34 protein-coding genes and 1 tRNA gene are annotated in these 40,776 nt (G+C 74.3%); 14 read left to right on the forward strand and 21 right to left on the reverse strand.

Going from position 1 to position 40,776, the window contains the following annotated elements; genetic code table 11:
• Both ABZ497_RS31965 and ABZ497_RS31970 read right to left on the reverse strand, forming a co-directional pair.
• The coding region (locus tag ABZ497_RS31965; RefSeq protein ID WP_359810423.1) for a cation transporter at positions 1–948 on the reverse strand (948 nt) is incomplete at its 3' end.
• A gap of 69 nt (positions 949–1,017) precedes the next feature.
• Complete coding sequence (locus tag ABZ497_RS31970) at positions 1,018–1,236, reverse strand: cation transporter (RefSeq protein WP_329489908.1); 219 nt, start codon at positions 1,234–1,236, stop codon at positions 1,018–1,020.
• A gap of 246 nt (positions 1,237–1,482) precedes the next feature.
• Between ABZ497_RS31970 and ABZ497_RS31975 the strand changes: the two genes are divergently transcribed.
• Positions 1,483–2,655, forward strand: coding sequence for a PP2C family protein-serine/threonine phosphatase (locus ABZ497_RS31975; protein WP_359810427.1), 1,173 nt, complete (start codon positions 1,483–1,485; stop codon positions 2,653–2,655).
• Positions 2,656–2,674: 19 nt separating this feature from the next.
• Here the strand turns inward: ABZ497_RS31975 and dhaL are convergent, their stop codons facing one another.
• Together dhaL and dhaK are read right to left on the reverse strand one after the other, a co-directional pair.
• On the reverse strand, positions 2,675–3,304 hold the full coding sequence (gene dhaL / locus ABZ497_RS31980) for a dihydroxyacetone kinase subunit DhaL (RefSeq protein ID WP_359810430.1): 630 nt from the start codon (positions 3,302–3,304) through the stop codon (positions 2,675–2,677).
• Between the two features lie 16 nt (positions 3,305–3,320).
• On the reverse strand, positions 3,321–4,316 hold the full coding sequence (dhaK, locus tag ABZ497_RS31985; protein WP_359810432.1) for a dihydroxyacetone kinase subunit DhaK: 996 nt from the start codon (positions 4,314–4,316) through the stop codon (positions 3,321–3,323).
• A gap of 159 nt (positions 4,317–4,475) precedes the next feature.
• Here dhaK and dhaM point away from each other — a divergent pair, with 159 nt between their 5' ends.
• Positions 4,476–4,868: a dihydroxyacetone kinase phosphoryl donor subunit DhaM gene (gene dhaM, locus ABZ497_RS31990; protein ID WP_329489912.1), complete on the forward strand. Its 393-nt coding sequence runs from the start codon at positions 4,476–4,478 to the stop codon at positions 4,866–4,868.
• 62 nt (positions 4,869–4,930) lie between these two features.
• Here the strand turns inward: dhaM and ABZ497_RS31995 are convergent, their stop codons facing one another.
• A complete protein-coding gene (locus tag ABZ497_RS31995) occupies positions 4,931–6,646 on the reverse strand; it encodes a bifunctional 3'-5' exonuclease/DNA polymerase (protein ID WP_359810436.1) in 1,716 nt (571 codons plus the stop codon).
• A 168-nt stretch (positions 6,647–6,814) separates the two neighbouring features.
• On the opposite strand from ABZ497_RS31995, the gene ABZ497_RS32000 reads away from it, so the two are divergent.
• Positions 6,815–8,839 carry a M3 family metallopeptidase gene (locus ABZ497_RS32000; RefSeq protein WP_359810438.1) on the forward strand — a complete coding sequence of 675 codons (2,025 nt, stop codon included), beginning with the start codon at positions 6,815–6,817 and terminating at the stop codon, positions 8,837–8,839.
• 36 nt (positions 8,840–8,875) lie between these two features.
• Here ABZ497_RS32000 and ABZ497_RS32005 read toward each other — a convergent pair whose 3' ends face one another.
• Both ABZ497_RS32005 and ABZ497_RS32010 read right to left on the reverse strand, forming a co-directional pair.
• On the reverse strand, positions 8,876–10,351 hold the full coding sequence (locus ABZ497_RS32005; RefSeq protein ID WP_359810441.1) for a cellulase family glycosylhydrolase: 1,476 nt from the start codon (positions 10,349–10,351) through the stop codon (positions 8,876–8,878).
• Positions 10,352–10,427: 76 nt separating this feature from the next.
• A complete protein-coding gene (locus tag ABZ497_RS32010) occupies positions 10,428–11,060 on the reverse strand; it encodes a TetR family transcriptional regulator (protein ID WP_359810444.1) in 633 nt (210 codons plus the stop codon).
• 282 nt (positions 11,061–11,342) lie between these two features.
• Between ABZ497_RS32010 and ABZ497_RS32015 the strand changes: the two genes are divergently transcribed.
• Positions 11,343–12,566, forward strand: a complete 1,224-nt coding sequence (locus tag ABZ497_RS32015) for an acyl-CoA dehydrogenase family protein (protein ID WP_329489917.1) — start codon at positions 11,343–11,345, stop codon at positions 12,564–12,566.
• 71 nt (positions 12,567–12,637) lie between these two features.
• On the opposite strand, the gene ABZ497_RS32020 is transcribed toward ABZ497_RS32015, so the two are convergent.
• Both ABZ497_RS32020 and ABZ497_RS32025 read right to left on the reverse strand, forming a co-directional pair.
• Positions 12,638–13,447, reverse strand: coding sequence for an enoyl-CoA hydratase/isomerase family protein (locus ABZ497_RS32020; RefSeq protein WP_359810448.1), 810 nt, complete (start codon positions 13,445–13,447; stop codon positions 12,638–12,640).
• 89 nt (positions 13,448–13,536) lie between these two features.
• Entirely contained in the window at positions 13,537–14,235 is a 699-nt protein-coding gene (locus ABZ497_RS32025) for a TetR family transcriptional regulator (protein ID WP_359810450.1), read from the reverse strand.
• A gap of 222 nt (positions 14,236–14,457) precedes the next feature.
• Between ABZ497_RS32025 and ABZ497_RS32030 the strand changes: the two genes are divergently transcribed.
• Complete coding sequence (locus tag ABZ497_RS32030) at positions 14,458–15,930, forward strand: MFS transporter (RefSeq protein WP_359810452.1); 1,473 nt, start codon at positions 14,458–14,460, stop codon at positions 15,928–15,930.
• 130 nt (positions 15,931–16,060) lie between these two features.
• Here the strand turns inward: ABZ497_RS32030 and ABZ497_RS32035 are convergent, their stop codons facing one another.
• The gene (locus ABZ497_RS32035; RefSeq protein ID WP_359810455.1) at positions 16,061–16,609 is read right to left on the reverse strand and encodes a GNAT family protein; all 549 of its coding nucleotides are present in this window, start codon (positions 16,607–16,609) and stop codon (positions 16,061–16,063) included.
• Positions 16,610–16,704: 95 nt separating this feature from the next.
• Here ABZ497_RS32035 and ABZ497_RS32040 point away from each other — a divergent pair, with 95 nt between their 5' ends.
• Positions 16,705–17,334: a TetR family transcriptional regulator C-terminal domain-containing protein gene (locus tag ABZ497_RS32040; RefSeq protein ID WP_359810458.1), complete on the forward strand. Its 630-nt coding sequence runs from the start codon at positions 16,705–16,707 to the stop codon at positions 17,332–17,334.
• 315 nt (positions 17,335–17,649) lie between these two features.
• Here the strand turns inward: ABZ497_RS32040 and ABZ497_RS32045 are convergent.
• Positions 17,650–17,722 (reverse strand) — tRNA-Arg (locus tag ABZ497_RS32045).
• Between the two features lie 636 nt (positions 17,723–18,358).
• Between ABZ497_RS32045 and ssb the strand changes: the two genes are divergently transcribed.
• From ssb to ABZ497_RS32070, 5 genes are all read left to right on the forward strand, one after another.
• Positions 18,359–18,910 (forward strand): single-stranded DNA-binding protein, encoded by a 552-nt coding sequence (gene ssb, locus ABZ497_RS32050; RefSeq protein ID WP_359810461.1) that lies wholly within the window; start codon positions 18,359–18,361, stop codon positions 18,908–18,910.
• A gap of 348 nt (positions 18,911–19,258) precedes the next feature.
• Positions 19,259–20,722 carry a Cys-Gln thioester bond-forming surface protein gene (locus tag ABZ497_RS32055; RefSeq protein ID WP_359810464.1) on the forward strand — a complete coding sequence of 488 codons (1,464 nt, stop codon included), beginning with the start codon at positions 19,259–19,261 and terminating at the stop codon, positions 20,720–20,722.
• A gap of 291 nt (positions 20,723–21,013) precedes the next feature.
• Positions 21,014–22,678 carry an energy-dependent translational throttle protein EttA gene (ettA, locus tag ABZ497_RS32060; RefSeq protein WP_352293832.1) on the forward strand — a complete coding sequence of 555 codons (1,665 nt, stop codon included), beginning with the start codon at positions 21,014–21,016 and terminating at the stop codon, positions 22,676–22,678.
• Between the two features lie 110 nt (positions 22,679–22,788).
• Complete coding sequence (locus ABZ497_RS32065; RefSeq protein ID WP_329489926.1) at positions 22,789–23,268, forward strand: thioesterase family protein; 480 nt, start codon at positions 22,789–22,791, stop codon at positions 23,266–23,268.
• 56 nt (positions 23,269–23,324) lie between these two features.
• Positions 23,325–24,020 carry a hypothetical protein gene (locus ABZ497_RS32070; RefSeq protein ID WP_329489927.1) on the forward strand — a complete coding sequence of 232 codons (696 nt, stop codon included), beginning with the start codon at positions 23,325–23,327 and terminating at the stop codon, positions 24,018–24,020.
• Between the two features lie 80 nt (positions 24,021–24,100).
• On the opposite strand, the gene ABZ497_RS32075 is transcribed toward ABZ497_RS32070, so the two are convergent.
• From ABZ497_RS32075 to ABZ497_RS32120, 10 genes are all read right to left on the reverse strand, one after another.
• Positions 24,101–24,505: a globin gene (locus ABZ497_RS32075; protein ID WP_329489928.1), complete on the reverse strand. Its 405-nt coding sequence runs from the start codon at positions 24,503–24,505 to the stop codon at positions 24,101–24,103.
• A 92-nt stretch (positions 24,506–24,597) separates the two neighbouring features.
• The gene (locus ABZ497_RS32080; protein WP_359810468.1) at positions 24,598–25,758 is read right to left on the reverse strand and encodes an ABC transporter permease; all 1,161 of its coding nucleotides are present in this window, start codon (positions 25,756–25,758) and stop codon (positions 24,598–24,600) included.
• On the reverse strand, positions 25,755–26,672 hold the full coding sequence (locus tag ABZ497_RS32085) for an ABC transporter ATP-binding protein (protein ID WP_352293840.1): 918 nt from the start codon (positions 26,670–26,672) through the stop codon (positions 25,755–25,757). Before ABZ497_RS32085 ends, ABZ497_RS32080 begins: the two co-directional genes overlap by 4 nt.
• 211 nt (positions 26,673–26,883) lie before the next feature.
• Positions 26,884–28,227: an FHA domain-containing protein gene (locus tag ABZ497_RS32090; protein ID WP_359810471.1), complete on the reverse strand. Its 1,344-nt coding sequence runs from the start codon at positions 28,225–28,227 to the stop codon at positions 26,884–26,886.
• Positions 28,228–28,300: 73 nt separating this feature from the next.
• Positions 28,301–29,656: a VWA domain-containing protein gene (locus ABZ497_RS32095; RefSeq protein ID WP_352293844.1), complete on the reverse strand. Its 1,356-nt coding sequence runs from the start codon at positions 29,654–29,656 to the stop codon at positions 28,301–28,303.
• A 67-nt stretch (positions 29,657–29,723) separates the two neighbouring features.
• Positions 29,724–31,082, reverse strand: a complete 1,359-nt coding sequence (locus ABZ497_RS32100) for a PP2C family serine/threonine-protein phosphatase (RefSeq protein WP_359810474.1) — start codon at positions 31,080–31,082, stop codon at positions 29,724–29,726.
• A gap of 2 nt (positions 31,083–31,084) precedes the next feature.
• Complete coding sequence (locus ABZ497_RS32105) at positions 31,085–33,706, reverse strand: tetratricopeptide repeat protein (RefSeq protein WP_359810477.1); 2,622 nt, start codon at positions 33,704–33,706, stop codon at positions 31,085–31,087.
• Positions 33,707–33,711: 5 nt separating this feature from the next.
• A complete protein-coding gene (locus ABZ497_RS32110) occupies positions 33,712–35,067 on the reverse strand; it encodes a hypothetical protein (RefSeq protein ID WP_329489935.1) in 1,356 nt (451 codons plus the stop codon).
• A gap of 161 nt (positions 35,068–35,228) precedes the next feature.
• Complete coding sequence (locus ABZ497_RS32115; RefSeq protein WP_359810480.1) at positions 35,229–36,173, reverse strand: glutamate ABC transporter substrate-binding protein; 945 nt, start codon at positions 36,171–36,173, stop codon at positions 35,229–35,231.
• A gap of 16 nt (positions 36,174–36,189) precedes the next feature.
• Positions 36,190–37,584 carry a hypothetical protein gene (locus ABZ497_RS32120; RefSeq protein ID WP_359810483.1) on the reverse strand — a complete coding sequence of 465 codons (1,395 nt, stop codon included), beginning with the start codon at positions 37,582–37,584 and terminating at the stop codon, positions 36,190–36,192.
• A 360-nt stretch (positions 37,585–37,944) separates the two neighbouring features.
• On the opposite strand from ABZ497_RS32120, the gene ABZ497_RS32125 reads away from it, so the two are divergent.
• The 3 genes from ABZ497_RS32125 (at position 37,945) to ABZ497_RS32135 (ending at position 40,684) form a co-directional block, all read left to right on the forward strand.
• The gene (locus tag ABZ497_RS32125) at positions 37,945–38,520 is read left to right on the forward strand and encodes a nucleosidase (RefSeq protein ID WP_359810486.1); all 576 of its coding nucleotides are present in this window, start codon (positions 37,945–37,947) and stop codon (positions 38,518–38,520) included.
• A 26-nt stretch (positions 38,521–38,546) separates the two neighbouring features.
• Positions 38,547–39,065 (forward strand): DinB family protein, encoded by a 519-nt coding sequence (locus tag ABZ497_RS32130; protein ID WP_359810489.1) that lies wholly within the window; start codon positions 38,547–38,549, stop codon positions 39,063–39,065.
• 173 nt (positions 39,066–39,238) lie between these two features.
• Complete coding sequence (locus ABZ497_RS32135) at positions 39,239–40,684, forward strand: hypothetical protein (protein ID WP_359810492.1); 1,446 nt, start codon at positions 39,239–39,241, stop codon at positions 40,682–40,684.
• The last annotated feature ends 92 nt before the right edge of the window (positions 40,685–40,776 follow it).

Raw genomic sequence — 40,776 nt, forward strand, 5'->3', positions numbered from 1 at the left:
GAGCATCGAGGTGTCCACCGCGGAGGAGCCCTCGACCACGGTGCCGTCCGTCGCGATCTTCTCCCCCGGACGCACCACGAACCGCATCCCGGGGGTCAGCCGGTCCACCGGCAGCCGGACCTCGACGCCGCCGCGCAGCACCGCCACGTCCTTGGCACCCAGCCCGAGCAGGGCGTGCAGCGCGGCGCCGGCGCGGCGCTTGGAGCGGGCCTCCAGGTAGCGGCCGAAGAGGATCAGCACGGTGACCGCGGCGGCCGTCTCCAGGTACAGGGTGGAGGAGGCGTCGGTGGCGCCGATCGACAGCGAGAACTCGTGGCGCATGCCCGGCATCCCGGCCCGGCCCCAGAACAGGGCCCAGCACGACCAGCCGAAGGCGGCCAGCGTGCCGAGCGAGACCAGGGTGTCCATGGTCGCGGCGCCGTGCTTCAGGTTGGTCCAGGCGGCCCGGTGGAACGGCAGCCCGCCGTAGACGACGACCGGGCCGGTGAGGGCGAAGGCCAGCCACGGCCAGTTGGCGAACTGCAGGGACGGGATCATCGACAGCATGACCACCGGCACGCTGAGGACGGCGCTGATCAGCAGCCGGTCCAGCAGCGGGTCGGCCGCGGGTTCCGCCGGGGCGGGGGCCGGCCCGGCGGGCGCGGCGGCCGGTTCGACGGCCGGCGGTGCGGGGAGCTCGGCGGTGTAGCCGGTGTTCTCGACGGTGCTGATGAGGTCGGCGACGCTCACCGCCGGTCCGAAGTCGATCCGGGCCTTCTCGGTCGCGTAGTTGACCGTGGCCTCGACGCCCTCCATCCGGTTGAGCTTCTTCTCGATCCGGGCCGCGCACGCTGCGCAGGTCATCCCGCCGATCGACAGCTCGACGCGGTCGCGTACCGGGGCGGTGCCGTCCTGGTCACGCGGGCCGCCCGGGCCGGCGGCGGTGGTGGCCGGGGTGGCGGTGCTCATGCTGATCAGCTCCTTGGGGAGGGCGTACGGCGGGGGCCGGGGCGAGCGGCCCCCGCCGCGCCGCGGGGCTCAGACGGACCGGCCGACCAGCTCGTAGCCGGCCTCGTCGACGGCCGCGCGGACCTGGTCGTCGTCGAGCGGGGCGGCGGAGGAGACCGTCACGGTGCCGGCCTTGGCGTCGGCCGCCACCTGGGTGACGCCGGCTAACGCGGTGAGCTCCTTGCTGACCGAGCTCTCGCAGTGGCCGCAGCTCATGCCGGTCACGGTGTAGGTGATGGTGCTGGACATCGGGGCCTCCGGGAGGTCTGTTCGGCCGCGGGCGTGCGCCCGGGCTCCCACTCTTGATGACACCATACCCCTGCGGGGTATTCCCCGAAGGGGGTGGTGTGGTGCGGATCGCATCGGGGACGCGGTCCGACAGCAGAGCGTATGCGCCCGGACACGCTGCGCCCGAATCCGCGCCGCGCGGCGGGCGCGTCCGGGGCGGCCGCCTCCCGGGGGGTGCGGACGATGAGCGTCCGTTATGTTCGAGAGGTGTTCCCGATCCGCCGAGCCCAATCGCCCGCGGCCCCCACCGCCACGGGACTGCCGCCGGAGCGGCGACGCGGCGCGCTGCTGGCGGCCGACCTCCAGGACGTACCGCTCTGGCGCCGGGCGAGCCCCGCGCTGATCGCGATCGTCCTGGTCGGGCTGGCCGACCTGCTCTCCGGCAAGGACCGCTACCTCGCCCCGCTGATGACGGTCGTCCCCACCATCGCCGCGCTCACCCTGCGGCCGCTCGAACTGCTGATGGTCTGCCTGCTCGGCCTGTTCGCGGTCTTCGGCCTCAGCCACTACGACGAGGTCGACAACGTCAACGACGAGCGCTTCCTCTACGGCGCGATGGTCAGCTATCTGCTGCTCACCGTGTTCTCCGCCTGGGTGGCCAAGATCCGCATGCGGCGGGCCGCCGCCTTCGCGGCCGTCAGCTCCGTCGCGGAGGCCGCCCAGCGCGCGCTGCTGCGGCTGCCCGGACCGGTGGTCGGTCCGCTGCACCTGGCCGTGCGGTACGTGTCCGCCGCCGACGCCTCCCGGATCGGCGGGGACCTCTACTCCGTGCTGGAGACCCCGCACGGCACCCGGGTGGCGGTCGGCGACGTCCGCGGCAAGGGGCTCGGCGCGGTGCAGACCGCCGCCGTGGTGCTCGGCTCGTTCCGGGAGGCGGCCTACGACGAGGCCGGGCTGCGCGGGGTCGCGGCGCGGATCGAGGCCAGCGTCGAGCGGCACGCCCCGGACGGGGAGTTCACCACCGCGCTGTTCGCCGAGTTCCGGGTGCCGGGCGTGATGCAGCTGCTGCAGTACGGGCACGTTCCGCCGATCCGGGTGGACCACGGCGGCGGCGCGCACGTGCTGCACGCGCCCGACCCGTGGGTGCCGCTCGGGCTGGGCCGGCTGGCCGTCGGCGAGCCGACCACCTGGGAACAGCCGTTCGGGCCCGAGGACGTGCTGGTGCTCTGCACCGACGGCGTGATCGAGGCCCGGCACCGCGAGAACGGCGACTTCTACCCGCTGGCGGAGCGGGTCGGCCCGCTGGTCCGGGGCGCGGCCCGCTCCGCGACGGAGCTGGAGGCGGCGGTCGGCCGGGTCTACGCCGACCTGCTGGAGCACACCGGCGGGGAGCTGCGCGACGACGCGCTGCTCCTGCTGATCTCCCGGACGGACCGGTAGGGCCGGAGCCGCTCCGGGGCTACTCCGCGCCGACCACCTCCGCCAGGGCGCGGAAGAGCAGGGCGGTGGAGGTGGCGCCCGGGTCCTGGTGGCCGACGCTGCGCGGGCCCAGGTAGGAGGCGCGGCCCTTGCGGGCCTGGAGCGGCACGGTGGCCAGCGCGCCCTGCTCGGCCGCGTCCGCCGCGGCCCCGACGGCCCGCGGCAGGTCGGCACCGGCCGCCACCGCCTCGGCGTACGCGGCCAGCGCCGGGGTGTAGGCGTCGACGATGGTCTTGTCGCCCGGCTCCGCCTTGCCGAGGGCCTGGACCGCCCGCAGCCCCTCGGCCAGCGCCTCGCCGAAGGCGACCGGGTCGGCCGGCCCGGGCAGTGCGGCGCCCAGCGCGCGGAAGGCCTTGCCGTACAGCGGGCCGGAGGCGCCGCCGACCTTGGAGATCAGCGTGCTGCCCGTTTTTCTCAGGACCGCCCCCGGGCTGTCGGGGGCGAGCGAGTCCAGTGCGGTGAGCACGGCGGTGAAGCCGCGCCGCAGGTTGCTGCCGTGGTCGCCGTCGCCGATCGCGGAGTCCAGCTCGGTGAGCCGCCCCTGTTCCTCGTCGACCGCGGCCGCGATCGCGCGGACCCAGGCCTCGGCCAGTGCGGTGTCGAAGTCCATGACCGTCCCTCCTCCGTCAGGCCCGCTTGAGGGCGGGGGTGTCCACCGGGGCGTCCCAGAGCTCCAGGAACCGGGCGTCGGCCTTGGTCAGGGTGAGCGAGAATCCCGCCATGTCCAGGCTGGTCACGTAGTTCCCGACCAGGCTGCGGGCCACCGTGATGCCGCGCTCGGCGAGCCGGGCGGCGACCTCGCCGAAGACGACGTACAGCTCCAGCAGCGGGGTGCCGCCGAGGCCGTTCAGCAGGGCGATCACCTCGTCGCCGGCGCTCAGGTGGTGGTCGGCGAGCACGGTCTCCACGACCTCGGCGGCGAGCTCACGGGCCGGACGGAGCTTCTCGCGGCGGCGGCCGGGCTCGCCGTGGATGCCGACGCCGACCTCGATCTCGTCCTCCGGCAGGTCGAAGCCGGGCTTGCCGGCGGCCGGGGTGGTCGCGGCGGTCAGCGCGATCGCGAACGACCGGGAGGCCGCGTTGACCCGGGCGCCCATGGCGGTGACCTCCTCCAGCGCGGCGCCGCGCTCGGCCAGCGCGCCGGCGATCTTCTCCACCAGCACCGTCGCGCCGGTGCCCCGGCGGCCGGCCGTCCAGGTCGAGTCCTCGACCGCGACGTCGTCGTCGACCAGCACCGTGCGGACCTCGATGCCCTCCTCGGTGGCGAGCTCGGCGGCCAGCGCGAAGTTCATCACGTCGCCGGTGTAGTTCTTGACGACGAAGACCACCCCGGCGCCGGAGTCGACGGCCTTGGCGGCGGCCAGCATCTGGTCCGGCACCGGGGAGGTGAAGACCTCGCCGGGGCAGGCGGCGTCCAGCATCCCCGGGCCGACGAACCCGCCGTGCAGCGGTTCGTGGCCGGAGCCGCCGCCGGAGACCAGGGCGACCTTCGACGCCGCCGGGCGGACCGCGCGGGTGATCACCCGATGCGCGATGTCCACCGTCAACTCCCGGTGGGCGGCGGCGATTCCGGCCAGGGCGTCCTCCAGGACGCTCTCCGGGGTGTTGATCAGCTTCTTCACAGCGCTTCGCTCCCTCGGCAGACGGTGCTGACCCGACGCTACGCCAGACGGGGGTGCCCGGCACGGGGTGCGACACGCCCCCGGGCGGCCCGCGGTACGACACGCGGGGCCGGCCGGCCCCCTCCCGCGGAGCGCCGGGGCGGTCGTAGGGTCGGCGGTATGAGCGACTACGTGGGCATCGTCCTGGTCTCGCACAGCGCACAGCTCGCCGCCGGGCTGCGGGAGCTGCTGGCGGAACTCGCCTCCGGTGCGGTGCGGGTGGTGGTGGCGGCCGGGACGGAGGACGGCGGGCTCGGGACCAGCTACGACCTGATCGCCCGGGCCGTCACGGAGGCGGACGGCGGGGCGGGCGTGGTGGTGCTGGCCGACCTCGGCAGCTCCGTGCTGACCGCCGTCACGCTGCTGGAGGACGAGCCGCGGCCCGGGGTGGTGCTGGTGGACGCCCCGTTCGTGGAGGGCGCGGTCGCGGCCGCGGTGACGGCCTCCACCGGAGCGGGCGTCACCGAGGTGGCCGCGGCGGCCGAGGAGGCGCGGGCGTTCCGCAAGCTGTAGCGGGCGGCCTGCGCGGCCGGCGCCGGTGCGCGGCCGGTCCTGGGCGCGCGGCCCGGCCCCGGCTACTTGGCGTCGGCGTAGCAGTCCACCACGGCGGTGGTGAGCGGGAACCGGACCGGGGTGTCCCCGAAGACCAGCCGGCGGGCCTCGTCGGCGGACTCGGCGACGGCGGCGGCCACCTCGTCGGCGAGGTTCGCCGGGGTGTGCACCACCACCTCGTCGTGCTGGAAGAACACCAGGTGCGGCCGGTCCTCCGGGCCGGTGGCGGGCAGCGCGTTCAGCCGGCGGCGCAGCGCCGCGAGCAGGGCGAGCGCCCAGTCGGCCGCACTGGCCTGGATCACGAAGTTGCGGGTGAAGCGGCCCCGGGCCCTCGCCGAGCGGCCGCCGGCCTCCCCGGCCGTCTCCGGCGCCTCGGTGAGGTCGAGCCAGTCGGCCGAGGGCGGCGGGCAGGCCCGGCCGAGCCGGGAGGCGACCACACCGCCGTCCTCGCCGGTCCGGGCGGCCGCCTCGACGTAGCCCATCGCGGCCGGGTAGCGCCGGCGCAGGGTGGCGAGGAGCACGCCGATGTCCCCGCTGGTCTGGCCGTACATGGCGCCGAGCAGACCGAGCTTGGCCTTGTCGCGGTCCCCCTGGAAGGCGGAGGCGGCCAGTGCCTCGTAGAGGTCCCCGCCGGCGGCGGTGCGGGCCAGGCCGGCGTCCTGGGAGAGCGCGGCCAGGACGCGGGGCTCCAGCTGGGCGGCGTCGGCGACGACCAGCAGCCAGCCCGGATCGGCCACCACGGCGCGGCGCAGGATGCGCGGGATCTGCAGCGCGCCGCCGCCCCGGCTGGCCCAGCGGCCCGAGACCACGCCGCCGACCACGTACTCGGGGCGGAACCGGCCGCCGCGGGCCCAGGCGTCCTGCCAGGCCCAGCCGTGCGCGGCGTGGATCCGGGAGAGCTCCTTGTAACGGATCATCAGCGCGGCGGCCGGGTGGTCCACCGCCTTCAGCTCCCAGGACCGGGTGGAGCCGAGCTGGACGCCCCGGTCGGCGAAGGCGCGCAGCACCTGGCTGTGCGAGTCGGGGTTGAACGGCCGACCGCCGAGGGCCTCCTGGAGCTCGACGGCCAGCTCGGCGAGCAGTCTGGGCTGGGTGCCGGGGACGGTCGGACGGGGGCCGAGCAGCTCGGTGAGCAGCCGGTCGTGGACGTCGGTGCGCCAGGGCAGGCCGTCGTGCGCCATCTCGGCGGCCACCAGCGCGCCGGCCGACTCGGCGGCGACCAGCAGCCGGAACCGGGCGCGGTCACCCGGCTCGGCGATCGCGGCGAGCCGGCGCTGCTGCTCGGCGTGGACGGCCGCCACGGCGGCCAGCGCGTCGGCCCCGGGCGGGAGTTGCAGCCGGTCGGGGGCGAACAGGGTGTCCTGGCCGTCCCCGGAGTCGGCGGAGCCGGGCTCGGGCAGGTCGGCCGGGACGGGCCGCCCGTTCAGCCGGGCCCAGGCGGCGCCGAGCGAGCGGGGCGCGCCGAACCGGCCCTCGTACGCCAGCAGCAGGGCCTCGGTCAGCCGGAGGTCGTGGCAGCGGGCGAGCCGGTCGGACAGCCGGGGGAGCAGCGGCGCGTAGGCGCTGTCGGCGGCCGCCCAGACCCAGCGCGGGTGCTCGGCGGCCTCCCGCTCGGCGACGGCGGCCGCGAGGTCCGCCACGGCGGCGGGCGGCCCGAGCGGGGCCCCGGCGTCGTCGAGGGGCAGCAGCCGGCCGCCGGGGCCGTGCGGGTCGGGGGCGAGGGCGATCCGGGGTGCCACGGGGGCTCCTCCTCTCGGGCGTACGGGCTGCGGACCTCGACGGTAACCGGTGGGTACGACAACCGGCGCAGGCGCGCGAGCCGATCCGTGCGCCCGTGCGCCGACGGTGCGCCGCCCGCCGGGCCGGACGCGTGTGCCCGGCCGTTGCCACGGCGTAGGGTCGGCGAAATGACCGAGAACCCGTTCTTCAAGCCCAGCACCCTGGTCTACGAACTGCCTCCCTTCGCCGAGATCCGGGAAGAGCACTACCTGCCCGCGTTCGAGCGCGGGATGGCCGAGCAGCTCGCCGAGATCGCCGAGATCGCCGCCAATCCGGAGCCGCCGACCTTCGACAACACCCTGATCGCGCTGGAGCGCTCGGGTGCGCTGCTGAAGCGGGTCCGGGCGGTCTTCGACAACCAGGTCTCCTCGGACACCACCCCGGGCGTGGACCGGCTGGACACCGAGATCAGCCCGAGGCTGGCGGCCCACCGGGACGCGATCCACCTGGACGCCGCGCTGTTCGCCCGGATCGAGGAGCTGCACGGGCGACGGGACGGGCTCGGCCTGGACGCGGAGTCGCGGCGGCTGCTGGAGCGCCGGCACACCGCCTTCGTCCGGGCCGGCGCCCGGCTCGGCGCCGCCGACCAGCGGCGGCTGCGCGGGCTGAACGCCGAACTGGCCGCCGGCGCCTCGGCGTTCCGCCGCAACGTGTCGGCGGACTCGAAGGCGCGGGCGCTGGTGCTGGACTCCGCGGCCGAGCTGGCCGGGCTCTCGCCGGACGCGATCGCCGGCGCGGCCGCGAACGCCCGGGCGCTCGGCCACGAGGGCAAGTACGTGCTGAACCTGAAGAACTTCTCCAACCAGACCGAGCTGGCCTTCCTCACCGACCGCTCGGTGCGCGAACGCCTGCTGGCGGCCTCGCTGGGCCGGGCGGCCGACGCCAACGGCCCGCTGGCGATCCGGATGTCCGCGCTGCGCGCCGAGCGGGCCCGGCTGCTGGGGTACGACACGCACGCGGCCCACGTGGTGGCGGACGAGACGGCCGGCACCGTCGAGGCGGTCGACGCGCTGCTGACCCGGCTGGTGCCGCCGGCGGTGGCCAACGCGCGGCGGGAGGCGGTCGAGCTGGCCGCGGCGGCGGCCGTCGACGGCGTCGAGGAGATCGCCGCGCACGACTGGGCGTACTACTCGGAGCTGGTCCGGCAGTCCTCCTACCAGGTGGACGCGGCCGCGCTGCGCCCGTACCTGGAGCTGGAGCGGGTGCTGCGCGACGGGGTCTTCTTCGCCGCGAACCTGGCCTACGGGGTGACCTTCACCGAGCGGCCGGACCTCCCGGCGTACCACCCGGACGTGCGGGTCTTCGAGGTGTTCGAGGAGGACGGCGGCTCGCTCGGCCTCTTCCTCGCGGACTTCCACGCCCGGGCGTCCAAGCGCGGCGGCGCCTGGATGGACGAACTGGTCACCCAGTCGCGGCTGCTGGGCCGGCGGCCGGTGGTGATGAACAACCTGAACGTGCCCCGCCCGGCCCCGGGCGAGCCGGTGCTGCTCTCCTGGGACGAGGTGCGCACGCTGTTCCACGAGTTCGGCCACGCGCTGCACGGGCTCTTCTCGGACGTGCGCTACCCGTACTTCGCCGGGACGGACGTGCCGCGGGACTTCGTGGAGTTCCCCTCGCAGGTCAACGAGATGTGGATGGTCCGGCCCGAGGTGCTGGCCAACTACGCGAAGCACCACGTGACCGGCGAGCCGCTGCCGGCCGACCTGGTCGAGCGGATGGCGGCGGCCGACGGCTTCGGGCAGGGGTTCCGGACCGTGGAGTACCTGGCGGCGGCCCTGCTGGACCTGGCCTGGCACACCGTGGCGCCGGGCCAGGAGATCGCGGACGCCGAGGAGTTCGAGGCGCAGGCGCTGGCGAAGGCCGGGCTCGCGGTGGCGGCGATCCCGCCGCGCTACCGGACGGCGTACTTCTCGCACATCTTCGCCGGCGGGTACAGCGCGGGGTACTACGCGTACATCTGGTCCGAGGTGCTGGACGCGGAGACGGTGGACTGGTTCGAGGGGAACGGCCGGGGGGTGCGGGAGAGCGGCGAGGTGTTCCGCCGGGAGCTGCTCTCGCGCGGGGACAGCCGGGACCCGCTGGACTCCTTCCGGGCGGTGGTCGGGCGTGACCCGCGGACCGGGCCGCTGCTGGCCCGCCGCGGTCTGGCCTGAGCCGGTTCGAGCCCGGTAGGAGCGCGGTGCCGGGCCTCAGCGGGGCGTGACGGTCACCGTGACCGGGGTGCCCGGGCGGGTGTGCGGCAGGCGGATCCGGGCGGTGCCGGCCCGGCCGCCGGTCGGCTGGTCGACCTCGACCCGGGCCGCCGGCGTGACGGTGATCCGCGCACCGGCCGGGAAGGCGGCGGCGGGCAGCACCAGGTCGGTGGTCCGGCCGCTGCCGTCGGCGTTCCAGCGCACCAGGTGCCCGCCCGCCGCGGCGCCGGTGCGCACGGCCGTCCCGGCGACCGCCGCCGGGTAGGGGCCGAAGACCGGCTCGTCGCCGGGGGCGGGCCGGCCGGCCGGATCGAACGCGCAGTAGCCGCCGTTGCCCCGGCACCAGTACCACATCGTCCAGCCGGCGGCGAAGCCGTCCATGGCGGCGACCTGGCGGCGGACCAGCTGGGAGTTGCCCGGGGTCCGCGCGTCCGGCGGCCCCCACTCGCCGACCAGGACCGGCAGGCGGTGGGCGGCGGGGTAGGCGGTGATCGCGGCGGTGTAGTTCTCGACGAAGCCGCCGGAGGGGTCCCAGTCGGCGCCGCCCTCGACCGCGGTGTCGTAGAAGTGCGGCGCGTAGCCGAGCCGGGGCGCGCCGGGGCGCGGGTCGCCGAAGCCGGGCAGCCGGGTGGGGACGCCCTGGCCGACCAGTACCGTCGGCTCGACGAACAGCCAGGCGCGGGAGTCCACGCGGCGCACGGCCCGGATCAGCCGGCGGTACATGTCGGCGAGCCGGCCCTCTTCGAGGGCGGCGGAGGAGGCGGCGAGCACGGCCGGGTCGGTCGGGTCGCCGTCCACCGGGCCGAACGGCTCGTTGAACAGGTCGTAGCCCAGCAGCGAGCGGTGGCCGCGCAGTTCGCGGGCCAGCCGGGTGTAGAAGTCGGCCTGCCAGGCGCGCAGGTCGGGGTCGTCGTAGAGATGGCGGAAGGCCGCCTGGACGGCGGGCTGGAAGTAGCCGGCGAACCAGTCGTCCGGGTCCGGGGTGAACGGCAGGCCGTCGTCGCGGGTGGCCCAGAGCGGGACGCCGCGGTCCCCGCCGCCGAACTTGGGCCCGTAGACGTCCTGGTGGAAGTCGACCAGGACCAGCACGCCGTAGCGGTCGGCCCAGTCCAGCACCCGCTGCACGCGGTGCAGTTCGGTCGGGTCGAGGTGCCCGCGGACGGGCTCCAGCCTGGTCCAGGAGACGGCCACCCGGACCAGGGTGAAGCCCTGGGCGGCCAGGGACGCGACGTCCTGTTCGGTGGCCTCGGCGTACTTGTCGAGGTTGAAGCCGCGGAGCCGCAGCCGGCGGCCGGTGGCGTCGGTGAGGTCGGTGGTGCCGTCCGGCGCGGTGGCGGTGCCGGTGGGGAACCCGGCCCGGAACGGGGCCGGTGACCGGGAGGCGTCCGGCGACGCGGCCAGGGCGGGGGCGGGGGCGGCCAGGGCGGCGGTGGCGGCGAGTAGGAGGGCAACGGCGGTGCGGCGCAAGCGCATCGGTACCTCGCGGGATCTCGCGGAGCGTGGGGGCGGGGCCCGATGATGCCCGAACTGGCATGCACAGCACAAGAGTTCAGCTCGACGACGGGTCCTGCGCCGGGGCCGGCAGGGCGGCGGTCGGCAGGTCGGCGGCGGCGGCCAGCCGGCCCCAGAGGAGGTCGGCGAGCGCCTGCACCATCCGGGTGCGCGAGCACGGTCTGGACTCCAGCCACCAGTCCCCGGCGGCCAGCACCATGCCGGTGATCCCCCGGCCCCAGGCCTCCGCGAGGAGTTCCCGGTCGGCCCCGAGGTCCACCTGGCTCTGCACGGCCCGGGTGATCTCCTCGGCGATCTGCCGCAGCGCCGGGGCGAGCGCGTTGCCGACGCCGGACGGGTCGCCGGGCTCGGGGTGGGTGAGCAGCCGGTAGACCTGCGGGCGGGCCTCGATCCCGGCGAGGTAGGTGTCCAGCACGTGCTCGACGCGGTCGCGGCGCTCCAGCGGTTCGCTCAGCGCGGCCCGTACGGCGGCCAGCAGGCCGCTGGTGTGGCGCTCGGTCAGTGCCCGGATCAGGCCGTTCCGGTCGCCGAAGTGGCGGTAGAGGATCGGCTTGGTGATCCCGGCCTCGGCCGCGATGGCGTTCATGCTGGCGCCCGGGCCCTCCCGCTGGACCACCCGGTCGGCGGCGTTGAGCAGCTGCTCCCGGCGGGGTGCGTCGGAGGGCGGCATGAGGTCTCCTGGCGGGTCTGGCCGACGGGGGTTGCGGCTACGGGGTGGTGCGGGCGGTCGGGCGGAGCGGTCGGGGGCGTACGGGGGCGTGGCGCGGGGCAGGCGTGCCGCGGAGCTGCCCGGCGGGGGCGTCGACGGCCCCGGGGCGTTGACATTCCTACCTATGAGTAGCAGACTCCCCGCGATGTTACCCCCGGTAACACCTGTCCGACACCCCCACTGCCCCGCCCTTGCGTCCGCCGCCCCGCCGGGCGGCGAGGGGCCCCTTCGACCGGAGGCATCATGAGCACGTTCTCGCTGGACCCGGGTGCGGACCAGCTCGCCGTACGCGACTGGCTGCACGGCTTCGCCGCCGACGTGATGCGCCCCGCCGCGGCCGAGTGGGACGAGCGCGAGGAGACCCCCTGGCCGGTCATCCAGGAGGCCGCCAAGCTGGGGATCTACTCCCTGGACTTCTACGCCCAGCAGTACTTCGACCCCTCCGGCGTCGGCATCCCGATCGCCATGGAGGAGCTGTTCTGGGGCGACGCGGGCATCGGCCTCTCGATCGTCGGCACGACGCTGGCCGCCGTCGCCGTGCTCGCCAACGGCACCGACGAGCAGATCGGCACCTGGGCGCCGCAGATGTTCGGCACCCCGGACGACCTCAAGGTGGCCGCCTTCTGCTCCTCCGAGCCGGACGCCGGCTCCGACGTGTCCGCGCTGCGCACCCGCGCCGTCTACGACGAGGCCAAGGACGAGTGGGTGCTGAACGGCACCAAGACCTGGGCGACCAACGGCGGGATCGCCGCCGTCCACGTGGTGGTGGCCGCCGTCGACCCGGCGCTCGGAGCGCGCGGCCAGGCCTCCTTCGTGGTGCCGCCGGGCACGCCCGGGCTGAGCCAGGGCCAGAAGTTCAAGAAGCACGGCATCCGCGCCTCGCACACCGCCGAGGTGGTCCTGGACGGCGTCCGACTGCCGGGGCACTGCCTGCTCGGTGGCAAGGAGAAGCTGGACGAGCGGCTGGCCCGGGCCCGCGAGGGGGCCAAGCGCGGCGGCGGCCGGGGCAACGCGGCGATGGCCACCTTCGAGGCCTCCCGGCCGGCCGTCGGGGCGCAGGCGATCGGCATCGCCCGCGCCGCGTACGAGGTGGCGCTGGACTACGCGAAGACCCGGGTGCAGTTCGGCCGCCCGATCATCGACAACCAGGGCGTGGCCTTCCAGTTGGCGGACATGAAGACCCGGATCGACGCCGCCCGGCTGCTGGTCTGGCGGGCCTCCTGGATGGCGGCGAACAACCAGCCGTTCACCGCCGCCGAGGGCTCGATGTCCAAGCTCTACGCGGGCGAGACCGCCAAGTGGGTCACCGCGCAGGCGATGCAGATCCTCGGCGGCAACGGCTTCACCCGCGAGTACCCGGTCGAGCGGATGCACCGGGACAGCGCGATCTACTCGATCTTCGAGGGCACCAGCGAGATCCAGCGGCTGGTGATCGCCCGGGCGATCTCGGGGATGCCGATCCGCTGAGTGCGGCGGGGCCGGGCGGTGCGACCGGCGGGTGCGCCCGTGCGCCCGTGCGTCCGTCCGGCCCGGGCCGGTCAGAACCGGGGCGGCCGGCCCTCCAGGAAGGCGGCGAGACCCTCGCGGACGTCCGGGGCCTCCCGGGAGCGGCGCTCCCAGGGGTGCAGCGCCTCGGCGGCCCGCTCCGGCGGGACGGCCAGCGCGGCCTTGACCGCGCCGATGGTCTGCGACGAGCGGGTGGTCAGCAGCCGGGCGAACTCCAGCGCCCCGGCGTCGAGTTCGGCGCCCGGCAGGACCCGGTCGGCGAGACCGAGCGTGAGGCACTCCCGGCCGGTCACCAACTCGCCGGAGAAGAGCAGGTACTTGGCCCGCGACGGGCCCACCAGCCGGGCCAGCCGAAGGGTCGGCACCGCCGGGTAGACCACCCCGAGCTTGGCCGGGGTGATGCCCAGCCGGGCGTCCTCGGCGACGAACCGCAGGTCGCAGGCGACGGCCAGCTGACAGCCGCCGCCGACGCAGGCGCCGTGCACCACCGCGACGGTCGGATGCGGGAAGTCCGCCAGCGCCTCCTCGGCCGCGACGTTGACGGCGTGGTAGTCGTCGGCGCGGTCCGGGTCGGCGTAGACCCCGGACAGTTCGGCGATGTCCGCGCCGGCGCTGAAGGTGCCGCCCGCGCCGGTGACCAGCAGGGCCCGCAGGCCGGGCTGCTCGGCGAGCCGGAGCAGGACCTTCGGCAGGGCCTGCCAGATCGCCAGGGTGACGGCGTTGCGCCGGTGCGGCCGGGCGAACTCCAGCACCGCGACGCCGTCCTCGCCGGTGTAGGCGTGGAGGCCGTCGACGTGGGTGGGCAGCGGGGAGCGGTCCCGCGTGAGCAGCGGCTGGTCCATGCGCACCTCCGGAGTTCGTGGTGCGGACACTCTCTCAGGCGCGGCCGCGGCCCCGTCGGGCGGACCGTCCGCCGCCGGGCGGCGGACGGTCAGGCGGGCCGGGTGCCGTAGTCGCCGAGGCCGTGCTCGGCCAGGTCGAAGCTGCGCCGGGCGTTCTCCAGGGCCTCCGGCAGCACGTCGGCGGCCCGTTCGCCGGCCAGCATCCGGCGGTGGTTCTCGTTGGTCAGCGCCAGCCGGACGCTCATCAGCTGGGCGGCCGCGACCTGGGCCCGGAGCCGGTCGCCGGCCGGGTCCTGGGCGAGGAGCTCGGCGGCGAGCAGCTCGTTCGCCGCCCGGCCCCACGCGGTGGTCGCGCGCAGGGTCAGTGCCGGTGTCCGGTGGATCAGGCGGATCACGTCGAGCACGAAGCGGTCGTCGCTCAGACCGGTGGCCGGGTCGAACCGCTCCAGGCCCGCCGCGAACCCGGCGCGCAGCGCGGCCACCGCCGAGACGCCCGGGGCACGGTCGCGGACCGCCTCGGCGGCCTCGCCGGTGTGCCGCTCCATCGGGCTCATGACCAGGTCTTCCTTGGACGGGAAGTAGTTGAAGACGGTCATCTTCGAGACGTCGGCCGCGGCGGCGATCTCGGCGACCGACACCTCGTCGAAGCCGCGCTCGGCGAAGAGGGCGATCGCGCTGTGCCAGATCCGACGGGCCGTCTGGCGCTTCTTGCGCTCGCGCAGGCTCAGTGCCGCGTCCGCGGCCGCCTCCACTGCCTCGGGCCCGGTGGTCGTGCTGCGCTCTGCCATGGCATGACTGTACCAGGATCAAAGATTGACCGGGCTTAATGATGGACTGCGGCGAACCATTGACTCCAGCAAACAATTGACCGGGTCAAAAATACCTGCCATGGTGAGGGCGTGCCGCCGAGCCGCACCTGTCCGGTGCGGTCCGGTCCGTAGCCGAATGCCCGAATTCCGCGATCCCCGGGGGGACTTCCCATGGCCGCCACCGCGCCGGCAGCAGCTCTGATGACGGAGCCCCAGCGCAAGCTGGGCATGCTGCTCTGCCTGATCACGATCGTCCTGGCGGTGCTCGACATGAACATCGTGTCGGCCGCCACCGTGCCGATCGTCCAGGACCTCGACCCCGTCCACGGCGTCGACCGACTGCCCTGGCTGGTGAGTGCCTTCGCCCTGGCGGCGACGGCGCTGCTGCCGCTCTACGGCAAGCTCTGCGACCTCTACGGTGCCAAGCGGGCACTGCTGGGGGCGGTCGGCGTCTTCCTGCTCGGCTCGGCGCTCTGCGGAGCGGCCCAGTCGATGACCGAGCTGATCGCCTTCCGGGCGGTCCAGGGCATCGGCGGCGGCGGGCTGATGAGCGTGACGATGGTGGTGATGGCGCAGCTCAAGGACCCGGACGACGCCAAGGGCGGCGGTGGCGGCGTCGGCGGCATCGTGGGCGGCGCGGGCATGGCCGTGGGCCCGCTGATCGGCGCGCTCCTGGCGGACCACCTCGACTGGCGCTGGATCTTCTACATCAACCTGCCGCTCGGCCTGCTCGTCCTGGTCGGCTCCGCGCTCGTGCTCAAGCTTCCGCGTTCGGCCGGCCGGCGCGGCCTGGACTTCCTGGGCGCCGCCCTGGCGGCCGCGTTCGCCACCGGGCTGCTGCTGGTGACCGAGTGGGGCGGCAAGACCTACGCCTGGACGTCGCCGGAGATCCTCGGTCTGGCCGCCGCCACCCTCGCGGCCCTCGGCCTCTTCCTGTGGCGCCAGGCCACCGCCGCCGAGCCGGTCCTGCCGCTCTCGCTGTTCCGCATCCCGGAGATCCGGATCGGCTTCGCGGTGCAGGGGCTGGTCGGAATGGGCCTGATGGGCGCGATCATGTACGTGATGCTGTACCTGCAGGTGGCCCGCGGGGTCGCCGCGACCTCCGCCAGCCTCTATCTGATCCCGATGGCGCTCGGCATGACGGCGGTCGGTCTCGCGGCCAACCGGTTCGCCGCACGGGGCTGGTCGGTCCGGGCGATCCTGGCCTCCGGCGCCGCCTGCGCCACGGTCGCCCTGCTGCTGCTCGGGCTGAGCGGCCCGGAGACCTCGCTCTGGCTGGTGCGGGCCGAGCTCGTCCTGCTGGGCCTCGGCCTCGGCCAGTTGATCGGCCGCCTCATCACCGTCGTCCAGGAGGCCGCCCCGGCCCACCAGCTGGGTGTCGCCACCACCGGTGTCCGGTTCTTCCAGACGCTCGGCAGCGCGCTGGGCGCCGCGCTCTTCGGTACCGTGCTGGCCCGGGTCTTCGACAGCGGCGAGCCCGGTACCGCGCTCGGGGCGGTGGGCCGGCTGACCGGCGCCGCCAGGACGCACGCGGTGCACAGCTTCATCGGCGCGGTGGACGTGGTGTTCCTCTCGGCGGCCGGGGTGATGGCGCTGGTCCTCGTTCTGGCCCTGCGGCTGCGCCCGCGCCCGGCGCCCGAGCCGGCGGCGCAGGGGCAGGCGCTGGCCGCCTGAGCGGGAGCGGTACGGGGTAGGAGTGGTGCGGCGCGGGAGTGGTGCGGCGCGGGAGTGGTGCGGCGCGGGAGTGGTGCGGCGCGGGGCCCGGTGGACGACCGTCCACCGGGCCCCGCGCCGTGCGCCGCCGTCAGCCGGTCGGCTGCCACTCGTGGGCGAGCAGCGACCAGATCTCGGAGTCCTGGTGGACGCCGTTGACCAGGTACGACTCCCGCATGACACCGTCCAGCCGCATGCCCAGCCGCTGCGCGAGCGAGCGGCTGCGGAGGTTGGTCGGGCTGGTGTGCCACTCCAGGCGGTGCAGGCCGCGGGTGGTGAACGCGTAGTCGACCAGGTGGCGGACGGCGGCGCCCACCAGGCCCCGGCCCTCGCCGGCGGGCTCCGTCCAGACGCCGATCTCGGCGACCCCGGCGACGGCGTCGAAGGAGACGAACATCGTGCCGCCGACCAGCGTGCCGTCCAGCCAGATGCCGTAGAGCCGGCCGGCGTCGGCGGCCTGCCGGTCGGCGTAGCCCTGCAGGGTGGCGCGGGCCGACGCCAGGTCGGTGGAGCGGTGGGCCCAGGTGATCCACGGGTTCATGTGGTCGCGGGCGCGGTCCATGTGGGTCAGGAACTCGGTGGCCTGCCACGGTTCCAGAGGGCGCAGTTCGGCACGGTCGGCGAGCGGGACGGCGAACATCGGCGGGCCTTTCGGGCGGGGCCGGGTGTGGGAGCGGGGCGCGGCCCGGCCGTTCCGGCATGCATAACAAACGTTTGGTAGGTACCCTACCGCTTATGACACCAGCCCGGGGAGACCATGAAGCCCGCCGCGAGGACGTCTCCGAGGCGGTCTGGCGGGTGCTCTCCTCGCGCGGCTTCGAGGGGCTGACGCTGCGTGCGGTGGCCGCCGAAATGGGCGCCTCCACCGGTTTGTTGACGCACTACTTCCCCAACAAGCGGGCGCTCGTGGCACACGCCCTCGACGTACTGGACCGGCGTTCCCAGCAGCGGCCGCGCCGGACCGCCCCGGCGGACGGCAGCCCGCCGCCGCCCGCCGGACTGCCCAGGCTGCGGGCGGCTCTGCTCGACATCCTTCCGCTGGACGGGGCCGGCACGGCCGGCAACCGGATCTGGGTCGGCTCCTGGGACGTCGCGCTGGCCGACCCGGAGCTGGCCGCCGCGCACGCGGCCCGCTACGGGCGGGCGCGGGCGCTGCTGGCCGAGTCGGTGGCCGCCGCGCAGCGGCTGGGGGAGCTGTCGGACGGCGTGGACGCCGGGCAGCTCGCCGCGGGGGCGCAGGCCTTCGCGCTGGGGCTCGTGGTGCAGGCGCTGTTCGCCCCGGCGGAGTTCCCGCCCGAGCGGCAGGTGGCGCTGCTGGACGCCTATCTGGCGGGGCTGCCCGGAGCGGCCGCCGGCCAGGGTTGAGCGGAGCCGCGCGGGACTTCGCGGCGCTGAGTGGCGCTGAGCGGGGCTCCGCGGCGCCGGGGACGGCCCGCGGCTGCCGTCCGGATCGGCACCGGAGGCGAGTGGCGCGGCGGCCCCGGGGGTGTTGTCTGATTCGCCCGTTGTTTCCGTTCGGGCCGTACGACCGGTTCGTACCGGTGTTTCCCCCGGTGTCGTTTCCGCCCCTGCCACGACACGCATTGTCACGGGCTATGCGCGTTCGGTACACGGGATTATCCGGCGGTCCGGCCGGGCAAAGCCCTCGCCGAGGGCGTGGCCTGCGGGAATTCGGTGCGGTGCCCCCAGCAGGATTCGAACCTGCGACCTACCGCTTAGAAGGCGGGTGCTCTATCCGCTGAGCTATGGGGGCGGGACGGACGGCGCCCTGATGGGCGTGACCGTTGCCGGGATCGGGCGACGAGCGCGCGGGGCGCCCGCTGTCCGGCCCCGTGCCTGAGGGTGGGGTGGGGGTTGGCGGGGCCTTGCCCTGTCGGGGACAGGATAAGGGTGTCCAGAACCTCGGCCGGGTGTAACAACACCGTCGCGGGTGTGTCGGCTTCGGTGGAGCGGTCCGATAATCGCAGGTGACGGCCGTGCGTGCAGCGGTCTGGCCCGCTTCGGCGCCGGACGTTGTGCAGTCGTTACGGGGCTGCCGCCCCACCCGTTATGGATTCGGCACGGAGAAACTACCGGTCTCGGCGCGGGTGGGGGGCCGTATTCGGGTTCGTTCGGTCGGATGACGTGGGCGGACGGCCGGGCAGGCCACCCCTGGGGGTGCGCGGGTACGGCGGGGAGCGGGGCGTTTGTTGTCATGGCCCCGTAGAAGTCAGGCCGAAAGTAGGACCGGAAGGGCCGAAATTCACCCCTGTGAGTGACACCGGTTTTCCACAGGGCCGACTTGTCCACAGGATTTCCGATCTGCCTGGTGCGGATTTCCCGGGAAGCGCACTCTCAACTCGCGCCGGTCGATTCCGTACGGTGCATCCGGGAGAACGGAGCGTGTTCTGTGAACGAGACCCAGGTGACGGTCATCGGCAATGTCGCGACCGAGGTGAGCTGCACGCGGACGGCGGACGGGGTGGCAGTGGCCAACTTCCGGCTGGCGTCGACGGAGCGCCGGTACGACCGGCTGCGAGAGGCCTGGGTGGACGGCGAGACGCAGTGGGTGACGGTGACGGCCTGGCGGGCGCTGGCCGCTCATCTGATCGGCTCGCTGTCGAAGGGTGATCCGGTGGTGGTGAGCGGGCGGTTGAGGGTCCGGGAGTGGATGGACGGCGAGGCGCGGCGCAGTAGGGTCGAGATCGACGCCCGGTCGGTCGGGCACGACCTCAGTCGTGGCACCGCCGTCTTCACGTGGGGTGCGGCCTCGCGGGCGGAGCCGGCGGAGGGCCGGGAGGTGTCCGTGGGCGAGGCGGTGCCGGGCTGGATCGCGGACGCACTGCAGGCGCGGAGGGCGGCGGTCGGCCCGCCGGTGGCACCCCTGTTGGAGGTCGTCGGGGTCGGGGCGCGGGTGGACGGCGGGGGAACGGAGAGTGACGCCCTGGCTTCTTCGGTCTGACCGTCGACCGGTCTCAACTGTCGACAAATATGTTGATCGAGACGGTTGTTGTGCCCGCGCGTGCAAACACCGGACCGGTTAAGTGAAAGATCGGGAGTTTCTGGCTGATCGTCAGCTTGTGTGGATGATGGGAGCATTGATAACGATACAGATACGGAATCGTCCTGATTTCGCATGGGGGTTTGCGCGCCTCCCTGGCTCAATAGGATTCGTCTGGTTCACACACGTGCAGCGGCGCCACAGGGGGCGCGGCAATGCAAGGCGGGCAGCCCATCGGCATGGCCCGGCCCGGAGGGATCCCAGATGTTCCAGAGGCAGGGGCGGAGTCTTCCGCGCATAACCACTGTCATGCTCACGACCAGCGTAGCGCTGGGTGGGAGCCTGCTCGCAGCCGGTGCGGCGGCTGCGGCCGACGCACCGGGTGCGGGCGTCACGGCGGTGATCCAGCCGACCATGCAGAGCGAGGAGATCGCCATCGAGGGCGGTCACTCCGTTCAGGGCGGTCTGTTCACCCTCAAGACGGCCAACGGCGAGCTTCGTACGTACTGCATCGACATCGACCACCCGGTCAACATCGAGAGCAGGGTCGAGTACCAGGAGTCGGACTGGAAGTCGAGCTCGCTCGGCCGCAAGGAGAAGGCTCAGGACGCCGCCAAGATCCGTTGGATCCTGGAGAACTCCTACCCGCAGGTCACCGACCTCAAGAAGCTGGCCGACGCGGCCGGCATCAAGGACGGTCAGCTCACCGCCGACGACGCCGCCGCAGGCACCCAGGCCGCGATCTGGAAGTTCTCCGACGGCAAGAACGCCACCCCGGTCGACGCGCAGGCCAAGAAGCTGCGCGACTACCTGGTCAGCGACGCCAACAAGGGCATCGCGGCCGAGCCCAAGCCCTCGCTGAGCCTCACGCCGGACTCGGTGTCGGGCAAGCCGGGCAACAAGCTCGGTCCGTTCACCATCAACACCAGCGCCTCCGAGGTGAAGCTCGCGCTCTCCGGCGACGCCGCGGACAAGGCGAAGCTGGTCGACAAGGACGGCAAGCCGGTCACCGGCCTGACCGGCCCGGTCGCCAAGGACACCCAGCTGTTCCTGGACGTGCCGGCCGGCACCCCGGACGGCACGGCCACGGTGACGGCCTCGGCCGAGACCGTCGTGCCCAACGGCCGGGTCTTCCTGAGCAAGGGCTACACCCCCGAGAAGCACAGCCAGACCATGATCCTGGCCGGCTCCACCAAGCTCAGCGTGGTGGACGCGGCCAAGGCCGCGTGGAAGGCCGGCAAGGGCCCGCTGCTGGACAGCAACGCCCAGGTCGAGTGCGACTCCAACGGCGTCCGCGTCAACGTCGCCAACGGCGGCGACGAGGCGGCCTCCGTGACCGTCGCACCGGGCAAGACGGTCACCGTCCAGCCCGGCAAGATGGAGAGCGTGCTGGTCCAGGTCAACGAGGACACCGCCTACGACATCAAGGTGACCGGCCCGAACGGCTTCACCAAGGAGTTCAAGGGCATCCTGGACTGCAAGGTCACCAGCGTGACCACGCCGACCGCCACCCCGTCGGCCGGCACCAGCGCCACGGCCACGCCGACCCCGAGCGGTACCGGTACGCCGACCGCCGCTCCGTCCAGCTCCTCGGCGCACCCGGCCCCGGCCGCCAGCAGCCCGGCTCCCGGCACCACGGGCGGCCTGGCCGCCACCGGTGGTAACGACGCCACCCCGATCCTCGCCGCCGTCGCCGGTGGCCTGGTCGTGGCGGGCGGTGCCGCGGTCTTCGTCCTGCGCCGCCGCGGTCGCCACGGTCGCAGCGCCGCCTGAGGCAGCGCCGCACCGGTACTGAAGTAGTACTGAACGCAGTGAAGGGCGCCCGGCCTGCTCCGGCAGGGCGGGCGCCCACCACCCGGCCCGGTTCCCCGCACTCGCTGCGGGGAGCCGGGCCGCGGTGCGTCCGGGCGGGGCCGCGCCGGGCGGTGGTGGCCGGGGCCGGCGCGGGCGTCCGGGGCGGGATACCCCAGTGGGGCAAGGCTGGCGGTTCGGGCTCTCGGCCGGGTGCGGCACAATGGAAGGCTGCAAGCCGAATTACTCCCGACGACGCCGGAGCGATCTCACGTGGCGGAATACATCTACACGATGCGCAAGGTACGCAAGGCGCACGGAGACAAGGTCATCCTTGACGACGTGACGCTCAGCTTCCTCCCGGGGGCGAAGATCGGCGTCGTGGGCCCCAACGGCGCGGGTAAGTCCACCGTGCTGAAGATGATGGCCGGCCTGGAGCAGCCGTCCAACGGCGACGCCTTCCTCTCGCCCGGGTTCACCGTCGGCATGCTGCTCCAGGAGCCGCCGCTCGACGAGACCAAGACCGTTCTGGAGAACGTCGAGGACGGCGTCAAGGAGATCAAGGGGAAGCTCAACCGCTTCAACGAGATCGCCGAGCTGATGGCCACCGACTACTCGGACGCGCTGCTCGACGAGATGGGCAAGCTCCAGGAGGACCTGGACCACGCCAACGCCTGGGACCTCGAAGCCCAGCTGGAGCAGGCCATGGACGCGCTGGGCTGCCCGCCCGGCGACTGGCCGGTCACCAAGCTCTCCGGTGGCGAGAAGCGCCGCGTGGCGCTCTGCAAGCTGCTGCTGGAGGCCCCCGACCTGCTGCTGCTCGACGAGCCCACCAACCACCTGGACGCCGAGTCGGTGAACTGGCTGGAGCAGCACCTGGCCAAGTACGCCGGCACCGTCGTCGCCGTCACCCACGACCGGTACTTCCTGGACAACGTGGCCGGCTGGATCCTGGAGCTCGACCGCGGCCGCGCGATCGGCTACGAGGGCAACTACTCCACCTACCTGGAGAGCAAGCAGTCGCGCCTCAAGGTCGAGGGCCAGAAGGACGCCAAGCGCGCCAAGCGGCTCCGCGAGGAGCTGGAGTGGGTCCGCTCCAACGCCAAGGGCCGTCAGGCGAAGTCCAAGGCGCGTCTGGCCCGCTACGAGGAGATGGCGGCCGAGGCCGACAAGATGCGGAAGCTGGACTTCGAGGAGATCCAGATCCCGCCGGGCCCGCGTCTGGGCAGCATCGTCATCGAGGTCGAGAACCTCAACAAGGCCTTCGGCGAGAAGGTCCTGATCGACGACCTGAGCTTCACCCTGCCGCGCAACGGCATCGTCGGCATCATCGGCCCCAACGGCGCCGGCAAGACGACGCTGTTCAAGATGCTGCAGGACATGGAGACCCCGGACTCCGGCACCGTCAAGGTCGGCGAGACCGTCAAGATCAGCTACGTCGACCAGAGCCGCGCCAACATCGACCCGAAGAAGACGCTCTGGGAGGTCGTCTCCGACGGCCTGGACTGGATCAACGTCGGCCAGGTCGAGATGCCGTCCCGCGCCTACGTCTCGGCGTTCGGCTTCAAGGGCCCGGACCAGCAGAAGCCGGCCGGCGTGCTCTCCGGCGGTGAGCGCAACCGCCTGAACCTGGCGCTCACCCTCAAGCAGGGCGGCAACCTGCTGCTCCTCGACGAGCCCACCAACGACCTGGACGTCGAGACCCTCTCCTCGCTGGAGAACGCGCTGCTGGAGTTCCCCGGCTGCGCCGTGGTCATCTCCCACGACCGCTGGTTCCTGGACCGGGTGGCCACCCACATCCTCGCCTACGAGGGCGAGAGCAAGTGGTTCTGGTTCGAGGGCAACTTCGAGTCGTACGAGAAGAACAAGATCGAGCGGCTGGGCGCCGACGCGGCCCGTCCGCACCGGGCCACCTACAAGAAGCTGACCCGAGGCTGACACCCAGCTGTCACAACGGCCCGGCAGACTGCCCCCGGGGGCGGCCTGCCGGGCCGCGGCCCACCGGCCGTCACCCGCCGGCGGGTCACCGGACATCGAGGAGAACACCCGTGGCACGCCACATCTACGCCTGTCCGCTGCGTTGGTCCGACATGGACGCCTTCGGGCACGTCAACAACGTGGTCTTCCTGCGCTACCTGGAGGAGGCCCGGATCGACTTCATGTTCACCCAGGCCGCCGCGGCCGGTGCGGGGGAGTTCGCGGGCGGCTCGGTGGTGGCCCGCCACGAGATCGACTACAAGCGCCCGCTGGTGCACCGGCCCGAGCCGGTCACCATCGAGACCTGGGTCACCAAGATCGGCGGCGCCTCGCTGACCGTGTCGTACGAGATCAAGGACACCGCCGAGGACGGCACCGAGACGGTGTACGTCCGGGCGTCCACCGTGGTCGTCCCCTACGACCTGGCCGAGGGCCGCCCGCGCCGGATCAGCCCGGTGGAGCGGGAGTTCCTGGGCCGCTTCACGGACGACGACCGCGGCGCGGACGGGCACAGCCGGGACGGACGCAGCCTGGACGCCGCGGCGGCCTGAGCCCCCGGCCCGGACCACCACCCATCACCGAATACACGGATTCGAGCTGAAGCGCGTTGACCCCCACCGCCGCCCTCGCCCTCGCCGACGCCGGGGAGGCCGCCGACCTGGGTGCCTTCCTGGTCCGTCTGCTGCGCTTCGACCGGGCGGCGGCGGTGCGCCTGCAGGCGGTGGCGAAGCAGGCCGGCGGCGACGGCGTGCTGGCCGTCTTCGGCCGGCTGCCGCTGGGGAGTTCCGGCGCGCTGGCGGTCCGGACCGCGCGGCTCGCCGGGCCGGTCGGGCCGGCCGACCGCACGGTCTCGGCGGGGCAGTTGCTGGACGGCCTGGACAGTGCCGGGAACACCGTGGAGCTGCCCGCGCCCGTGACCGGTCCGGCCTGGGCCGGCCTGTTGCCGCCGCGCTCCGGCTGGCGCCCGGTCGGCGAGCCGCCGGTGGCCGAGGTGTACCCCGAACTGATGGCCGGGGTGCGGGAGTTCCGTGAGCGCAGCGAGGCCGTCCCGGCGCACCACCGGACCCGAGCGGTGCTGGACGGGCTGGCCGACGAGATCTGGTCCCGGCCGGTGGGCGCCCTTCCCGAGCTGCCGCTGCGCGCCGCGCACGCGGCCTATGTGATCGGGTTCCTCAAGCCGGGTGCGCCGCTGACCGTGCACCGCGCCGGTGGCTGGCTGCGGTTGAGCGCGCCGGCGGGGTCGGTGGCGGTGCGGACCGCGGCGGCGCCCGGGGCCGGGCTCGGGCTCAGCCCGATGCGCTAGACCCCGATGCGCTGGAACCGGATGCGCTGGACCCCGATGCGCGGGGCCAGGGCGCGGGGCCCCGGGCGAAGGGGCCCGGGTCAGCCCTCGGTGTTGACCATCGAGGCGGCGGCGTAGGTGAGGTAGTCCCACAGCTGCCGCTCGGCGTCGGCCGGCAGCGCCAGCTCGTCCACCGCGGCCCGCATGTGCTTCAGCCAGGCGTCGTGCGCCGCGCGGTCGACCCGGAACGGCACGTGCCGCATCCGCAGCCGCGGGTGCCCGCGCTGCTCGCTGTAGGTGCGCGGGCCGCCCCAGTACTGCATCAGGAAGAGCGTGAGGCGCTCCTCGGCCGGGCCGAGGTCCTCCTCGGGGTACATCGGCCGCAGCAACTCGTCCCCCGCGACGCCCTGGTAGAACCGGTGCACCAGTCGCCGGAAGGTCGGCTCGCCGCCGACCTGTTCGAAGAAGGTCTCCTCGCTGAGCGTGCCACGCCGGATCTCTTTCACCCGACCATGGTCGCAGACGGCGGCGGGGCCGTACACCGGGACCTGGGGACCAGGACCGGGGGCGTACGACCCCGCCGCCGTCAGCGTTCGGCTCAGGCGTCCTCCCAGCGGAAGAACCGCCAGGCGATCGCGGTGAGCACGGCGGCGAACGCCAGCAGCCCGCCCATGGTCGGCAGCGCGTCCATCACGCCGCCGCCCCGGGAGAGCACCGACTGCGCCGCGGTGACCAGGTGCTTGAGCGGCAGCGCCTCGGAGACGGCCTTCAGCCAGGTCGGCATGTCATCGGTCGGGAAGAACGAGCCGGACAGGAACGACATCGGCAGCACGATGATCTGCGAGATGCCGTTGGCCGCCTCCTCGGTCTTCGCCAGCGACCCGGCCAGCAGGCCGATCGACATGAAGGCGATCGTGGCGCAGACCACCAGCGGGATGATCAGCCACCAGTCGCCGGTGAGCTTCAGCCCGAAGAACGGCATGGTGGCGACGACGAGGAAGACGGCGGTCTGGACCAGGGCCGTCAGTACCGAGACGGCGATCCGGGAGGCCACGATCGACCCGGCGCTCACCGGGGCCAGCCGCAGCCGCCGCAGCACCTGCTTCTTCCGCCAGGACACCAGGGTCAGCGAGGCACCGAACACCGCGCCGGTGGCCACCGCCCAGCCGAGCAGGCCGGGGGTGAGGAACTGGATCGGCTTCAGCGAGTTGTCCTCGACCTGGCCGGAGTCCAGGACGAAGGCGGCGGGCTTGCCGCTGGCGGCCTGGTTGGCCTGCTGGACGACGGAGTTGACGATGCCCTGGACGGAGCCGGCGCGGACCTGGTCGGCGGCGCTGAAGCGCAGCACCACCTTGCCGTCCGGGCCCTCCTTGATCATCGCGTCCAGGTCGCCCTTGCGGACCTTCTCCAGCGCGGCGGCCTCGTCGTCGCCGCGGCTGATCGTGAGGACCTTCTCCAGCGCGGCCCGGCCGTCGCCCTGCACCGAGTCCAGCACCTGGACCGCGCCGACCTGCGCCACCTTGGCGTGCGGGCTGGTCGCGCCCTTGAGCAGGGTGCCGAACAGCAGCAGGAACATCAGGGGGAAGAGGATCACGAAGAAGACGGCGGTGCGGTCCCGGAGGAAGGCGACCACCATCACCCGCGAGAGGCTGGCGAACGCGCTCACCCGCTCGCGCTCCGGCTGCCCGGCGGGCGCGCCGGCGGGTTCGGGCGTGCGCTGGGCCGGAACGGCCGCGTCCCGCGTGCGTTCGGCGCTCATGCGCGGTACTCCCGTCCGGTGAGCTGGAGGAAGACGTCCTCCAGGGTGGCGCCGCGGACTTCGAGTCCGCGCAGCGCGTTCTGCTCGGCCAGCACGGCGAGCACCGGGGCCGGGAGGCGGGTCGAGACCGAGAGCGAGACGCCGTCGTCCTCGACCGAGGCGATCTCGGCGCCGGTCGCGTCGAGCAGGTCACGCACCCGCTCGACGGTCAGCAGCCCCGACTCCACGCTGATCCGCACCGTGTCGTCGATCTCGCGGACCAGCGCGGCCGGTGCGCCGGTGCGCAGGACCTTTCCGTGGTCCATCACCGAGACGCGGTCGCAGAGCACCTCGGCCTCGTCCAGGTAGTGGGTGGTCAGCACGACCGTGCGGCCCTCGGCGTTGATGTCCCGCAGGAGGTCCCAGAGGTTGCGGCGGGCCTGCGGGTCGAGACCGGTGGTGGGCTCGTCGAGGAAGACGAGCTCCGGGTCGTGGGCCAGCGCGCAGGCGATCGAGAGGCGCTGGGCCTGGCCGCCGGACATCTTGTCGGTCATCACCCCGGCCGACTCGGTGAGGCCCACCCGCTCCAGCATCGCGTCGGCCCGCTTGGGGCCGACGCCGTAGAACGAGGCGAAGGTGCGGATCGTCTCCCGCGCCGTCAGTTTGTTGAAGAAGGCCGAAGCCTGGAACTGCACGCCGATCCGCGGCAGCAGTTTCGCGTTGCGCGGCCAGGGCGCCATCCCCAGCAGTTCGATCCGGCCCTCGTCGGGCTTCCGGATTCCCTCCAGAATCTCCAGTGTGGTCGTTTTCCCGGCGCCGTTCGGGCCCAGGATCCCGTAGAACTCGCCGACCTCGACGGTGAGGGACACCCCGTCGACGGCCTGCACATCCCCGTACCGCTGACGGATTCCGTCGGCGGATATAGCTGCAGTCATGTGGCCTGAGCGTAGGGGTACACGGGGTGTGCTGGGGAGACCGGGCGGACGTGATTTGAAGATCATTTTGCCGGGCCGCCGGGCCCCCGACCAGGGGTCCGGACCGTGCGTGTACGGGGTGAGGGCCACTGCGCGCGGTGGCGGACGCCGAGGGGCCCGGGCGGGAGCGGACTCCCGCCCGGGCCCGGGCGTCAGGGGCCCGACCTCGGGGTCAGGCGCGGTGCAGGGTGATGGTGGTCCACGCCCCGATGTGGATCCGGTCGCCGTCGTTCAGCGGGACGGCGGTGTGCGGGGTGAGCGACTCGGCGCCGCCGTTCATCGTGGTGCCGTTGGTGGAGTCCTGGTCGACCAGCACCCAGCTGCCGTCCGACTGTTCGGCGAGCAGCGCGTGCTGGTGCGAGGCGCCCGGGTCCTCCGGCGGGACGGAGAGGTCGATCTCCGGCACGGTGCCGCGGTGCTGGCTGCGCCGGCCGATCCGCAGCTGGCCGCGGCCGGTCAGCGGGATGCGCCGCTCGGGGCAGTACGGGGGGAAGAAGAGACCCGCGGCCTCCGGACCGCTGCGGGCCATCATGTCGGTGAAGTAGTCGCGGTCGGCCGAGACCACGGCGATCCAGTTGGTCCGGACCGGCGCGGGCTGCGCGCCCTGGTACGGCGGCTGGTGCGCCTGCTGCTGGGCCTGCTCCGGCTGCGGGGCGGGCTGGGGCGGCTGCGGGACCTGCTGACCGTGCGGGTGCTGCTGCGGAGCCTGCTGCTGGACCTGCTGCGGAGCCTGCGGCGGCTGCGGAGCCTGCGGCGGCTGCGGCAGGACCGGCGGGGCCAGGTTGAACGAGGTGCCGAACTCGGCGCCGCGCCCGTTCGGACCGGGCTGGGCGTAGACCGGACCGGAGTCCTCGCGCGGCCGCTCCTGGTAGGGCTGCTGCTCCTGGTAGCCGGACTCCTGGTACGGGGCCTCCTGGTAGGGCTGCTCCTGGTGCCGTGCCTCCTGGTACGGCTCGCCGCCGAGCTGCGGGTAGCCGTAGGCGGGCCGCTGCTGCTGGGCGTGCGGCGGCTGCGGCTGCTGGGCCGGCGGCTGGGGGCCGCCGTACGCCGCGGGGATGTTCAGCGGGTCGGGTCCGGGCCCGCCCGCCGGTGCCCCGCCGGACGGCGGGGGCTGGCGCCGCGAGGGCGAGGAGAGGTCGTAGTCGTACCCGCACTCCTCGCAGAACCGGCCGGTCTGCGGGCTGCGGCAGATCGGGCAGACCACCAGGCCTTCGGTGAGGTCCGGGAAGCCCTGCGCGCCCGGCGGGACGGCGCCCGGGCCCGGCTGCTCGGGGCGCGGCTGCACCGGCCCGCCGAACGGCGCGCCGCCGTGGCCGGGGTACCCCTGCCCGCCGTGCGCCCCGGGGCTGCCGAAACCGTCGTGCCCGCCGTGACCACCGTGCGCCGCCGGTGCCCCGGGCGCGCCCGGGTGGGTGCCGGGCGGCGGCGGGATCGGCGGTGGCGGTGTCATCGGAAAGCCGCAGAAGTCGCACCAGTCCTCGGCCTGCGACTCGTGCCCCCTCGGGCAGATCGGCATCAGGTCCCCCCTCGATTTCCAGCCAGCTGGGGCAGCGTCCGGCCGGGCCGCGGCCCCACCGGTACTTCAGCGGTCATTTCTTCACACGGACGGTTTTGGTCGACCGGGTCTCAAGGGTCATCGAGTCGGCCTCACTCACATTCTTACGGAACCGAACCGTACCCTCCTTCGGGTCGACCACGTCCACCACCTTCTGCAGCAGCTTGAAGGTGCCCTCGTTCCCGGTCGCGTGGGCGATCCGGACGGCGGCGCCGAGCTTGGCGGTGGCGCGGTCGACGTCCCCGGCGCGGTGCGCCTCCAGGCCCTCCTGGATCGAGGAGGCCAGCTCGGCCTGCCCGGTGTAGTGGGCGACCTGCGGGCTGATCCGGGTGGACGAGGCCAGGTCGTCCGTCCAGACCGCCTTGACCAGGCCCTGCGACAGCACCTCGGGGGTGCTCCCGGTCTGCGGCGGCAGGACGAGGCTGATCCGGGCGGCGAGCATCTCGTTGCCGACGGCGGCGGCCGGGACCTCCACGCAGACGTGGTAGTCGCGGCTCTCGTCCCCCCAGGAGCCGGTGGGGTAGTCGCCGGCCCGCGGTCCGGCCTCGGTGCGGCGGCCGGTGAGGTCCTCCACGGTGGGGGCGACCTGCTTGACGAAGGTCACCACGGCGTTGGCCGGCGTCCAGATCCGCAGCGCGACGTCGGCGACCTGCTTGCCCATGGCGCCTTCCATCATGGAGCGGAAGTCCTCGGCGAGGCCGGACGGTTCGGCGACGATGTCGACGGTGCCGAGCAGCGCGGAGGAGATCCGGCGCAGTTCGTCCACCCGCCAGTCGGTGCCGACGCCGCGGCAGTCGGCGGTGAAGTGGCCGGTGACGCGCTCGATCACGCGCTCCAGGTCGGCCGCCGACTCGTGCTCGTTCTTGCCGTCGGTGAGCAGGATGGCGTGCCGGATGGCGATGTCACGGCGGGTCAGGAAGAGCGCGTCGGCCTTGGCGAGCCAGGTGCTCATGGCGGTGCCGCCGGCCGCGCTGAGCCGGCGCAGCGCCTCCTTGGCCTGGGCCCGGGTGGCCGGCGAGGCGGTCGCGAGGCCGCCGTCGCCGGGGAAGATCTCCCGGGCCTCGTGGGTGCCGGCCACCACGGCGAAGGCGACGCCGTCGCGGACGGTGTCGATGGCGGCGGCGGTGGCCTCCCGGGCGCCGCGCATCTTGCTGGCCGGGTAGTCCATCGAGCCGGAGCAGTCCACCATGATCACCACGGCGGCGGAGTGCGCTCCCGCGTCCAGCGGCCCGCTGTCGGTCACCCCGAGCGGCCGGCCGCCGGAGGTGCCGCCGCCGGTCGCGGTGACGGTGACGATGGCGTTCACCTCGCGGGCGCCGTCGGCGAGGAACGCGTTCTGGAAGATCTCCACGTCGAACCTGGGCAGGTTCGGCTTAGCCAGTGTTGCCATGGGCCGGTGGCTCCCGTCGGGTGGTCGGATGGTGCGAACGGTCGGTGGAGTGGGCCGCGGCAGGGCGTCAGCCCAGCGGCGGCTGCGGCGGGCGCGGCGGGACGCCGGGCCGCGCGGGGGGAGCCGGCGGGGCCGGCGGCAGGGGCGCGGCGGGCGAGCCGATCACCGGTAGGTCCGGCAGCGTCGGGTCGTGGTCCTCCTCGTCGTCCGCCGGTCCGCCGGCGGGGGCGGCCGCCGGGCGGAGCACCGGCAGGTCCAGGGCCGTGGCGGTGCGCTCGTCCTCGGCGTCCGGCCACGCCGCGCCGGCCAGACCGGTCGGCGGGTCGATCGGCAGCACGGCGACGGTGATGTTGTCGTGCCCGCCGGCCGCGACCGCGAACTTCACCAGCGTCCGGGCGGCGGCGAGCGGCTCGGCCCGGGCGTCCTGGCGCACGTAGAACGCGAGGTCGGTGGCGGCCTCGGCGTAGTTCCAGAGGCCGTCGGTGCAGATCAGCAGCACCCCGGGGACGTGCGGGGTGAAGTCCAGGGTGTGCGGGACGACCTCCTCGGCGTCCGCGCCGAGCCAGCCGGTGATGGCGTGGGCGCGCGGGTCCGCGTAGGCCTCGGCCTCGCCCATCAGCCCGGCCTCGACCATCCGGGCGGCCCAGGAGTCGTCCTGGGTGAGCCGGAACGGCTCGGCGGCGACCCGGTCGTCCGGGATCCAGTACGCCCGGGTGTCGCCGACCCAGCCGATGGTGACCCGGCCGCCGGAGGCTATGGCGCTGACGTAGGTGCAGGCCGGTGCGTTGACGTCGGGCCGGGCGGGCGCGCCGCCGTCCTCGGCGAGCGCGGCGACGGCGGCGGCCGCGTCGGCGATCGCGTCGCGCATCGCGGCCTCGGGGTCGCGGCCGGCCTCCAGCGCGGTCAGCAGGGATTCCGACGCCGCGTCGACGGCGGTCTCGGAGGCCTGGTCGGGCCGGTCGGAGGAGGAGACCCCGTCGCAGACCACGGCCACCACGACCGGCTCGCCACCGGGCAGCGAGGTGGCGGCGACGGTGAAGGAGTCCTCGTTGCGGTGGTGGCGCAGACCGCGGTCGCTGACCCCGGCGACGCCCCCGAGGGCCTTCTCCATGTGGTCGCGCGGGCGCGGCTGGGCGCCCCCGCAGGCCTCGCAGTAGCCGTCGGAGGTGACCTGCGGCAGGCCGCAGTGCACGCAGCCGGGGCCACCCTGGGCGGGCACGGCCGCTCCGGGCGCGGCGGCGGGCACCACCGGCACCGGCACGGTCGGCGCGTGGTCCGCCCCGCCGGCGCCCTGGGCGGCGGACCAGCTCGCGGGCATCGCGCCCGGAGCCGGACGGCCGTTCCGGCTCGCCCCGCAGGAGCCGCAGTACGCGTCCTCCTGGTCCAGCGGCTCGGAACAGCTCTGGCACACGGTCTGCTGCGGCATTGCTACACCCACGTTCTGGGGCGGGCGCGGTTGGCCCGCTCCACCATCTCGATCCTGATCTCGGCCCGGTCGGCCAACCGGGCTAGTACCCGGTAGGACTGCTCCAGTGCGAGCCGCAGTTCCCGGTCGGCGGCCGGCCGTCCGAGGACGGTGACCTCGCCGGTCGTCGCGGTCCCACCGGTCCCGTCCGCCCCGCTCGCCCCGGCCGTTGCGCCCGCCTGCCCGGCGCCGCCGGGCGAGCCGGCGGACACCCAGCCGAGCGCGCTGTCGAGCACCTCGACGGAGAGCTCCTCGCGGGTCCGGTCGTCCAGCCGCAGGGCGGTCAACTGCTCGGAGCAGGCGCCGAGGTCGGCGCCGAGCGGGTCGGTGGCGGGCCGTTCGCGCAGCCGGGCCCGGACGGCGGCGATCCGGGCGGCGGTGAACTGGCTGGAGGTGGCCGGTACCGACTCCAGCGCCCGGACGGCGCCGGGGCGGTCCCCGTCGGCGAGGCGGACCCGGGCCAGGCCGAAGGCGGCGCTGAGGTAGGCCTGGTCGGTCGTCCACACCAGGCGGTAGAACTCGGCCGCGTCGCCGCCGTCGCCGAGCAGTTCGGCGCAGATGGCGAGGGCGAGCTTGGGGGCGGACTCGCCGGGGAAGGCGTCGTAGACGGCGTCGAAGGCCTCGGCGGCGGCCCGCAGCCTCGCCTCGTCGGGTTCGCCGGGGGACCCGGGACCGGAGGAGCCGCTGACGGAGTCGACCAGGGCGACGAGGCCGCGGTACCAGACCACCCGCCAGTCGTCCGGGTGGTCCTTCTCCAGGGCGGCGAGCATCCGGTCGGCGTCGGCGCGGCTGCGCAGTTCCAGGTGGGCGCGCAGTTCGCGCAGCCGGCGCTCGGTGGAGACGGCGGGGGCGCCGGCCAGCGCGGCGAGTGCCTCCGCCGGGTCGGCGGCCAGCAGGGCGGCCAGGAAGCCCGCGTTCGGGTCGTTCGGGTCGACCCGCGGGACGGGCAGCGCCAGGGCGGCGGCGGCCGGGTCCAGCGCGGTCACCCGCAGCTCGCCGCGGCGCACCGCGGGGAGCACCAGCTCGGTGTCGACCACCCGCAGTTCCGGGCCGAAGAGGGTGGAGAGGGCGGGGCGGGGCCGCTGGTCCTGGAGCGCCAGCACCTCGCGGAGCACGCCGGTGAGCTGGTCGGCCATCTCCTCGGCGGAGCCGAAGCGGCGGGCCGGGTCCGGGTCGGTGGCGCGGACCAGGAAGCGGTAGTAGGACTCGTACTCGGCGAAGGCCGGCACCGACTCCGGCCCGGGCAGGCTCTCCCGGTAGGTGGTGCTGTAGCCCTGGAAGTCGAAGGTGAGCACGGCCAGCGTGCGGGCCACCGTGTAGAGGTCGGAGGCGGGGGAGGGGCCGTCGGTGGCGATCTCCGGGGCCTGGTAGCCGATGGTGCCGTAGATCGGGCCGTCGTCGTCGAGGCGGCGGACGGCGCCCATGTCGATGATCTTGAGCGCGTCGCCGCTCTGGATCACGTTGTCGATCTTGAAGTCGCAGTAGACCAGGCCCCGGCTGTGCAGGTACCCGAGCGCCGGCAGCGCCTCCAGCGCGTACGCGATGCCCTGTTCCACCGGCAGCGGCAGCCGCCGGCCGTCCGGCGCCCGGCGCTCGTTGGCGATGTCCTTGAGCGACTTGCCGCCGACGTACTCCATCACGATGTAGCCGTCGGTGGAGCCGGTGCGCAGGTCCGGGTGCTCGGCGAAGTTGATGATGCGGACGATGTTGGGATGGTCCACCTCGGCGAGGAAGCGCCGCTCGGCCACGGCCACCGCGAGCGCGTCCTCGTCCCCGGTGTCCAGCAGGCCCTTGAGGACCACCCACTTGTCGTTGACCCGCCGGTCGATGGCGAGGTAGATCCAGCCGAGCCCGCCGTGCGCCAGGCAGCCGACCACCTCGTACTGCCCGCCGACCAGGTCCCCCCGGCGGAGCTTGGGCGTGAACGAGTACGGCGTGCCGCACTTGGTGCAGAAGCCGTCGGGGCGCCCCGGCCGGCCGTTCTTCTCCCGGCCCACCGGGGTCTCGCACTTGGAGCAGAACCGCTTGCGCTCCGGCACCTCCGGGTCGGCCAGCACCGCCGCCGTCGGATCGGCCGCCGGCACGGTCGGCACCGTCACCAGACCGGCGCCGAGCCGGTGGCGGGTGCCCGCGCTGACGCTGCCCCGGCTGCTGCGCACCGAGACCGAACGGCCGCTGCCGGTCCGGGTGGAGCGGTGCGAGCGGGAGCGGCCGGACAGCGAGCGGGACGAGCCGGTCCGGGAGGAGCGCGCCGAGTCGGGATCGACCCGCGCGGACGGCACGTACGGCTGGGTCAGTCCGGTGTCACCGCCGGGGGCGGTCAGGCCGCACTCGTCGCAGTACCCGTCGTCGTCGATGGTTCCGGCGCACTCCCGGGGGCAGGGCGAGCCGGGGCCCGCCGCGGCCGTGCCCGCCGGGGCGGCGGAGCCCGTCGAGGGGGAGCCCGTCGGGGCGGCGCCCGCCGGGGAGCCCGCGGCCGCAGGGGAGCCCGCGCCCGTCGGGGCGAGCCCGCACTCGTCGCAGTAGCCGTCCGCGTCGATCGTCCCGTCGCCGGTGCACTCCGGCCGTACGCACGCCTGCGCCATGAACCTCAGCCCCCCAGTCCGTGTTGCTGTGTCTGTCCGTCGACCGGCCCGGCGCCGGGCGGCTCGGCCTGCGCCGGCCGCAGCGACTGCTGGAAGCGGGCCACCGCGCCGGCCGCCGCCCGCAGGTCGCAGGGCGCGCTCCAGAGCAGCCAGCGGGCCTTCTCGTAGCGCTCGATCACGACCGGGTCCTCGGCCACCCGCAGCCGGGCCGCCATCGCCTTGTACGCGTCCAGGCGCCCCCGCAGCTCGGAGCGGACGGCCAGCGGCTGGGTCACCTCGGTCAGCGACTGCCGGGCCCGGCCCAGCTCCTTGGCGGCCGCGTCCTCCAGCGCGTCCAGCAGCGGCGCCAGCCGGTGCCACTGGCCGCTCTGGCGCAACTCCAGGGCCAGCACGATCTGTTCGCGCAGCGCCGAGGCCGGTCCCGGCACGGCCGGCACCTCGGTGGCGGCTATCTTCGCCAGCACCTCGCCGCGCGCCCGGCGGGCCTGCGCCAGCGTGGCGTCGGCCCGTTGCAGCAGGTCGCCGACGCCCTGCAGCCGTTCCTCCGCGTCGTCGCGCAGCCGCAGCAGGTCCTCCAGCTCGACCCGGACGCCGTCCAGCGCCCGGCCGGCCCGGTCGAAGCGCTCGGTGTCCACCACGCCGGACGGTGTGGCGAGCGCGGTGCCGTCCGGGCGGGTGCCGCGCTGGGCCGGTACCCGGGCCGGGCGCCAGAGCGCCAGCGGGTCGCCGCGCACCTCGGTCCGCAGCTCCGTCAGATCGGCTTCGAGCCCGGCCAGGTCGTCGCCGAGCGGGTGGTTGCCGGTGTGCACGCCGAGCGAGGCCGCCAGCGTCTGCACCCGGCGCAGTTCGGCCAGCAGCAGGTCGATCCGGGCGGGCAGCGCCGACCAGACGGCGTCGGCGGCGCTCACCACCTCCAGCACGGTGGCGTACCAGGAGTTCATCCTGGTCATCAGGTCGTCCAGGCTGACCCGCTCGACCAGCTTGGCGGGTGCGCCGAGCAGCTGCGGGCCGTCCGGCACCGCGCCGCCGGGCACGGTGACCGCCTCGCCGGTGAGCAGTTCGCTCAGCTCGGCGAGTTCGGCCGCGCCCGGCCTGGACCGGCGGGCGCGCACCGCGCGGGCCGAGGCCAGGGCCTCCGAATAACGGTCGAACAGCGACCAGAGCAGCGGCAGGCCCTGCCCGGCGACGGACCAGCGCTCCTGCGTCCGCCCGGTCAGCGCGGCGCCGTCGAGCAGCCGCAGGCCCGCGTGGTCCTGGAGCGAGAGCAGCGCCGACTCGACCGCGTCGCGGTCCGCGCCGAGGCGTGCCAGCGCACGGTCGACCTCCTCCCGGCTCAGTACCGGGCCAGCGGAAGCTGCCAACGCCCTCTCTCCTTCTCTGTCCTGGATCGTTCTCGCTGCCCCGGACCGATCCGCCCCGACCCTAGCCTGTGGCCGCGGGGCCGGACCGGGGCCGGGCGCCGACGGGCCGTCATCGGGCCGTCATCGGTTCCTCGGGGGGCGCCGGGGTCGCGCCGGGCCGGTCAACGCTGCGCCGGCCAGTAGTGCTCGGCGTCGTTCAGCATGTACGGCTTGAGCCAGCGGTCGTACGCCGCCCGCCACGCGCCGCTCGCGTGGTAGTCGGCGAGCACCTGGTTCACCCGGGCGGTCAGGTCGGTGCTGTTCTTGAGCATCGCGACGCCCATCACGGCCGGCCGGACCTCGCCGTCGACCAGCCGGACGGTCTGGTCCTGGGCGGCCTGGCTGGCCGCGAGGCCGTCGTCGGTCATGGTCGCGTCGACCTTGCCGAGCTGCATCAGCACCAGGCAGTCCAGGTGGTTCTCCACCGAGACGATCTTCGCGACCTTCGGACGGGACTTCAGCTCGTCCTCGGCGGAGGAACTGGTCGCCGCGCAGACGGTCTTGCCGTCCACCGCCTCGTCGATCGTCCTCGCCGCAGACGCCTTGGGGACCACCACGCGCTGGCTGGTGTTGAAGTACGGCTTGGAGAAGGCGATCTGCTGGAGCCGGTCGCAGGTGATGGTCATGGTCCGGACGATCAGGTCGACCCGGCCCTCCTGGACGAACTTGACCCGCTCGGCGGTCGGGACGGCCTTGAGGGTCACCTTGTCCGGATCGCCCATGATCGCGGCGCCGATCGCCCGGGCGAGGTCGATGTCGAAGCCCTCGATCTGGCCCGTGTTGGGGTTGCGGGAGCCCCAGCGGAAGCTGTTCTGGTCGACGCCGATCACCAGGCTGCGCTTGGCCTTGACGGCCTTCACCGCCGGGCCGTCCTCGTTGCTCGGCGGCACGCTCTGGTAGACGTCGCAGTCGTTGCCGGCCTGCTCCTGCCGGGGCGCCGTGGCCGGTGCGGCGGCGCCCGCCGGCAGCACCGCGCCCTGCGGGCCGCCCGTGCCGAGCACCGTCGCGCAGCAGGCGAGCAGCGCCACCGCGGTGGCCGATCCGGCCCGTACCGTTGTCCTGCCCATCGTGTCCGTCCCCCTTCTACCGGTACTCGGCCAGTCGCCGGCCGAGGCCGCGCAGGGCCGCGGCGGCGGCCACCAGGGCCAGCACCGCGACCGCCGCGGCGGCGGTGCGCAAGTCCCCGTCGGTGCCCTCGGCGGCCCGTTTGAACTCCTGGAGCTCGGTCGCGGCGGCCTGCGCCAGCCGCTGGTCGGTGGCGTTGAACGCGGCGTCGGAGGTCTTCGGCACGTCCGCCTCCTTGACGGTCACCGTGGCGTCCAGCGCGCCCTGGTAGTCCGCCTCGACGTTCTCCAGGTTGCTCGCCGCCTGGTGCCGCTCGCGCCACTGGTCGTACTGCCGCATGGCGTCGAGGATGGCCGCGCCGGCGTCCTCGGGCGCCAGCCGCCGGGCCTCGGCCAGGGTGCCGGCCGTCCCGGGGCGACCGGTGTCGGAGCTGAAGAGGTGCTCGGTGGTCTTCGTCCAGAGGTCCGCGTACTGGGTGCTGGAGCCGCGGGCCACCAGGTGGAGGTTCTCCGCCAGCCGGGCGGTCAGCACGTCGACCCGGGCGGCGTTGAGGGCCTTCAGCGGGTTGGCGCCGTCGATCTGGCTCTCGCGCAGCGTGGAGTTGGCGCCCGTCCCGGCCACCGTCAGCCAGAGCACCGCGGCCAGTACGGCGGCGGTCGAGCCGAGCAGCCCGATGTTGAAGACCCGGTTGGTCCGCCGGTACAGCGTCGTCTGCACCCAGACCAGCGCGGTGAGCGTCACCACGCCCAGCCCGTACGCGGCCCAGGGGATGGACTGCGCCTCGGCGTAGTCGTCCGCCAGCGCCTGGTTCTCGGCGGCGCTGAGCTGGGCCGCGGCGGGCAGCAGCACGGTGCGCATCTGGTCCGAGGCGTGGCGCAGGTAGGCGCCGCCGAGCGGGAAGCCCTGGCGGTTGTCGGCCCGCGCCGTCTCCACCAGGCCGGCGTACACCGGGACCTGCTGGTTGAGCGTGGCGAGCCAGCCCTGGGCGGGGGAGGAGGTGGTGGTGCGCGCCGCCGCCTCGGCGATCAGCCGGGACGCCGTCGCGAGGTCCTGTTCGTAGCGGTCCCGGACGGCCTTCGGCTCGGCGCCGGCCAGCAGGAAGCCGGTGGCCGCCGTGGTGTCCGCGTCGGCCAGTGAGCGGTGGATGTCGGCGGCCGCCTGGCTCAGCGGCTGGCTGTACGAGACCACCCGTTCCGCCGCCTGTGCGCGGGAGTTGACCTGCCAGGCGGTGAGCGCGCCGAAGGCCACGGTGAGCACCGCCAGCAGCGCTCCGGCCAGCCGCAGCCGGCCCGGTGCCGTCCGGGTGGCGCGGCGCAGCCGGCCGAGCGGGCCGGTCTCCCGGGCCGCGGCCGTGCCGCCGGGCCGCGCCGGCGCCACCGTGCGGGGCCGCTCCGTACGTACTGGTGTCGCCACCGGCCTCACCCTCCCCTGTGGCCGGCTCCGTCATCCGGGGCCCGGCCGTTGCCAGCAGTATGGCCGTCACTCCCCGCGGCCACACCCGACTTGCGCCGATCTTGAGCATCGCGGGGGCTCGGTCCCGGGCCCCCGCTCCGCGGGCACTGCTGCGATCACTGGTACGAGTGCGGCCGACCACGGGGTCGGGCCCTGCCGGCGGCCGCCAGGGCTCGCCGGGGTCCGTCGCCCCGGTGTGCGGGGCGAGTCGGTGATCGGGTCGACGCGGGATGCACCCTATGCGGTTCCCCGGACAGTCGGAGGGGAGGGGTCCGGTTGTGCCGCCCCGGTCTCCGGAAGGGCCGTCCGTACCATGGCGGCATGCGACTTCTGGGAACGATCTCCGCCGACCGTCCGCTGCTCGTCGTCGCCGTCCGGGAGGAGGCCGCGTACCTGGGTGACCGGCTCCCGGTCCTGCTGACGGGCATCGGCAAGGTCAACGCGACCGCCGCGCTGGCGACCGTCCTCGCCCGTGGCGAGCACCCCTCCGAGGTGGTCAACCTCGGCACCGCGGGCGCGCTGCGCTCCGGCTGGGCGGGCACCCACACGGTCGTCCAGGTGATCCAGCACGACCTCGACAGCCCCGCGCTGCTGGAGCTGACCGGCCGTACCTACGGCGCTCCGCTGATGGTCGGCAAGGGGGACGGCCCGGTGCTGGCCACCGGCGACCAGTTCGTCTCCGGCGCGGCCGCCCGTGACCGGCTCGCCGAGCACGCGGACCTCGTCGACATGGAGGGCTACGCCGTCGCCACCGTCGCCCACCGGGCCGGGCTCTCCGTGCGGCTGGTGAAGCACGTCAGCGACGAGGCCGGCGAGGGCGCCGTGCACTCCTGGCGGGAGTCCGTCGACGACTGCGCCCGCCACCTCGCGGGCTGGGTCCACCACCAGGGCTGGTGACGGGAGGGCTCGTTAGCCTGGCGGGCATGACCGACGACACCGCCGCGAACGAGCACCGTGACGTCCGCCCGCCGGGCCTCGACGCCGACGAACCGACCACCCTGCTGACCTTCCTGGACTACCTGCGCGAGGCCGTCATCGGCAAGACCGACGGCCTCACCGACGAGGACGCCCGGCGCCCCGGGGTCGCCTCCGGCACCAGCCTGCTCTGGCTGGTCCGGCACCTCACCGCCGTCGAGCTCAACTGGTTCCTCTGGGCCTACCGGGGCGAGGGCGACCAGCCGTGGGACGACGAGGCCGCCCCGCCCGGCGACGAGACGGTGGCCGGGTCGGTCGCCGCCTACCGGGCCGCGATCGCCCGCGCCAACGAGGTGATCGCCGCCGCCTCCGACCGGCTCGACCGCCCCGGGGTCCGGTCGCTGCGGCCCGGCGCCGAAGCGCCGTCGATGCGCTGGCTGCTGGTCCACATGATCGAGGAGACCGGTCGGCACGCCGGCCACGCCGACATCCTCCGCGAGCAACTGGACGGCTCGGTCGGCCGGTAGGGCCCTGCCCGGACCCCGCCCCGCCCCCGGACCCCGTTGCCGGGCACCCACCCGCGGCGCGACGCCGGGGGCGGGTGCGCCCGCACCTGACGGACAGTGGAATACTCCCCCGCGCACCGCGGCGCCGTCTCGACGGCGCCGCGCGCTTTCACACATGGGGGATTCGGAAGTTCATGTCATCGTCAGTCAGATCCACGCGTTCCGCCCGGGCCGTCCTCGGGGCGTCGGTCCTCGCACTCACCCTGCTCGGCACCTCGGCGTGCGGGCCGGACAACAGCTCGGCGGACACCGCCGCCGCGGCGGGCGCGCCGGCCCTCGGCCTCCCCGCCAACCTCGACGACCTGAAGAAGTGGAAGTTCGAGGACTGGGAGAAGTGGGCGAAGGACTACGCCCTCCCGGCCGCCACCAAGGGGTTCTGGACCCTGGAGAAGCTGCTCCAGGCCAAGCCGAACGAGCCGATCGAGCCGCCGGCGCCGCAGCCCGCGGGCACCCAGGCGCCCGCCCAGCCGTCGGCCCCGGGACCGAGCACTCCGGCGGCGGGCAGCAAGCCGCCGGCCGGCCAGCCCACCCAGCCGGGGCACCCGACCACGCCGGCCGCCGCGACCACCCCGGCGGCGCCGAAGCCGTCCAACACCCAGCAGCCGGCCTCGCAGGCCCCGGCGCCGCCCAAGCAGCCGGCTCAGCAGCCCTCCCAGGCCCCCGCCCAGCCGACCCAGGCCCCGGCCCAGCCCTCCCAGCCCGCGCAGCCGCCGGCCCAGCCCGGGCAGCCGCCCGCACAGCCGCCCGCGCAGCCCGCCGACAACGGCAACGACCCGCTGCCGAAGACCGTCAACGCCCAGCCCCTGCAGCACCCGTACACCAAGCTCGCCGTGCACGGGAAGCTGTTCGCGGACGAGCCGGGCGCCGGCGCGGCCGGCGGCGGTCTGGGCCGTTCGCAGTGCTCGGCGACCGTGGTGGCCGACCCGGCCCACCCCGGCAAGAGCAACCTGGTCTGGACGGCGGGCCACTGCGTCCACCAGGGCAAGGGCGGTTCGTTCTACAGCAACATCTCCTTCATCCCGGCCTTCAACAGCAATGCCGCGATGAGCGGTGGCAAGCAGGCGGACGAGTCCCAGTACGCGCCGTTCGGCATCTGGGGCGCGACCCAGGCGGTGACGTCCCCGCAGTGGAAGGCCGAGGGCGGCAAGACCGGTGACGCGGCCACCCACTACGACTTCGCGGTCATCCGGGTGAAGCCCGCAGACGGCGCGAAGTCGCTGGAGGAGACGGTCGGCGGTGCGGTGCCGGTCTGGTTCAACGCGCCGCGCGACCAGCTGAGCGTCACCGAGTACGGCTACCCGGCCGCCCCGCCGTTCGACGGCATGGAGCTGAACCGCTGCGAGAGCGGCAAGCCGGGCCGGCTGTCCTACGAGCCGACCCGCCCGCCGATGCTGGTCATCGGCTGCACCATGACCGGCGGCTCCAGCGGGGGCGGCTGGCTGGCGGTCAAGGACGGCAAGCCGGCGCTGGTCAGCAACGTCTCGGTCGGGAAGCACACCGGCGACCCGATGTACCAGGCCGGCCCGTACCTGGACGACGTCGCCGCGGGGGCGTACGACTTCCTCTCCAAGAAGGGCTGAGCCCCCGGCGGCCGCCCCCGCACCCCGGTGTGCGGGGTGCCAGGAACTCGACGCGCTCCTCAGCCTCGGACCGTGTGATCGCCCCCCTCTGG

The organism is Kitasatospora sp. NPDC005751 (genome assembly GCF_040630835.1).
Taxonomy (GTDB): Bacteria; Actinomycetota; Actinomycetes; order Streptomycetales; family Streptomycetaceae; genus Kitasatospora.

Excerpts from the sequence above, each read along its gene's own strand:
- ABZ497_RS31970 (WP_329489908.1), bottom strand. The coding sequence starts at position 1,236 with ATGTCCAGCACCATCACCTACACCGTGACCGGCATGAGCTGCGGCCAC.
- dhaL (WP_359810430.1), bottom strand. The coding sequence starts at position 3,304 with ATGGACTTCGACACCGCACTGGCCGAGGCCTGGGTCCGCGCGATCGCG.
- dhaM (WP_329489912.1), top strand. The coding sequence starts at position 4,476 with ATGAGCGACTACGTGGGCATCGTCCTGGTCTCGCACAGCGCACAGCTC.
- ABZ497_RS32000 (WP_359810438.1), top strand. The coding sequence starts at position 6,815 with ATGACCGAGAACCCGTTCTTCAAGCCCAGCACCCTGGTCTACGAACTG.
- ABZ497_RS32005 (WP_359810441.1), bottom strand. The coding sequence starts at position 10,351 with ATGCGCTTGCGCCGCACCGCCGTTGCCCTCCTACTCGCCGCCACCGCC.
- ABZ497_RS32010 (WP_359810444.1), bottom strand. The coding sequence starts at position 11,060 with ATGCCGCCCTCCGACGCACCCCGCCGGGAGCAGCTGCTCAACGCCGCC.
- ABZ497_RS32015 (WP_329489917.1), top strand. The coding sequence starts at position 11,343 with ATGAGCACGTTCTCGCTGGACCCGGGTGCGGACCAGCTCGCCGTACGC.
- ABZ497_RS32020 (WP_359810448.1), bottom strand. The coding sequence starts at position 13,447 with ATGGACCAGCCGCTGCTCACGCGGGACCGCTCCCCGCTGCCCACCCAC.
- ABZ497_RS32025 (WP_359810450.1), bottom strand. The coding sequence starts at position 14,235 with ATGGCAGAGCGCAGCACGACCACCGGGCCCGAGGCAGTGGAGGCGGCC.
- ABZ497_RS32030 (WP_359810452.1), top strand. The coding sequence starts at position 14,458 with ATGACGGAGCCCCAGCGCAAGCTGGGCATGCTGCTCTGCCTGATCACG.
- ABZ497_RS32035 (WP_359810455.1), bottom strand. The coding sequence starts at position 16,609 with ATGTTCGCCGTCCCGCTCGCCGACCGTGCCGAACTGCGCCCTCTGGAA.
- ABZ497_RS32040 (WP_359810458.1), top strand. The coding sequence starts at position 16,705 with ATGACACCAGCCCGGGGAGACCATGAAGCCCGCCGCGAGGACGTCTCC.
- ABZ497_RS32055 (WP_359810464.1), top strand. The coding sequence starts at position 19,259 with ATGCTCACGACCAGCGTAGCGCTGGGTGGGAGCCTGCTCGCAGCCGGT.
- ABZ497_RS32080 (WP_359810468.1), bottom strand. The coding sequence starts at position 25,758 with ATGAGCGCCGAACGCACGCGGGACGCGGCCGTTCCGGCCCAGCGCACG.
- ABZ497_RS32085 (WP_352293840.1), bottom strand. The coding sequence starts at position 26,672 with ATGACTGCAGCTATATCCGCCGACGGAATCCGTCAGCGGTACGGGGAT.
- ABZ497_RS32090 (WP_359810471.1), bottom strand. The coding sequence starts at position 28,227 with ATGCCGATCTGCCCGAGGGGGCACGAGTCGCAGGCCGAGGACTGGTGC.
- ABZ497_RS32095 (WP_352293844.1), bottom strand. The coding sequence starts at position 29,656 with ATGGCAACACTGGCTAAGCCGAACCTGCCCAGGTTCGACGTGGAGATC.
- ABZ497_RS32100 (WP_359810474.1), bottom strand. The coding sequence starts at position 31,082 with ATGCCGCAGCAGACCGTGTGCCAGAGCTGTTCCGAGCCGCTGGACCAG.
- ABZ497_RS32105 (WP_359810477.1), bottom strand. The coding sequence starts at position 33,706 with ATGGCGCAGGCGTGCGTACGGCCGGAGTGCACCGGCGACGGGACGATC.
- ABZ497_RS32115 (WP_359810480.1), bottom strand. The coding sequence starts at position 36,173 with ATGGGCAGGACAACGGTACGGGCCGGATCGGCCACCGCGGTGGCGCTG.
- ABZ497_RS32125 (WP_359810486.1), top strand. The coding sequence starts at position 37,945 with ATGCGACTTCTGGGAACGATCTCCGCCGACCGTCCGCTGCTCGTCGTC.
- ABZ497_RS32130 (WP_359810489.1), top strand. The coding sequence starts at position 38,547 with ATGACCGACGACACCGCCGCGAACGAGCACCGTGACGTCCGCCCGCCG.
- ABZ497_RS32135 (WP_359810492.1), top strand. The coding sequence starts at position 39,239 with ATGTCATCGTCAGTCAGATCCACGCGTTCCGCCCGGGCCGTCCTCGGG.